This window comes from Pseudomonas tohonis, assembly GCF_012767755.2.
GTDB lineage: Bacteria > Pseudomonadota > Gammaproteobacteria > Pseudomonadales > Pseudomonadaceae > Metapseudomonas > Metapseudomonas tohonis.
Genome location: NZ_AP023189.1, coordinates 170274 through 227208 on the forward strand (window position 1 = coordinate 170274; position 56935 = coordinate 227208).

Below are 56935 nucleotides of genomic sequence, written 5' to 3' on the forward strand. Positions count from 1 at the left end.
CCATATCAGCGATCCCCATCCAAGACAGGCAATTTTCATCGCTCAACGATTCCCATGCGTTACTGACTGCTTCCGGCGTCCGCCGGTGCGCTCCTCACTCCATGAGCCTGGCTGATCTCATTTCGTCAGAAACTACAATGAGCTGTCTCGGTGGCTGTTTTGCCCCACTTTTCAGAAGGCCGAAGCACTGGCTATCAGAGGACATCAGCTTTGTCCGGGTTGCATGTTTTTTGAGCACTATCGCCTCAATAAGCGCGGTCGGGCGTATGGGCTTATTGCAGTCCGGTGCGGGCCAGTGCAGCTCCAGTAGCCAGCACAAAGTCCAATAAGCCTTCGATTGCGGGCGCCGCTTTAGCGTCTACATAGAAATGCTCCGGGGTGCTCAGACTCGCCTGTGGCGAGTTCGCTGGTGGCAGCCCTACGCGCTGACGAACCGCTGCCTCATCGAGCACTGAGCCGTCGTCGAAGCGAATCTTTTCGATCACAAACGCCTGATTTAGGAAATAGTTTTTGATGGTAATGCGCTGGTTGGTATTCAGCTCCAAAACCAGATCGCCACGTTCCTCTCCAGTGACCCGGGTGTAAACGGGGCTTTCATCGCCTCGAATATGCAGGGTGTCGATATTGCCTGGTGTGGTGTCGTAGTCCTGGATTTCGGTGAGGCTGATCTCGGCGTGGCGCCAGTCAGAGTCGACTAGGTAGTAGTCGCCGCCCGGTCCGCCATACAGGCGGTCGCTACGGTGCGGGCTGATGGTAAACGACGGACTCTCACTATTGCCGGCGTTGAGCACATCGCTATAGCGGCTTCCGATCAGCAGATCGTGTCCCCAGTGCGACGAGATGTAGGTGGCCTGATCTCCCGCAGACAAATGATCTGGCTTCTCGCCGCCGCTCAAACGAATGCGCCCTTCTGTATAGCTCGGTGGTTCGTCGGCATGAGGCATAGATGCCGGATCGAAATGGAATGCGCGTAGCATGTCCTTATCGGTCAGCACTTTGCCATTAAAACGAAAGCGCTCGATGCGAAAAGCCGGATCGAGAAAAAAGTTATGAAAGACAGCCACATCTTCATCACCGCCATACCCTCGTATATGTAAATCATCTCCATGGCGTTCGATGCCCGCGATATTTTCCGCAGACTCACCGAAGTCAAAAGTATCGATGTTTCCCGGTGTGGGATCGAAATCGAGGATTTCCTGAGTGCCGCCGGCGTACTGGCCCATGTAGTAATCGTTACCTAGGCCGCCGTAAAGACGGTTGGCCCCCTCGCCCGGGTAGAGCGAGTCGGACCCGGGACTATCGATCAGAATGTCGTCACCAGCGCCGCCAACGAGGCGGCTGGGTTGGAACGGAGCCACCAGAAAATCATCATCCGGTGTGCCTTGCACGAGCAAGCGAGAGGGAGCGGCCATGATAGGGGCCTCATGTGTGGATAGAAGGCACGCCACTACAAGAAGGCCAGCCGGGACTGTTGAGCATAGGACAGTTAAAAGCTTTGTCAGGACCAAAGCTTTCCAGCCGAGAAGCTCAATCAGCCGACATTTAAGAGTGTCAGCTCTTGGCCGGTAGCTGCCTATGATCAGCGTCTGCTTTCGGCCAATAGAAGACATTCAATGCTTCTACGCTGTATCGCTCGGGGAAGTAGTGGTTGAGCAGCTATCGTTGCTCAACCAACATGCTTACTGCCTATTTACAGGGACGTTTCGGATCCAGGGACCATGACCAGCAAATCTTGCGCCCAGGCATCACGCGCCGAGTACACGCGACGCATGAACCGCGTGCTCAACTACATCGATGCTCATCTCGATCAGCCTTTGGATGGCGAGCGATTGGCGGATATCGCCAATTTCTCGCGCTTCCATTTCCATCGCATTTTCGCCGCGTGGATGGGGGAAACGCTTGGCAGCTATGCGCGTCGGCGTCGGCTCGAGAAGGCGGCCTTTCGTCTGTCCTGCGGCCCCATTGAAACTGTTCTCGAAACCGCGCTGGCCACTGGCTTCCGTTCGGGCGAGGCGTTTGCGCGGGCCTTCAAGCTCAAGTTCGGCTGCACACCGTCGGACTGGCGCAGCCATGCTCCGCTGCGTGTAGCTGCACAGGCGGCCGCCCTCGGCCAGCAACCTGGCGTACTGAATAGCAATCCTGATCAGGTCTTCGGCAATAGCAGTCAGGCATGCGAGGCTGCGTTCGGGGAGGCTGACGTCTCTTGTCTATCAACGGAAGAGACCTCCATGGACGTACGTATCATCGATCTACCCCGGGTGCGAGTCGCCTATCAACGCTTGATTGGCCCCTACGGCCCGGCAGTGAGCGCATTCTGGCGCGATACGATTGCGCCCTGGATGCTCTCGAACGGCCTCAGCGGGGAGGCTTGCTACGGCGTGGGTTATGACGATCCCTCGATAACGCCCGCCAGCAAGTGCCGGTATGACGCCTGCGTCGAAGTGCCCGCGCATTTCGTCGCCGGCGGCCAAGCCGATATAAGTACCCTGCCGGGTGGTCGTTATGCCGTCGCGAGCTTCAAGGGGAAGACGGAGAAGCTGGCGGACGCCTGGACGTGGCTGATGTGTGAATGGATGCCCTCGAGCGGCCTGCAATGCGACGACCGTCCATGCTTTGAGAGGTTCTCCGCTACCACGGCGGTCGACCCTGAAACCGGAGAGTTCAGCTGCGACATCTGTATTCCGGTGCGGGCGCTATAGCCCGGCGAGCGCTCTCACGGCCGCTCCTGTTCAATCTCGTCATCACTCACCTCTTCATGCCCGGCTGTGGTGGCCAATGGCGTGAGGGGAGGGCGCGCGCGTCGGCATCGGCGTTTGGAACGGCTGAGAGAAGGCGATCTACTGCATATCGCGGCCCTTGAACGGCAAGGGCCAATGTTCCAGCACCTCCTTGCCATACTCGCGAAGGTGCGGGTCCGCATGCATTGCTATGATCTCCAGTGCAACCTTCGATTCGAGCGTCCCGATGCGCGCCAGTGCATCGGCACACTTGCGCTGGAAGGCGTGAAGGTTTTCCCACTAGACGAGGTAATAGAAGCATTTCCGCCGCCTTGGCGATAGCCGCTGTCGTGCTCGGCGAACTTATGAGGCTCAGCTCGAAGCCGATGTCGTAGTGGTCTTCATGCCAATTCTCCAGCAGCAGCTTCGCTCACAGCGGCTTTACATGAAAACTTGAGGTATAAGTTGCCATGCCGAACAATTCCGCCCCATCCAAAACGGCTATTATAATTCGGCAGACGCTACACTTTATACAAGTGTAGCGCTGCAGTTGATATAGCATTACCTCTGAGAGGTCAGCTTTGGAAGCTCCATATTTGCACAGAACTGATCTCCTGCCAAACTACAGATTTCAGATAGCCTTTTTAAGTTCTCAAGATAGTTAGGCGATATTTCTTTCGTGCAGTGACGCACGTACCAAGTTGCTATGTTTTCGAGAAACCAGCGGTCTGCCGAATCAAATTCCGCATTATTTAAGCATGGGAAGATGCCATGGGCTAATTCAAGCTCGTAGTATTCCACCCCTCTTCGAATCCGCTCCCAGAATGGAAGTGTGGAGCGATTTCGCGAAATAATAACCGCATCCCTTACTATCGACATATAAATATCTAGCTTAGTCATAATCCGATCCTGTTGCGAATGCTTTCTATCAAGCCGCGGCCTGGTAAGGGTCTGCTATTAGCAGGCGCATCAACACCGGACGTCCATCGGCCATTATTGATCAGATTTCTAAGTGGCTGAGAGTTTCCAGTCTCTCTCAATATTTCTCTAGCAGCTGCAACGCGAGTATGACCTTCTCCGATATGGTACACGCCATTCACGTCCTTGAATCCTCCTATTTGCCCTTCGGATATCGAGTAATCATATCTGCCATTCAACATGTCGTTTTTTATGGCATCGACTTTACTTGGGTCACGCAATCCCACTTGCGTCCCTCTAATTTCAGGAGGAGTCCAGCGGTCATCATCGTCAGGTGGCGGAGGGGAAGCTGGAGTTGATATCCAAGTTGACGGACTGCCTATGTTGGATCCGGGGGAGGCTAATGGGTCACTATCTTCAGGGGTTGATATATTCATCGCACCACCCGACACGCCATGGGCAGCTAGAGACAGCCCTAGAGACGTCATCACAGAGGCCCAAAAGTTGGAAAGTGCACTTTTTCCTGTCGGGTCAATAAATGTGTATGGGTTATTGTTTCCGTAGGCGTATCTATTAAAGCTAAAGTGATCTCCATCCTTGGGCCGAAGCGGATCTGCACTTATGAATCTACCTACGCTCGGGTCATAGTACCTAGCTTTCATGTACACTAAATCTAAATCGGGATCGTATATATGCCCTGTAAAATTGGGACCCTTCACGGCGGGGGATAACTCCGTTGTACCATAGGGTCTATAGTCGATATTTCTTGTCACTACGCCAGCAGCATTAGTCTCCAGAACTGGACTTCCAATGGAGTCCACATGATAGTAGGTTATCGTTCCGGCTGATGCTTGGCTCGCCAGCAACAAACTCATAAATAGAGACAGAGAATAAGCAGAAAACAAGCTAAGTATATTCATTGTCGGCACACCCTATTCTTGCTCTTTGGCAACTAGTGTGCCGTTCACGTAGAAATAGTTTGTATATTTGCCTGAACTTAAGTCTCTTTCAAATAGCAATGCACCATCCTGGTTGTAGCCATAGATTGTGCGGACTCCGGTTGTGATTTCATCTTGTCCAACTCGGTTCCCATAAGCATCATAGTCGCTCCTTGATTTGAGCTGCTTAGTTAGTTGATCTGCCAAGTTGAAGGTTAAGATGGATGCATTTTTCCCGATCAGATTTCCTCTAGCATCATACTTATAGGTACTGATAGTCTCGCCATCTTGACTTACGGCCTCTAAAAGGTTTCTGGAGCTATAATTAAAATCCTTTGTTGTTCCTTTGTTTACTATTTTTCTTATATTATTAAGCGGGTCATACTGAAAAGTCTCCTTGCCCCAAATGGCTGGTGCATTTGCACTAGATAGACGATTCAGAGAATCATATGTCATGGACTTGTTTCGCAAGCCATTGCTCGTTGAATCAATTATTTGCGTTAAATTCAGGTTCTCATCTCTCGATACAACTTGCATGTAATGAGAAATTCCCGATTTTGCATAGGACATACCATCTATAAGCATCCGTGCGTTTTGAATCGCAGCATATTCGAACCCATTCCCGTAGGTCATGTGCTTAATTTGCCCATCGGGGAAGTAGCGGATATTTTTTACGTAGTCTCCAATTTTAGTAGGCTTGCCGTTAGGGTCCGGTGCTAATTCTATAGCGACTCCATTTGGGTATATGATTTTTGATCGGCTACCGTATAAATCATATTCGTAACCAACAACGGAGCCGCTACTTCCGGATGTCAATTTCTCAGAAGTTAATAGTCCGCGCTTGTTGTAGGTAAAGCTCCATTTGTTAGTCCCTGAAGTGGCTAGTACTGGTCGCCCCATCAAGTCGTAGACGTATTGGCGCCCTGGAGTCCCGTCCGGATAAGTGACTTTTATCAGACGATTTAGAGCGTCGTATTCATGACGAATTTTTTGCTCATTTGGCGCTGCCCTCTGGCATCCATCTCCAACTACTGCTTGTCCTGCTGCGTACCAGAGAATGTTTCCTACGCCATCTAAACCTTGCATGTAGCTGCCAGTTTCTGGTTCGCTAATCCGACAAAGTCGCATGTTCTCGTCGTAATAATAATTCTTTGTCAGGCTTAAATTTTGACCATTGAAACCACCGCCCTGGGTTACGCTCAGGACATTTCCATAGATATCTCTTCTTATGATCTGCTTAGTGCCCTGCAGTTGGACTTCAGTAGGTTCTGAATACGACGGTGAACCAAAGCTTTGGTATGAGACTGTCTTTGTGTACCCCTTGGCGTCCGTGGTTTCTGACTTTAATCCAGAAAGGTATTTGGTTGTCGTAACCAACCTTCCTAACTCGGAGTCCTGCTCAGTTCTGACAACTCGATCTAAAGCATCGTAGGATGTATAAAATCCCTTCAAATTTCCAAGCTGGCTAATGTCTCCTTCCTGAGGGTATGATTCAAATATTAGCCTACCTTTCCAATCGTACCTCTTGCCTTTGATGACGGTTGAACTTGGTGTGCTAACTACCTTGGCTATAGGGCGTAGCATTCCATCATAGTAGTTTTTCTCAGTTAATACGCCAGTGGTTTTTGTGACAATTAGGCGTGCTTCAGTTGAGTCGTAAGAATACGTAGTGTTATGCCATGGTGAAGAGTCATCAATGGGCTGGGTCTCAGATATCATCCAGCCAGACAAGTTATATTCGAAATTCCTCGTTGCATTACCCTGGTCCGTAACTGAGACCACTTCCCCGAACCCATTAACGACAGCAGTTGTAGTCGAGAGGTCTGGGTAAGTAACTGTTTGCGGAATCCCAAGCTTATAGTTACCTAGCTTTATCTCATTTCCATTGCCATCAAAGTAAGAGTGGAGATTGCCATCCACTCCCCAGTTGTACCTGGCCTGCAGAAGACCATACCCGTAGCGCTCGGTTAATTTTCCATTGGATGCGTCATACACATATCTGGCGATTTGATCGCCATTATCCGCATTCGATACTGAGTCGATTAGCGAAATTATCCATCTTGCTTTATTGCTGTAAAATGTGCTCTTCGTTCTAAGCTGTCTTGCAGGTTCCACTGAGCTGGTTTTAGTTGTCAATACTGGATCTGCGAACTCATTGAAGGACTGTATTTCTTTTTTAAAAACAACCCCATCTTGAGTTGTTTCCTCAGACACTATTGGGGCATAAATACTCGGCGCCTGCATGTTCCCATCAAACATAGCGGTGGTGCCCAGCGAAGTTGGAAAAGCGCTATTTGAAACAACATACTGTTTTTTGACTGTTCTTAACGAGGAAATCGGATTGTTAGAAGAGTCTAAAGTGACACCATAATAAACTTCTTCCAGCGTTCCCTCTAATGCTCCAAAGACATTATTAAATACGTATAGGTCTTTGGTGCCATCTGGATTTTCTATTGTCGTCCTTGCTTTCTCGAAAGAGCTATTATCTATTGTCGATCCAGTAGAGGCATCAGATGCACTGTAATTATATTTCCAAGTTGCCTGCGAGCCATTGTCAATATATGACTTCTCTAAAAGAGTTGCATGGAATTCTCTGTCTGGATCAGCTGCGTATGGTATTGGCTCGCCCGTCTCGGATAGGTTGGCACAGCTCGAATATGGTTTTTTTGATATATGCCACTGCACTTGTCCTGTGAATTTGCCCACTAACCCTGTAGGGTGTGTAATTGTCCCTTGGCCTATGTTGCTATACGGCTTATGAATACAATAAGGGGGGTAACTGTATCCACCTGGAGTCATTGGTATCGTTGAGGTTAAAGTGCCCAGAGATATTTTCCACTTTCTACCATCGGGCAGGACAACCTCTGTGAGATTCCAATCGCCAGTCGGGTCTCCTGGGCTAGCGTACGGAGAGTATTTATATCGCCAGGTTTTGGTAGAAGTGTCGGGCCCAGTTAATTTAATTTCATCTATGTAATATGCAGGATTGTATGCTTGCGTATATCTGTTGTAATACAATAGGCCGTGGTCACTCCACGAAAAATCTACTCGCTGCCCATCGCTAGATGTTACGGCTTTTATATATTTACCACTGTATGTAATGTCAACATAATTCCCGCTGGGGTCTTCAATTCGCGTTGGCATCAACTTTGAATTGGTCAGAGCCATGTAATCAACGCCTGGATCGTTATTTTCTATTATAGGAGCTCCGACGGTTAGCCTCCCTATGAAATCATGCGCCATCCAGTTTAGATAATATTTAATTCCATCGGGAGAAATAGCGAGAAACCCCTCGCCGGGGTCTCCATTAACGGTGCTGCTCAGGCAGTCAATTTTCCAGTTTTTTTGAGTAATCAAATATGGCGAATTTTGTCCGGGATTGACCTTTGACTTATATTCAACCGAAGGTTTCAGCACCTCCTGCGTGCCACCACCGGGTACGATTAACTGTACGCCATCTGCCCAAACTTCGCGATTAGGGGGGGTCTGATTTGGGTTTACGATTCCAGTATCCGAGTAGACCAAACCAAACTCTGAGCACCTTTTATATGAGCCCGATGAAACACCTACTCGCCAATCACCTACCCACGGGGCTGCAACAAGTCCAGCTTGCCCTGGTGCTTGGGTAGTAGCTCTTATATGCGGTAGCACCAATCCCCAATCGGCAAATTCCTGCTGAGGGCGATTAAAGCCTGCCACTTTATCAGGGTTATAATTTCTTGTGAGGCCTAGCAGTTTTAATGCGCCGGTTTTAGGTAAGTCGGCATGTACAAACTGAAAGGACCCCTTATGGGGGCTGAGAGTCTCACCAAAACTGTCCTCGCCCAAACTTTGAATTTCAAAAGATGGCGTTAATCTCTTTATTATTTTTTCGGGTGAAACTTCATCAAGAGCAAAAGCGTTAGGACAAGAAACAATCCCTATCAATGCTGCAAGTTTAAATTTGGACTTGCTCATAGGTCCTCCTTGAGATTTCCGAATTAAGATTCCGTTCGTGGCTAAGCAGTCGAAGTCGTTATTTGGCTGGCTGTTTGAGCCGTGCGACTCTGGAGTGTCTGGTCTGCGGTGAGGCGACGATTTGACGCTGCTTCCTAACACGGAGTTCCGCTCGAGCTACCCTCCTTGCGCAGGCTGCCATTTCGGCTATACGCCCGTTATCCGCTGAAACCGGACTTGCCCGGAAGCCTGCTCATTGAGAAGCCAGATCAGCATAGCTACCAGGCACGTGGCTGCTTGCCTCCCTTGGCTGTCGGTGAAACAAGGGTTATCCGACTGGCATGTGAGCCGGAGACTCCCGCCGAGCAATGCCTCCACCATCTAGAGTTCAAGGTTTTCCAGGATAACTAACCTTGGCCTCTCCCAAGGCTCGGCGATCCACGATCTGCTGCGTGGGTCGCCGGGACGGGAGAATAGGGAGCATGTGAATGGTGAAGAAAGGACCAGGTACCTACAGGCCTCAAATTTTTTTTATCACAGGTACCGACGATAGAGTCGCTGAGCATTAGCTTTGGCACATCTTCCACAGGTAGGTAACTCGAACAATGGGCACCCCATCTCAAGCCGTTCAAGTCTGCGAAGCGATCCTTCGATCGGAATTGGAGTACAACCAGGCACACAAAATCTGGCCAAGCGTAAACCGGGTTATTGAGCTCATGCTCGCTCGGCGGAACGAATTGAGCGACGCATACGAGGAGCTCTATGCGTCGCTATCGCACCGCCATCGAGCCCTGGAGGCTTTCTTTGACGTATTCGCCTCGACGCCCATGGCGTGGAGCCCTGAGAAGCTCAACAAAGCGCGCCAGGCGCGTAAAGAGCTCACCGACATCAACACGCGGATCGCCGCAGTAGCAGATGATCTCGTCGAACTGCTCGCGCGGCGCGACGAAATTAAAGAAACCTCCAGTTTCAGTTGCGACACCTTCTACCACGCCCTCGATCCTATAGAAGCTGCGGCCGAGTCAGAGGAAATTCACCTTTTCGAGTGGCATGTAAAAGAGCACTTGGACTCTCTGAAGGACCAGTACGACCTGAAATACTGGCCATCACTGAGCGCCGTCGTTCAGGCCATCGGTGAAGATGCCCAAAACGCAGAAGTCTACGCGCAGGATCCTGCCACCGCGTCGGCCACGGAAAGTCGTCGCCCGGGTCTGTCTGATTTTCTGAAGGCATACTTCGCTCGCATCAAAAACAACAGCATCAGCGCGCACGGCTTCATTCCGAACGACTTTAGCGTGTCTGATAACACCCTAGCGTCGCTGGTTAACTGCGCCCTTGATCTTGATACCGACAAGCTTATTGATGGCGATTTCGTTAAGCGCTTCCGGCAGCGCGAGCGCGAACGCTAGCGATATCTTGCCTACATCGGAGCAAACGCCCTTGAGTCATCCGACAGCTCATTCCCTGCCTTTTTCACCATTTCCAAAGAGCAGACTTCCAGTGCGCCACTCGAGCGGACAGCGTGCCGGCCGTGATTCCCAGAAGGGATCACGCCGGAGGAACTGCGGGAACCCAGTACTCCTCTCCACGTAGGAGCACGGTGAAACCGGCTTGCCCACCATGCTCGGTGGGGGCGTATTTGAAGACCCTCGTACCAATACGACCCAGGCCGTGGAAACAGGACAACGCCATGCTGATCCAGCGCCGCTCATAGGCCTCACCAGTTCCGGCCTCAGCATACAACTCCAACAGCCTCCTCTCCTTCAGAGCATGAGCTGCCCTACATAACCAGGCGGGATCTACCCATGGGGTTAATTTCAGGGAGTGCCGCCGGTTCAAGTGCCCAACGAAACCGTAGAGCGACGCCCACAGCCCTGGCCGTTTGCGTAGTAGCTGCAGCAGATCCTTCTGATCTGGGAGACGCTGTCCATCCGCATCGGTACTGAACAGTAACCGAACGGCGCTGCTCAACGCGATCCTCATCGATCGCAGTTGGAGCTGCTCCAGATCCAGGCGCCGCTCAAGACAATGGTAGTACCCAAGCAGGGCTGTACGCCCAGGTCCCTCCGGCAACACCTTCAGTAAGTGAGCAATCCGTCTACGCTCGCTGGCTCGCTCTCGAACCTCCGGATCAACGTTCAACTGGCCAGTTTCCTGAAGCCAGTTAACCACGGAGCGAACACGGCGCAGCCCCTCCGCACTGAAGTGATCAACCAGCACTGCGTAGCTGGGCATCTCGGCCCAATGCTGGTGAAGCTCACTCAGGAAGGGGAGATAGCGTTGAAGATTGAGAGCTGCAAACTGAGCGCCTCTGCGTGCCTTGAGCCAGATCGCGAAACCAAACAAAGCCGCCTGTACCTGGGCGCTCTCGGTACCGTACTGCAGACGCGTCAGACGCGCCTCGAATGAACTATCCCAAGAACAGGCCTGGCATGACTTCACTCTTCCTGCAGGCATCATTTGCGTACACATCGGGCAAGGCACCTCTCCAAGAGCAAAGCACCTTTTGCAGAGCGGCGCCCCCTCTGTCGTGACGGATGCCCTTGGAAGTCGGCACGACGAGCAAGTCGTACTGTTTTGCTTGGATATGCAGGTAGGACAGCATCTCAGCACGTTCCCATCGATCTCTCGCCGGACCAATCGTGTCGAGGCCGTAGAGCAGCGCTCGCAAGGTTCAGCTTCTCGGAAGTAGTGAGAACATGAGGCGCAGGCCGGGCCTGCAGGGGTCAGCTTGCCGATGTTGCCACCAGTCCGCTTGCATCGGACGCAGGGCTTCTGGACCTCACACCTCCGACAGACCGTGCTGGTGTCGAACACGGGCAGTCGCGAGAAATTCCCACAGCCGGAACACAGCTGGCGTTTGAACAGCCGGGCGTAACAGGTCATGCAGAACTTGCGCCCGCGATGCACCTTCTTGGCCTTGGCCATTCCGCGCCGACACTCATCGCACCTGAGGGAGGGGGTGTGAGCAGCCTGATGGTTGTTCAACGTCGTACTCTCTCTTGCTACCTTCATCTACCGAATGACTCCTGCACGGCTAGCCTTCCTTTGAAACAGAAGCCAGGACCGCAGAACTGAATTCTTACTGCGAGGTGAAAGGCGATCTGGTGCGCCATGCACGTGAGCCCGAGGAGTTGTCTTGGGCAGCAAGTGAGTCAGGCATGAGAGGTTCCGGCCGATGGCCGCCTGACAGCTCGAATGGCATAAGTGAGCTGTGTCAGCCGCCTCTGAGAATCTTGCCGAACCAGCCCTCAGAACCGAGTTCACCGCCGATAGGTAGGCGACGCGATCTGGTACAGGCAAGCACTCCAACGCCAGCCCCAAGCTCACGCTTGGAAGATCATCGATATCCACATCCAGGTGCTCTAGGAACTCCCTGGCTGGGCCTGTGCGATGGATCGACAACGCTCGCATCAGCCGGTGCAGCCCTCGCATCAGATCAAACCAATCCTCGGGGCTCAGCCTCAAACCGCCGAAGCCATCAGATCGACCTCGCACGATCGAATCAGCGAACAACTCCAACTCTTCGGCACCGGCTGATGAGTGCTCAGGATCTACCTCAGAAAGCAGCCCATGGCATTGGTGGCAACGCCTCAAGTCTAGAGCCTGATAGTCGAGGCGATGAGGGGCTAGGACTGCATGACAATGCGGGCAACGATCCCGGAGTAACACCCCGTGCTCAGAACAGCAGGTATGCCATGCCAGGCGCCATTGCACCTTGTAGTAAGGCCGAGGCCCCGTGAAACAGATGGGGCAGTACTGAAGCCCACCAGCACGCCTGGTATTTCTACCACCGAGAGTGAGCACCCATGGAGTAATGCCAACTCGCCGCAGCTCATGGCCAAGCAGCTTGCAGACCGGCTCCAGAGTTGCCTCCCGCAGTATTTCTTCTCTGAGACCCGACTGCTTGGAGAGTGTCGCAACAGACAACCCGCAAATCCCCAGATCGCAGTCGCGTGTCCAGATACGACGGTCAGGCCATAGCAGCTGTGCCAACTCAAGCGGATCACAGCCATGGCAAAGAGCGCAGCGGATCAGCCAAGACGAGAAAAGCTCATCCTGGCGAAGGGCTGGAACGAGGGGCCAACGGGGATCTATAGCACGACTTCCCGTATGCCAAAGTTGACGTCCTTCTTCCACTTGGGTGCACCCAGTAGGTCGAGGTCTATGCACTCTTTGCCGGAGGTAATCGCCAGTCGAGCGCACCCAAGCAAAAGCTCCTCAACCTTCGAGGTGTTGCCTTCCGTAATGCGCAGAATAAGCGAGGCTTTTTCCTTGCTGGACAGGTGAGAAGCATGTTTCAGCGGGAGCCATGACTCGAAGCCTTTGAGGAACTGTCGGAAAGCTGGAGAAGCCGTCCAATCAGGCACGTTCACCGCCACAAACCGATTGGCGTACTGCTCGTCCTTTTGCAACAGTTGCTTGGCAGACTTCACCCCAACTCCAACGATGGATATGCCGGTTTTATTGCTTACCCGCTTGATGAGCCTCGAAATTGCTGTCATCTCACGAGCGGTGCCTTGGGTAAGCGACTGGACCTCGTCAATGATCAGCATCTTCGTTTTGCAGTTCTCCAGCAGATTCATTGCTTTGAAGAAGAGATTCTCGAAGGGTGCGTCGGGATTGAAGGGTGAGATTGAGGTGCTAAGAATTTCTATCAGAAACTGCTTAGGACTTGGCTGGTCCATCTCAATCATGAGGACAGGTTTCTCTCGAATACCCTCTTCATTGATGAACTGCGGTGCGCGAATATCAATAAATCGCTTAATCAAAGTTGTTTTGCCCATTCGAGAGTCGCCCAGAAGAAAAATGTCTGGCTGATCCCGATGACCCGAGAGTTTCGCGAAGAGCATGTTATGGAGCTTGTCTGCAAACTCATAATCGATCCATCGCGGGGCGATCTGAGATAAGCGCTCGGAATCCGAAAGGCCAAACTGCCACCGAAATTCTGGAAGAACATGACTGAAGTCTGTCATGCGACGCCTCCATATAGACCAACCTCAGTATCATCACCCCAATCATCTACAGCAACTACAGGAGCAGTCTGGGTTGAGTTATTTATCACTCCCTGCTCGCCGGCAAGGACAGTTCCTGGAGACTTTAATTTGGCATTGTTCTTGGCGTTCTGTTGCGTTCTGCGAGCAGATTTCGTCTTTGCAGCCGCATCAGAAACAATGTTCTTTTGGAGAGCGATCATTTTTCTGACAAGAGATGAATCTGCCATCCCCATGCCTTCCTTCTTCACAATAAGCTTCGCTTTTCGATACTCCTCCACAGTTACACCTGGGTAAGGCTCGTCTGAGATAGGTATCTTATGGTACTTCCCCTCTACCGGCTCAAAGAACCAAATATAGTTGATGTCTCTTGGGTCACGCCTAAATACCAACCTTTCAGTTTTGTTCGTAGCAGGATCCTTACGGCCTATGTATGGACGTAGAACCTCTGCATAGTAAAAGGCATTCCACTCAACCCCATAAGTCTGCACTGTTTTATAAGCAGATGGCAGAAAATCAATTTCCAAAGTAACAGGACACTGCGGCACTGGCGGAAGGCCGCAGATAGGCTTCCTCAAACTACTACCAAAAAATGCTTCGTGCCACTTACTGGCTGGAGACATAAAAGCTATACCACTGTGCGGCTTATTGTTGTATTTAACTATTTCTGCAATTAGCCACTTCTCCAGGTCAGCAAAAGTCAGAATCGCCTCGTTATCTGAATTTACCTCACCGCGCTCATTGATATTCCGCCAGGTGGCACCAGGCAGCGTCGCAAACGCTCGCGCTTTGGTGTTCATCAAAGACTCAATATGCCCCCCCCAGTGGGGCGTGTCTTTTGGCCTAAACTCACGCTCTATGTTGTGGAGAGTGCATGATTGGATAAGAGACCCAGTTTTGAAGTCGGGACCGTTGTCACTATGCACTTCATAGGGCTTCCCCCATGCATTCCATTCTGCATCTATTTCGTGAAGATTAAGCCATTTATGTTTAGGCAACATGGCCTGAACTAGACACATGGCGACAGATAGTGCAGACGGCCCATGCAAGGACAAGTAGTAGCCAACTATAAGTCGCGTATACATGTCGATTGCGAGAGTTAGAGTTGGGCGACCGATTGGACGTCGATACACATCATCAACAATTATTACGTCTGCAGGAGTATGGTCGATCTGGATGCGGTGAAGAGGATAGTTTGCCTCATAACTGTTAGGTGTTGGCTCATAGGTATCCTTGGCAATATCTCCGTGACCACGAGCCTTTAATCTAGTTTTCCTTGGCACCTGCTCAATTCGCCGGGAAACCGCTGGCAAAGAAGGTGGTGGCAGGCCTTGCATCTCACAGGCATCTGAGATAACGCCGTGTACCTCTAACTTCGTCGGCCTACTCGTAGACAGATATGATGTTTGAATAACATTGGCAATGATGAGCTCTACTTGCTTGCTTAACCTCGCAGAGCCCCCTCTCCAGCCTCGTCGGCGAGGTACTAACGATAAAAATTCACCAGTGCTCTGATAGCGTTCGATCCAACGGTAAACAGAAGCCCTACTGACATTGCACGCTTGCGCTCGTGTTTCCACAGCGCCAGCCTTGTAAAGGTCACCTTTAATTAACGGCAAAATGATTGCCCAACGCCTCTCAGCCTCCGCCCAATCTTGATCTGCAATGTGGTCGAGAGAGGAGCTAGAGGAGCTGACCTTCACGTCCTCAGAAGTGACACGCCTTAGCTCTTGAATTGGCAAAAGTTTGGATATACCAGAAACGACATGGATACCAATCATGTGGTGGTAATCCATGTTCGCTGACAGCCGATAATTCTGACCTTTGAAGTTTACGAACTCGCCGATCAGAAGACTCACCGCTGCTCTGCTGGGAGCAAACCCTTTGGTTTCAGCCCCTTTCATTTACGCGCCCTCATAATAGTGAACTCGTCCAATGGCTCTTCGAGATCAGCGAGCGCCTGGCCGGTGGCAATGAGGTGCCAGAGATGCGAACGGCCAATGGCCTCGTTCCCCGTAAAATGCCGCGCTATGAGATGGTGGAACGGCGCCGCTTTCATGTTCGAGAGCGTGTTCAGCACAGCCGAAGTGAAAGTCGGATCGAAATTCAGGTTTCGGTACCGCTGGAGGAACTCGACGCTCTCAAGCACAGGGCCGCGAATCCGCGTCTCGTCATAGATCCGAAACTCCCATCCCCGATCACAGGCATAGCGGTATGCGGCCTTCCATTTGGGGAGCCATTCGCGCCAGTTGGGCACCCACTGCTCCCGCATTTTTACTTCAACAAGCAGCGGCTTACGGCCCGTCCGCTCATCAAACTGGACGAAGAAGTCAGGTGGATAGATGTAGCTGCGACCGTTACGCGCAGTAAATGGGATCTGAGCCGGCTGCGCGACAATCGCAACGACCTCCGGATCCAGGAGCCAGATTCGGATGAAATCACGCTCCAGGCCCGACTCGTACGAAACGCCCTGACCGCGGAAGGGCAGCACTCCTGAGAGGCTGCGGGTCATGGACTTGCTACGGCGGGTCTGCGAGATCAGCTCGCCATTATGGACAGTAGAAGACATAGGGCACCCATCGGCTGTATTGCCAGAGATGCTACCCAGCGACGTGTGGCGAAAAGGCCCAATCTGTGCCCATGGAGGGATCAGAACTAGAGAAGAGGGCGAAAAACTGCGGGTTTTCGCTAGCCGGAACGCAATTCTTGCCTTGTGTAGCAAGAGCTACGGCATGAGCGTAGACACGAAAACCAACTCGAAAACGAGCTGCTTAGACTCTCTCGCGATGACCTTCATGCCTGGATATGAGCCTGAGACAGATGGCTCCTCGGACATGATCTCAGCTATTTCGTACTTTTCTGGACCTAGTCGCAGCTATTGCGTTAATTCGTCTCATAAATTGGGTATAAAAAAAACGAAGGAATGCGGGCTCCAGGGCATTTTTGTCTCATCTATTTCGTTTTGCCCTAGAGGCAGCAAGCCAAGGCCCGGCGAGATCACCCTCGCGCATCAGGGCGTGCTGTTCCTCGACGAGTTGCCCGAGTTCGATCGCAAGGTGCTCGAAGTGCTCAGGGAGCCCCTGGAAAGCGGCGAGATCGTCATCGCCCGCGCCAACGACCGTGTGCGCTTCCCCGCGCGCTTCCAGCTGGTCGCCGCGATGAACCCCTGTCCCTGCGGCTACCTGGGCGACAGCGCCAACCGCTGCCGCTGCACGCCCGAACAGATCCAGCGCTACCGCGCCAAGCTCTCCGGCCCGCTGCTCGATCGCATCGACCTGCACCTGACTGTCGCCCGCGAAGCCACGTCGCTGGACGACCCGCCTCCCGGTGGCCAGGACAGCGCCAGCGCCGCCGCCGACGTGGCCCGCGCCCGCCAGCGCCAGCTCGATCGCCAGGGCTGCGCCAACGCCTTCCTCGATCTCCAGGGCCTGCGTCGCCATTGCCCGCTGCCCGAGGAGGACCGCCGCTGGCTGGAGGGTGCCTGCGAGCGCCTCGGCCTGTCGCTGCGGGCCGCACACCGCATCATCAAGGTCGCCCGCACGCTCGCCGACCTGGAAGACACCGAGGCCGTCGCCCGCCACCACCTCGCCGAGGCACTGCAGTACCGTCCCTCCTCGGAGCCCTGAGCCGGCAAAGCAGGGAAACACTTGCCCCCAGGTGCCCGCCGGGGCCGATGGCATACTGCGGCCCCACCCGCCCAGCCCAGGTCCCGCGCGATGAACAGCCTGCAACTCGGCCCCCTGGCCATTTCCTCCGCACAAGCCCTGTTCTACCTGGGCTTCTTTGCCGCGCTCGCCTGCGGCTGGTGGCAGGGCCGCCGACGCGGAGGCAATCCCGAGCCCGTGCTGTTCGCCATGCTCTTGGCCGGCGTGCTGGCGGCGCGACTCGCCTTCGTCGCCCTCTACTTCGCCGAGTACCGCAGCGAACCCTGGCGCATGCTGGACATCCGCGATGGCGGCTTCCTGTTGCTTCCCGGGCTGGCGATGGCAGCGCTGGTGGGGTTCCTGCATGCCCGCCGCCAGCCGGCCGTGCGGCGCCCGCTGGGCATCGCGCTGCTGGTGGGCGCCCTGCTCTGGGGCGGCGGCAGCGCGGTGATCGCGGCACTGGAGCGTGGCCGGCAACTGCCGGAGGTGGCGCTGACCGACCTGGCGGGCAGGCCCGTCGACCTGCGCGAACGGGATGGACGCCCGCTGGTGGTCAACCTCTGGGCCACCTGGTGCCCGCCCTGCCGACGCGAGATGCCGGCCCTGCAGGCGGCCCAGAAGGCCCGGCCCGACCTGCGCTTCGTGCTGGTCAACCAGGGCGAGAACCGCGAGCAGGTGCAACGCTTCCTGCGGGAGCAGGGCCTGGACGTGCAGGACGTACTGATCGACGGCAGCAACCGCTTCGGCGCCCTGACCGGCTCCTACGGCCTGCCGACCACGCTGTTCTATGACCGCCAGGGGCGCCTGCTCAAGAGCCACATGGGCGAGCTGTCCAGCGCCAGCCTGAGCCGGGCGCTCGAGGACCTGGCCGGAAAGTGAGCGCCGGCACGACCGGCCCCCATGAAAAAGGCGCCCCGGGGGGCGCCTTTTCTCATCGCGGTGAAACCGGGGCCTAGCGGAAGCGCCCCACTTCCTGGCGCAGCTCCTCGGCCAGGCGATCCAGCTCCTGGGCGGTCTGCGCCAGGTTGGCGACCACCTCGCGCTGCTCGCTGTTGGCCAGGGCGATGCTCTGCAGGTTGCTGCTGAGCAGGGTCGCGGTGCTGCTCTGCTCCTGGGTGGCGGTGGTGATGGCGGCGAACTGCTCGCCGGCGGCGCTGCTCTGCTGGGCGATCTGCGCCAGGGCAGCGGCGACCTTGGCGTTGCGCGCGAGGCCGTCCTGCATCAAAGCCTTGCCGTGCTCCATGGTGCTGATGGCGCTGGCCGTCTCGTCCTGGATGCTGCCGATCATGCTGGAGATCTCGGTGGTCGCCTCGCGGGTGCGGGCGGCCAGGTTGCGCACCTCGTCCGCCACCACGGCGAAACCACGGCCCTGCTCACCGGCCCGGGCCGCCTCGATGGCGGCGTTGAGCGCCAGGAGGTTGGTCTGGTCGGCGATGGCGGTGATCACGCCGACGATGCCGCCGATCTCCTGGGAGCGCTGGCCGAGGGTGTTGATCACCTCGGCGGTGCCGTTTAGGGCTGTGGATATCTGTTCCAGCGCCGCCGAGGCCTCGCCCATCGAGCTCTGGCCGATGCGGGTCTGCTGGGCGTTGTCACTGGCCAGGCGCTCGGTGGCGCGCATGTTGTCGGCGATGTTCAGCGAGGTGGCGCTGAATTCCTCCACCGCACCGGCCATGCTGCTGATCTCGCCGGATTGCTGCTCCATGCCTTCATAGGCACCGCTGGAGAGCCCGGACAGCACCTGGGAACGGCTGCCGACCTGCTGCGCCGAGCTGCGGATGTGCGCCACCATGGTCGACAGCGCCTCGCCCATCTGGTTGAAGCTGCGCGCCAGATCGCCGATCTCGTCGTGGCTGGAAACATCCAGGCGCACGCTGAGGTCGCCGGCGCCCAGTGCCCGGGCCTGTTCCACCAGCTCGCCCAGCGGTCGCAGGCGCTTGCGCAGCAGCCAGATCACCGCCGCCACCGCCAGCGCCATGGCCAGCAGGCTGCCGAAGGCCAGCTGGCCGCCGACGCTCCAGGTGACCTCGCGGATCTCCGCCTTGGGCATGCTCGCCACCACCTGCCAGGGGCCGTCGGCGAACGGCACGGCGACGCTGAAGAAATCCTGCGCGCCGTCATTCCAGAAGCGGCCATGGCCGGACTCGCGGGCCAGCGCGGCGAGGGTGTCGCCGATGGCCTCGGGGCGGTGCACGCCGGCCGGGGTCACCAGCCACTTGCCGGTTTCGTCCATCAGCGCCAGGGAGCCGGTCTTGCCGATGCGGAAGCGCTGCAGGTTGGCGAACTGGGCGTTCTGCGCGTCGGTGTAGTCGAAGCCGACGAAGAGCACCGCGATGACCTGGCCGCCGCTGTCGCGCACTGGCGTGTACTGGGTCATGTAGTAGCGATCGAAGAGCAGCGCCCGGCCCACGTAGTTCTGCCCGGACAGCAGGCGCTGGTAGGCGGGGTGGGCGTGGTCGAGCACGGTGCCGATGGCGCGGTTGCCGTCCTGCTTGTTCAGCGAGGTGGTGATGCGCACGAAGTCCTCGCCATCGCGGACGAACACCGTGGCAACACCGGCGGTGAGGTGGCGGAATTCGTCCACCAGAGTGAAGTCGTTGTTCAGCGCCTGGCCGTTGAGGTACAGGGCCGGCGGGTTGAGCGCGGCGACCGGCACGCGCTCGTCGGCATGCAGGGTGACGCCACTGGCGAAGCGCTGCTCGAACAGGCTGGCCAGGCGCTGGGTGCTCTCGCGCAGGCTGCCGTGGAAGGTGCTCAGCTGGTCGGCGAGCAGGCGCGCTTCGCTGGCCAGGTGCTCTTCACGGGTCGCGATGTTGGCCTGGTCGAGGGAACGCAGGGCGAAGAGCGTGCTGCCGCTGATCAGCAGCACGAGGATGAGGGCGAGGGCGGCGGCGAGCTGCCAGGCGATTCGTGACCTGGGCGGGTTCATGGGGTTTTCTCCAGTATTTTGCAGGCAAGGCTGGCGAGGAACTTCTGTGGCTCCTTCGGCGGGCGGCGAGAATACTTGACCGCCCTAGTGAGGTATAGGACGCATCTGCTCAAAGCACCGGAAAAATCTGTAAGCAGACGCCACGCGGTTCTAGCGTTTGAATTCCACCGCCGGCAGGCGCATGGCCGCCACCTCGGCCAGCAGGTAGTCGCGCAGGCGACGCAGGCGGTCCTGGCCGCTGCGTACCTTCGGCCAGACCAGGTGGTAGCTGTCGCCACTGGGCACCGCCGTGGGCCAAGGCAGGCCGATGCGGCCCTGCTCCACATCCTCGGCGACCATCACCAGGTCGCCGATGGAGACGCCGTAACCCCGCGTGGCGGCGACGATGCCCAACTCCAGGGTGTCGAACACCTGCCCGCCCTTGAGCGGGATGTCCTGCTCCAGCCCCATCGCCTGCAGCCAGCGCCGCCAGTCACGCCGGTCCGGCGTCGGGTGCAGCAACTCGGCCTGCTTCAGCCGTGCCAGGTCCCAGGGCCCGTCGGCGGCGGCCGAGGCCGCGCTCACCGGGATCAGCCACTCGGCAAACAGCTCGACGCTTTCCCACTCGTCGCTGAAGCCGCCGCTGCTCAGCAACACCGCGCAGTCGAAGGGCTCGTGGTTGAAGTCGACCTTGTCGACGTCCATCCAGGCACTGGTCAGCTGCACCTCCACGTCCGGGTTCTGCAGGCGGAAGCGCGACAGCCGGGCGAGCAGCCAGCGCATGGTCAGGGTCGAGGGTGCCTTGAGGCAGAGGATGCTGTCGTCGACCCGCAGAGTGGCGCAGGCACGCTCCAGGGAATCGAAGCCCTCGCGCAGGCCGGGCAGGATCATCCGTGCCGGCTCGGTGAGCTGCAGGTTGCGCCCCTTGCGCTCGAACAGGCGGCAGGCGAAGTGCTCCTCCAGGGTCCGGATGTGCCGGCTCACCGCGCTCTGGGTGATGGCCAGCTCCTCGGCGGCACGGGTGAAGGAGGCGTGGCGCGCCGCAGCTTCGAAGGCACGCAGGGCATAGAGCGGTGGCAGGCGGCGCGTCATGATGAATCCACTCATGAGTCAAAGTCATGGAAGGCATCATTTTTTTCCCTTTGTGGCGCGGATTCAAGCGCTGGAGAATCCATCGTCCCTGGCCCGGTGCGTTTTCGGGCTCCGCTCCCCACAAGTGACCCAGACTCATGCCACAGCAGATCCGCTCCGAACTCCTGGCCATTCTCCGCCTCGCCGGCCCGCTGATCGCGGCGCAACTGGCCAACGTGCTGATGGTGTTCACCGACACGGTGATGATGGGCCTGCTCGGCCCGGCGGAGCTGGCCGCCGGCGGCCTCGGGGCGGCGAGCTACTCCTTCGTCTCGATCTTCTGCGTCGGCGTGATCGCCGCCGTGGGCAACCTGGTCGCCATCCGCCATGGCGCGGGCGACAGCGCCGGGGCGGCGCGCCTGACCCAGGCCGGCCTCTGGCTCGGCTGGGGCCTGGCCCTGGGCGCCGGGCTGCTGCTGTGGAACCTGGGCCCGCTGCTGGCCCTGTTCGGCCAGGAGGCGCACAACATCGAGGGCGGCATGCGCTTCCTCTCCACCCTGGTGTTCGCCCTGCCCGGCTACATGACCTTCATGGCCCTGCGCGGCTTCACCAGCGCCATCGGCCGCCCCGGGCCGGTGATGGCCATCAGCATCGGCGGTGCGCTGGCCAACTTCGCCCTCAACTACATGCTCATCCATGGCTGGTTCGGCTTGCCGCCACTGGGCCTGGCCGGCATCGGCCTGGTCACCGCGCTGGTGATGAGCGCCATGGCGGCGCTGCTGGCCTGGCACGTGACCCGCCACCCGGCCTACGCCGCCTATTCCCTGCGCCATGGCCTGCTGCACCCGCGCCTGGACGACCTGCGCGAGCTGCTGCGCCTGGGCCTGCCCATCGGCGGCACCTATGCGGTGGAGTCCGGGCTCTTCGCCTTCGCCGCGCTGTGCATGGGTGCGCTGGGCAGCCTGTCGCTGGCGGCACACCAGATCGCGATCATGTCCGTGTACGTGGCCTTCATGGTGCCGGTGGGCATCTCCTACGCGGTGACCTTCCGCATCGGCCAGCACTTCGGCGCCGGCCGCCTGGAGGACGCGCGCCGCGCCGGGCGCCTGGGCATCGCCGTGGGCGCCGGCTGCATGCTGAGCTTCGCCGCGCTGTTCTGGCTGGCGCCGGAGTGGGTGGTGGGGCTGTTCCTCGACCGCACGGCGGGCGAGTACCAGGAGGTGGTCGCCCTGGCCGTGAGCCTGCTGGCCATCGCCGCGCTGTTCGAGCTCTTCGATGGCATCCAGACCATCGCCATGGGCGCCATCCGAGGGCTCAAGGACGCCAAGACCACCTTCCTCGTCGGCCTCGGCTGCTACTGGCTGGTGGGCGCCCCGGCGGCCTGGCTGCTGGCCTTCCCGCTCGGCATGGGCGCCCAGGGCGTGTGGTGGGGGCTGGCTTCGGGGCTGGCTTGCGCAGCGGTCGGGCTGACCCTGGGCTTCGAGTGGAAGACCCTGCGCATGCTGCGCCCGCAGGTGCCGCTGGCCGGGGCCTGCAAGGCCCCCTAGAGGCTCGGCAGGTTGCCCAGCAGCGGCTGGCGCACGCCGAACACCAGAAAGCGCGCGAGGTCGGCCAATGGCAGCGGCTTGCTGATCCAGTAGCCCTGCACCTGGTCGCAGCCGAACTGGCGCAGCAGGGCCAGTTGCTCGGAGGTCTCGACGCCTTCGGCCACCACTTCCAGGTTGAGGTTGTGCGCCAGGTTGATCATCGCGCGCACCAGCTGGCGGTTCTCGGGACGATCCTGCATGCCGCCGACGAAGCTCTTGTCGATCTTCAGCAGGGTGATGGGCAGGCTGTTGAGGTGGACGAAGGAGGAGAAGCCGGTGCCGAAGTCGTCCAGGGAGAAACGCACGCCGACCTTGCCCAGGGCCTGCATGGTCTGTTGCACCTGCTCGCTGCGGCGCATGACCGCCGTCTCGGTGAGTTCGAACTCGAGCCACTGGGCGTCGACGCCGCGCTCGCTGATCAGGCGGTTGAGGGTCGGCAGCAGCTGGCTGTCCTGGAACTGGCGGAAGGACAGGTTCACCGCCATGTGCAGCGCCGGCAGGCCGCGTCCGCGCAGCCATTGCATGTCGCGCAGGGCACGGGAGATGACCCAGTAGCCGAGCGGTACGATCAGCCCGCTTTCCTCGGCCAGGGGCACGAATTCGTTGGGCGAGAGCAGGCCGCGCTCGGCGTGGCGCCAGCGCACCAGGGCCTCGAGGCCGACGATGCGGCCGGTCTCCAGGCACAGGCGCGGCTGGTAGTGGAGTTCCAGCTCGTCGCGGCGCAGGGCCCGGCGCAGCTCGCTTTCCAGGTCGGCGAGGCTGCGGGCGCTGCGGTTGATGCGTTCGTCGAACACGTGGAAGGTGCAGCCCTGCACGGCCTTGGCCTGCTGCATGGCGATGTGCGCGTGCCACATCAGCGGGTCGGCGCCCTCGTCGGAGCGGGCATGGGCGATGCCCAGGCTGCAGCCGATCAGCAGGCTCTCGCCATCGACCCAATAGGGCTCGCCGAGCGCTTCGGCGATGCGTTCGGCGACCTTCTCGGCGCGGGACGGGTCGCGGCGGGTGTCCAGCAGCAGGGCGAACTCGTCGCTGCCCAGGCGGGCGAGCTGGTCGCCGGCAGCCAGCTCGCCCTTGAGCCGCGCCACGACCTGCAGGATCAGGCGGTCGCCGGCCTGGTAGCCGAGGGCGTCGTTGGCGTGGCGGAAGTTGTCGAGGTCCAGGTGGCCCAGCGCCAGGCCGCGCCCGGCGAACTCGGCAAGGCGGGCCGCCAGCAGGGTCTGGAAGCCCTGGCGATTGGCGATGCCGGTGAGCGGGTCCTGCTCGGCCAGGCTGTGCAGGGTGTCCTGCAGGGTGCGGCGCTCGCGCAGGTAGCGCAGGCTGCGGCGCAGCAGGTCCGGGGTCAGTTGGCCATGCACCAGCCAGTCGCTGACGCCGGCGGGGGCCTCTTCGGGCTCGTGCTCCAGCAGCAGGATGGTGGGCAGGTGGCAGCGGCCGGGGGCCGGCAGCAGGCCGGGGGTGCACAGCAACAGGCCGCCGTCGGCATCGTCGAACAGGCTGCTCGCGGCTTCCCAGGAAGGGGCGGTGATGAGCGGGGCGACGCTGCCCAGCGAGCCGAGCAGCTCGCGTAAGGATTCCGCCCAGCCAGGCGTTTCCGCCAGCAGGAGCATGCGCGTGGGCTCGGCAAGCGCGGACAAATGACCTCCCCGGGGTCACAAAACAATGGCTTCTAAGGCCTGATTCGCGTCGTGATCGACGTCGTTCTTCTAGTGCGGTCCTGGCACATTGCCGCGAACTCTGCGCGAAATGTGAACAGCCATCAACACCGATTGTCGGAACAATCGTACTTGATGAATGGAAATATCCAAGCATGACCCTTCATCAAGGGGCGCTGCGTCACACTGTTCGGCACACATCGGCATATCCGGGCCGGCCTGCTAGAATGCGCGGCCATTCCCCCGTGATACATCCAGCATGTCCCGACTCAATCCCCGGCAGCAGGAAGCCGTGAACTATGTCGGCGGCCCTCTCCTGGTGCTCGCCGGCGCCGGCTCCGGCAAGACCAGCGTGATCACCCGCAAGATCGCCTACCTCGTGCAGGAATGCGGCATCCGCGCCCAGTACATCGTGGCCGTCACCTTCACCAACAAGGCCGCCCGCGAGATGAAGGCGCGTGTCGGCACGCTGTTGCGCGGCGCCGAAGGCCGCGGCCTGACAGTGTCCACCTTCCACAACCTGGGCCTGAACATCATCCGCAAGGAGCACGCCCGGCTGGGCTACAAGCCGGGCTTCTCGATCTTCGACGAGTCGGACATCAAGGCGCTGCTGACGGACATCATGCAGAAGGAGTACGCCGGGGACGATGGCGCCGATGAGGTGAAGAACTACATCGGCTCCTGGAAGAACGACCTGATCCTGCCCGAGGAAGCGCTGGCCAACGCGCGCAACCCCAAGGAGCAGACCGCCGCGGTGGTGTACCTGCACTACCAGCGCACCCTCAAGGCCTACAACGCGGTCGACTTCGACGACCTGATCCTGCTGCCGGTGAAGCTGTTCCAGGAGAACCCGGACATCCTCGAGAAATGGCAGCAGCGCGTGCGCTACATGCTCGTGGACGAATACCAGGACACCAACGCCAGCCAGTACCTGCTGGTGAAGATGCTGGTGCAGCACCGGGCGCAGTTCACAGTGGTGGGTGACGACGACCAGTCGATCTACGCCTGGCGCGGCGCGCGACCGGAAAACCTGATGCAGCTCAAGGACGACTTCCCGTCGCTGAAGGTGGTGATGCTGGAGCAGAACTACCGCTCCACCAGCCGCATCCTCAAGTGCGCCAACGTGCTGATCGCCAACAACCCCCACGTGTTCGAGAAGCAGCTGTGGAGCGAGATGGGCGTCGGCGACCCGATCCGGGTGATCCGCTGCCGCAACGAGGATGCCGAGGCCGAGCGCATCGCCATGGAGATCCTCACGCTGCACCTGAAGACCGAACGCCCCTACAGCCAGTTCGCCATCCTCTACCGTGGCAACCACCAGGCCAAGCTGATGGAGCTGAAGCTGCAGCACCACCAGGTACCCTACAGGCTGTCGGGCGGCACCAGCTTCTTCGGCCGCCAGGAAGTGAAGGACCTGATGTCCTACTTCCGCCTGCTGGTGAACCCGGACGATGACAACGCCTTCCTCCGCGTGATCAACGTGCCACGCCGGGAAATCGGTTCCACCACCCTGGAGAAGCTCGGCAACTACGCCACCGAGCGCAAGATCTCGATGTACGCCGCCGCCGACGAGGTCGGCCTCGGCGAGCACCTCGACAGCCGCTACACCGAGCGCCTGCAGCGCTTCAAGCGCTTCATGGACAAGGTCCGCCAGCAATGTGCGCAGACCGATCCCATCGCCGCCCTGCGCAGCATGGTGATGGACATCGACTACGAGAACTGGATCCGCCAGAACGCCTCCAGCGACAAGGTCGCCGAGTTCCGCATGGGCAACGTCTGGTTCCTCATCGACGCCCTGAAGAACACCCTCGAGCGCGACGAGGACGGCGAGATGACCATCGAGGAGGCGATCGCCAAGCTGGTGCTGCGCGACATGCTGGAGCGCCAGCAGGAAGAGGAGGAGGGCGCCGACGGGGTGCAGATGATGACGCTGCACGCGTCCAAGGGCCTGGAATTCCCTTACGTGTTCATCATGGGCGTGGAGGAAGACATCCTGCCCCACCGCTCCAGCATCGAGGCCGACACCATCGAGGAGGAGCGCCGGCTCGCCTATGTCGGCATCACCCGCGCCCGGCAGAACCTGGCCATGACCTTCGCCGCCAAGCGCAAGCAGTACGGCGAGATCATCGACTGCGCGCCGAGCCGCTTCCTCGACGAGCTGCCGCAGGAAGACCTGCAGTGGGAAGGCATGGAGGACACGCCGGTCGAGGTCAAGGCGGTGCGCGGCAACACGGCGCTGGCGGACATCCGCGCCATGCTCAGGAAGCCCTGAGGCCCTCGGCCGCCTGGCTGCCGGGGATGCCCGCGCGGGCTGTCACAAGGGCATCGCGCGATGCCCCCGCGCCGAGGTAGAATGCCGCGCTTCATCAGCGACAGCAGCTTCGCAGGAAGCCCCTCCCGTGAACATTCTCAAAGAAAAGATCCTCTCCGAAGGCATCGTGCTTTCCGACCAGGTGCTGAAGGTGGACGCCTTCCTCAACCACCAGATCGACCCGCAGCTCATGAAGCACATCGGCCATGAGTTCGCCGAGCGCTTCCGCGGCCAGGGCATCACCAAGATCGTCACCATCGAAGCCTCGGGCATCGCCCCGGCGGTGATGGCCGGCCTGGAGCTGGGCATCCCGGTGATCTTCGCCCGCAAGTTCCAGTCGCTGACGCTGAAGAACGACCTGCTGATCTCCAAGGTGTTCTCCTTCACCAGGCAGACCGAGAGCACCATCGCCATCTCCGCCAAGCACCTGACGGCCTCCGACCATGTGCTGGTGATCGACGACTTCCTCGCCAACGGCCACGCCGCCAAGGCGCTGATCGACCTGATCAGCCAGGCGGGCGCGAGCATCGCCGGCCTCGGCATCGTCATCGAGAAGTCCTTCCAGGATGGCCGCGCCCTGCTGGAAAGCGAAGGCTACCGGGTGGAATCCCTGGCCCGCGTCGGCTCCCTGGCCGACGGCAGCGTCACCTTCATCGATTGACGGGGCGCCTGCGACAACGGGTCGCAGCAGCCGGACACGAAAAAGCCGCCCGAGGACGGCTTTTTCATTGATGCAAGGTCCCTGTTACAGGCCGGACATCTTCTTGATGGTCGCTTTCAGCTCGTCATCGGTGCAGTCGGCGCAGGTGCCTTTCGGGGGCATTGCGTTGATACCGGTGATGGCCTTGGCCAGGATGCCGTCGAGGCCGCCCTGGTGGTCGGCACGCTCTTTCCAGGCAGCGGTGTCGCCGATCTTCGGTGCACCCAGGACGCCGGCGGTGTGGCAGGCGCCACAGTGCTTGGCGATGATGTCGTCCGGCGTCTTCGCGCCACCGCCAGCAGCGGCGGCTACGGCTTCGACGCCTTTGCATTCCTGGCCCTGGACACAGACTTCGCCCACCGGCTTGATGCGTTCGGCGATGGCATCGTCGGTCGCGGCCTGAGCGCTTACAGCCCAAAGGGCCAATACGGCAACGTGCGCTGCCAGCATTTTGTTTATTAGGTTCACCCTTACACCCTCATCGTGGCTAGTGACGCCCGCGGCCACGGTTTCGCGGGCGGGCGCCAGTATAACGGTTAGCCCGCCAGGCTGAAACAACCCAGCTTGTCGCACGACCAAAGCATGAGGCCGCTGCGACCAGGGTCGGGGGTCAGCCCGCCGCGGTCTCCTTTTCGGCAACGCGGACATAGGTGCCGAAGACGTGATCCCAGAGCGGCGAAGAAACGCCGAAGTTCTTCTCGATCCCCTTCCTGTGGTGCAGGTCATGGTTGAACACCAGGCCGGGAATGAAGCGGTAGAACCAGTGCCCGGGGCGATGCATGACGTAGTGCAGGGAAATGTAGAGGAAGTAGCCCGCGACCAGCCCGGCATAGAGCGAGGCCAGGCCGAGGTACGCGCACAGCGGGAGCAGCAGCGCGTAGACCGCACTGGTCTTCCAGCTGGAGATGCCGATGAACGCCAGCACGTCGAGGTGGTGGGTCCAGTGCTCGCGGCGATACAGCGAGTGGAACAGGAAACGGTGCACGCCGTACTCGATGAACGACCACAGCAACAGGCCGCCGACCAGCTGCCAGGGCAGGACCGGGCCGATCAGCAGTGCGCCGAGGACGAACAGCGGGGCGGTGAAGAAGTCCAGGTAGTAGGCGAGCGAGGACATCAGCCATTTGTTGGAGGCGGCCATGGGATCTCCCTGTCATGGGCCCGGCGCAGGCGGCACGACTCTGGTGTACGGGGTCAGGCCGCCCTCTGGCGGCGCATGCGGGTGCTGCAGGCCGGTGCAGAGCGGTTGGCTGCACGGCATGCACCGCGCAGGCGGCGCGAAGCCCCTGCGCAGGAATGGAACGGGTTAGAAATTGGCCGGCGTGGTCGCGCTGATCAGGCGGGCCGGCAGGTCGAACGGATTGCGGAAGCGGTGCGGCTTGCTGCTCTCGAAGTAGTAGCTGTCGCCCGGCTCGAGGATGAACAGCTCGTTGCCGACGGTCAGTTCGAGGCGGCCCTCGACCAGCATCCCTGCCTCTTCGCCTTCATGGGCGTACATCTCGTCACCCGTGTCGCTGCCCGGCGGGTAGGTCTCGTCGAGGAAGGCGATGGCGCGGCTGGGATGGGCCTTGCCCACCAGCTTCATGGTGATCGCACCACTGCAGATATCGGTAAGTTCGGAAGCCCGGTAGACGACCTGGGTCTGGTTGTCCTGTTCCAGATCGAGGGAAAAGAATTCCACCAGCGACATGGGGATGCCCCCGAGCACCTTCTTCAGCGAACTGATGGAGGGGCTCACGCTGTTCTTTTCGATCATGGAAATCGTGCTGTTGGTAACGCCTGCACGTTTGGCGAGTTCACGCTGGGAGAGGCCTTTGAGCTTGCGGATAGCTTGCAGTCGAACACCGACGTCCAATGGTGGGATCCTCCTTGGGATTCTTGTTGAGGGGGGCGGTCACGGTGGCCGTATCATGCGGCCAGCGTTCAGTATTTACAACACTTCGGCCGTAAATCCTGCGCAAACTTTCACCACCCCGGGAAACCCCAAGGAAAATCAGATAGTTGGACCATCATCAGCGCGCCGGATGACCGCCGGCCGCGGGTTTCAGCGGTAGATCAGCGGCACCCGGCGCAGGTTGCAGAAGATCTGGTAGGGAATGGTGCCGGCCTGGATGGCGACCTCGCTGGCCGGTACCTGAGCGCCCCAGAACTCGACGCGGCTGCCGAGCCCGGCCTGCGGCAGATCGGTGAGGTCGACGGTGAGCATGTCCATGGACACGCGACCGATCAGGCGCGAGAGCTGCCCGTCGATGGCCACCGGCGTGCCGGTCGGCGCATGCCGGGGATAGCCATCGGCGTAGCCCATGGCGACCACGCCGACGCGGGTCGGCCGCTCGGTGACGAAACGCGCGCCATAGCCGACCGGCTGGCCGGCCGGCAGCTCACGCACGCTGATGACCTTCGACTCCAGGGTCATCACCGGCTTCAGGCGCGCAGCCAGTTCGTGCGGTTGCTCGAAGGGCGTGGCGCCGTAGAGCATGATCCCGGGTCGCACCCAGTCGCTCGGCACCTGTGGCCAACCCAGCACCGCCGGGGAGTTGCGCAGGCTGACCTCCGCCGCGAGGCCCGCGCGGGCCTGCTCGAATACCGCGACCTGCTCGGCGGCACTGCCGCTGTCCAGCTCATCGGCCCGGGCGAAGTGGCTCATCAGCACGATCTTGCCGACCTTGCCGCTGGCCATCAGCCGCTGGTAGCCGTCGCGGTATTCGGCGGGATGCAGGCCGACCCGGTGCATGCCCGAGTCCATCTTCAGCCACACCGTGAGCGGCTGGCGCAGGCTGGCGCGCTCGATGGCCTCCAGCTGCCAGGTGGAATGCACCACGCACCAGAGTGCGTGCTGCTCGATCAGGGGGAGCTCGTCCGCCTCGAAGAAGCCTTCCAGCAACAGGATGGGGCCGGTGATGCCCGCCTGGCGCAGCTCCAGCGCTTCCTCGATGCAGGCCACGGCGAAGCCGTCGGCCTCCGCCTGCAACGCCTGGGCGCAACGCACCGCACCGTGCCCGTAGGCGTCCGCCTTGATGACGGCCAGGGCCTTGGCGCCGGTGGTTTCACGGGCGAGGCGGTAGTTGTGGCGCAGCGCTTCGAGGTCGATCAGGGCACGGGCGGGACGCATGGCAGGGGCTTCTTCTGGTTATGTAAAAACCCGGCGCGGACGCCGGGCAGAGCAAGGGTTCAGGGCAGGGCGGCGACCACGGTCATTTCCACCAGCACCTCGGGCGAGTACATCTTCGCCTCGACGCAGGCGCGGGCCGGGGCGGCGCCCTTGGCGACCCAGGCGTCCCACACGGCGTTCATGCCGGCGTAGTCCGCGTCGATGTCCTTGAGGTAGATGGTCACCGAGAGGATGCGGCTCTTGTCGGTGCCGGCCTCGGCGAGCATGCGGTCGATGGCATCGAGGGTTTCGCGGGTCTGGCGCTCGATGCCCGGGTTCAGCGCTTCATCCAGCTGGCCCGCCAGGTAGACGGTGCCGTTGTGGATGACGATCTCGCTGTAGCGGGCTTCAGTGCGCAGGCGCTGTAGTGACATGTTTCTGGCTCTCCTTGGTGTTGCCATAACGGAAGATGTCCAGGCCTTCGGCGCTGATCTGCGGACGCTTGCGCGCCATCAGGTCGGCGAGCAGGCGGCCGGAACCGCAGGCCATGGTCCAGCCAAGGGTACCGTGTCCGGTATTCAGGAACAGGTTGCGGAACGGGGTCGCGCCCACGATCGGCGTGCCGTCCGGGGTCGCCGGGCGCAGGCCGGTCCAGAACTCGGCGCGGGCCAGGTCGCCACCCTGCGGGTAGAGATCGGCGGTGATCATTTCCAGGGTCTCGCGGCGACGCGGGTTCAGCGACAGGTCGAAGCCGGCGATCTCGGCCATGCCGCCGACGCGGATGCGGTCGTCGAACCGGGTGATCGCGACCTTGTAGGTCTCATCCAGGATGGTGGAGGTCGGGGCCATCTCCGGGTTGGTGATGGGCACGGTCAGCGAGTAGCCCTTGAGCGGGTAGACCGGGGCCTTGATGCCCAGCGGCTTGAGCAGCTGCGGGCTGTAGCTGCCGAGGGCGAGCACGTAGCGGTCGGCGGTTTCCAGCTTGCCGTCGATCCATACGCCATTGATGCGGTCACCGGCGAAGTCCAGGCGCTGGATGTCCTGGCCGAAGCGGAACTCCACGCCCAGGTCACGGGCCATCTGGGCGAGGCGGGTGGTGAACATCTGGCAGTCGCCGGTCTGGTCGTTGGGCAGGCGCAGGGCGCCGGCCAGCTTGTCGGTGACCTTGGCCAGGGCCGGCTCGGCGCGGGCGATGCCGGCGCGATCGAGCACTTCATAAGGCACGCCGGAGCTTTCCAGCACGGCGATGTCCTTGGCCGCGGCATCGAGCTGGGCCTGGGTGCGGAACAGCTGGGTGGTGCCGAGCTGGCGGCCTTCGTAGGCGATGCCGGTCTCGGCGCGGAGCTCGTCGAGGCAGTCGCGGCTGTACTCGGACAGGCGCACCATGCGCTCCTTGTTCACCGCGTAGCGGGCGGCGGTGCAGTTGCGCAGCATCTGCGCCATCCACAGGTACTGGCCGATGTCGCCGGTGGCCTTGATGGCCAGGGGCGCGTGTTTCTGCAGCAGCCACTTGATGGCCTTCAGCGGCACGCCCGGGGCGGCCCAGGGCGAGGCATAGCCAGGAGAGACCTGGCCCGCGTTGGCGAAGGAGGTCTCCATGGCGACGGCGTTCTGCCGGTCGACCACCACGACTTCGAAGCCTTCCCGGGCCAGATAGTAGGCACTCGCCGTACCGATCACACCGCTGCCCAGCACCATCACTCGCATGTCTGCCTCCAGCGCAACGGGCATCACCGTTGCGTTTGTTATTTTGAGCGTAGATGCCGCGCAGTATATGAAGAGCGCCCCAGTGATATTCACTATATAGCCAGCTATATTTGGCGATAATTCTTGGCCAATACGGCTTTTGCGGAGGGGCATCCACCATGCGTACCCAGCATCAATCGCGTCGTGAGTTAGACAAGATAGACCGGAATATTTTACGAATCCTCCAGGAGGATGGCCGTATCTCCTTCACCGAGCTGGGCGAGCGCGTGGGCCTTTCCACCACACCCTGCACCGAACGGGTACGCCGCCTGGAACGCGAGGGGATCATCATGGGCTACAACGCCCGGCTGAACCCGCAGCACCTCAAGGCGAGCCTGCTGGTGTTCGTCGAGATCAGCCTGGACTACAAGTCCGGCGACACCTTCGAGGACTTCCGCCGCGCCGTCCTCAAGCTGCCCCACGTGCTCGAATGCCACCTGGTTTCCGGTGACTTCGACTACCTGGTGAAGGCGCGGATCAACGAGATGGCGTCCTACCGCAAGCTGCTCGGCGACATCCTCCTGAAGCTGCCGCACGTGCGCGAGTCGAAGTCCTACATCGTGATGGAAGAGGTCAAGGAATCCCTCAACCTGCCCATTCCCGAGTGAACCCGGGGGCGCCGACGCGCCCCTGGATAGTTGCCTGCGGGGCACAGGGATTTTTCCTGGGCGCCCCTTGGCGGTTGGCGTGCTTCGTGCTTATCCTCCGTCAAATTTTCCAAACACAATAATCAGGATTCCGCACATGAACGCCCGCGTTCGCCATTCGGTCCACAGCGACCAGCACGCCCCCTCCTATTACGCCGCGACCGCCAACCGTCGCATCGAGCATCCGCCCCTGGCGGGCGAGGAGGTGGCCGACGTCTGCGTCGTCGGTGGCGGCTTCTCCGGGCTGAACACCGCCATCGAACTGGCCAGGCGCGGCTTCTCGGTGGTGCTGCTGGAGGCGCACAAGATCGGTTGGGGCGCCAGCGGGCGCAACGGCGGCCAATTGATCCGCGGTGTCGGCCACGACGTCGAGCATTTCGAATCGGTGGTCGGCCGGGACGGCGTGCGCGCGCTCAAACTGATGGGCCTGGAGGCCGTGGAGCTGGTGCGCCGCCGGGTGGAGGAGTTCGCCATCGACTGCGACCTCACCTGGGGCTATTGCGACCTGGCCAATACGGCCCGCGACCTCGCCGGCTTCGCCGAGGACATGGAGGACCTCAAGTCCCTCGGCTACCGCCACGAGATGCGCCTGCTGCAGCCGGGCGAGATGCGCAGCGTGGTGGGGTCCGACCGCTACGCCGGCGGTCTGATCGACATGGGCTCCGGCCACCTGCACCCGCTGAACCTGGCCCTGGGCGAGGCCGCCGCCGCCAGCTCGCTGGGCGTGCGCCTGTTCGAACACTCCGCGGTGCAGCGCATCGACTACGGCCCGGAGGTCAAGGTGCACACCGCCCAGGGCCAGGTCCGCGCGAAGACCCTGGTGCTCGGCTGCAACGCCTACCTCAACGACCTCAACCCGACCCTCGGCGGCAAGGTGCTCCCGGCGGGCAGCTACATCATCGCCACCGAGCGCCTGCCCGAGGCGCTGGCCAGGCAGCTGCTGCCGCAGAACATGGCGGTGTGCGACCAGCGCGTAGCCCTCGACTACTACCGCCTCTCCGCCGACAACCGCCTGCTGTTCGGCGGCGCCTGCCACTATTCCGGGCGCGACCCGGCGGACATCGGCGCCTACATGCGGCCGAAGATGCTGGAGGTGTTCCCTCAACTGGCCGATGTGCGCATCGACTACCAGTGGGGCGGCATGATCGGCATCGGCGCCAACCGCCTGCCGCAGATCGGCCGCCTGCCGGACCAGCCCAACGTCTACTTCGCCCAGGCCTATTCCGGCCACGGGGTCAACGCCACCCACCTGGCGGGCAGGCTGCTGGCCGAGGCCATCAGCGGCGAACAGGGCGGCGGCTTCGACGTGTTCGCCAAGGTGCCCCACATCACCTTCCCCGGCGGCAAGCTGCTGCGCTCGCCGCTGCTGGCCCTCGGCATGCTCTGGTACCGGATCAGGGAAAGCGTCGGCAACAGCCTGGCGAAATGACCCACGACCCGCGCCAGCCGCGGGTTTACCTGAATCTTCCGGCTGCGCTGGCGTCTGAGCTCAAGGACCCGGCGAGTCGGAGGCCGACGTGCGCATCTCCCTTCTGTTCATCTGCCTGCTGGCCACGCTCACAGGCTGTGTCACGCCACCCCCGGCGTCACCGAGCCAGGCCATCGCCGCTGCAAAGTCGCCCTTCGGTCAGCGCCTGCTGGCCCTGGCGGCCAGGCATCCCGGGCAATCCGGCTTCCGCCTGCTGCCGGCCAGCAACGAGGCCTACAGCGCCCGCGCCGAGTTGATCCGCTCGGCCCGCAGCAGCCTCGACCTGCAGTACTACATCGTCCACGACGGCCTCTCCACCCGCGCCCTGTTCGATGAACTGCTGCGCGCCGCCGACCGCGGCGTACGCGTGCGCCTGCTGCTCGATGACACCAGCAGCGACGGCCGCGACGCCAGCATCGCCCTGCTCACCGCACACCCGAACATCCAGGTGCGGCTGTTCAATCCGCTGCACCTGGGCCGCGCCACCGGCGTCACGCGCACCCTCGGTCGCGCCCTGGACCTGGCCCAGCAGCACCGGCGCATGCACAACAAGCTGTGGCTGGCCGACAACGCCGCCGCCATCGTCGGCGGGCGCAACCTGGGGGATGAATACTTCGATGCCGAGCCCAGCCTCAACTTCACCGACATCGACCTGCTGGCCATCGGTCCGGTGGCGGAGCAGCTGGGGCAGAGCTTCGACCAGTACTGGAACAGCGCCCTGAGCAAGCCGATCCAGCAATTCCTCTGGCGCCAGCCGGAACGCCAGGAGCTGGACGAAGCCCGCCAGCGCCTGCGCGGCTACCTGGCCCAGGCGCGGGCCCGGCAGAAGACCCTCTACGATCGGCTGCACACCTACCGCGACGACCCGCGCCTGGACCTCTGGCTGCGCGAGCTGATCTGGGCGCCGGCCAGCGCCCTGTGGGACGCGCCGAGCAAGGTGCTGGCCAGCGGTCCACCCGACCCGCACCTGCTGCTGGCCAGCCAGTTGCAGCCGGTGCTGGACGAGGTGAAGGAGGACCTGGTGCTGGTCTCGGCCTATTTCGTTCCCGCCCCGGAAGGCATGGACTACCTGATCGGCAAGGCCGATGGCGGCGTCGACATCCGCCTGCTGACCAACTCCCTGGAAGCCACGGACGTACCCGCCGTCCACGGCGGCTACGCGCCCTATCGCCAGCGGCTGCTGGAGCACGGCGTGCACCTGTTCGAGCTGCGCCGCCAGCCGGGAGATGGCGCGGGCAGCGGCCAATACAGCTTCAGCGGCTCGTCCAACTCCAGCCTGCACAGCAAGGCGATGATCCTCGACCGGCGCCGCGCCTTCATCGGCTCCTTCAACTTCGATCCGCGCTCGGTGCTATGGAACACCGAGGTCGGCGTGCTGATCGACAGCCCCGAGCTGAGCGCCCACCTGCGCCGCCTGGCACTGCAGGGCATGAGCCCCGGGCGCAGCTACCAGGTAAGGCTGGGCCCGGGCGGAGAGATGCTGTGGATAACCGGGGAGGGTGAGCGCCAGCAGGAGCTGCGCCGCGAGCCGGGCAGCCTGTGGCGGCGCTTCAATGCATGGTTCGCCGAGCGTGTGGGGCTCGAGCGGATGCTCTGACTCAGCGGTTGCCCGCGACGGCCGACTCTTCGCCTTCGTCGTCGAACAGCTCGCGGGTCCAGGCCAGCCAGACGAAGCCGGCCGCGCCGATGGCCATCATCAGCGGTAGCGCGTGGCCGCTGATCCACTGGCTGGCGGCGCCGGTCACCAGCGGGCCGATCAGGCAACCGATACCCCAGAGCTGCGCGACGTGGGCGTTGGCGCGGACCAGTTCATCGTCGCGGTAACGCTCGCCGATGAGGATCAGCGCCAGGGTGAAGAGCCCACCCGCGCTGGCGCCGAACACCACCCAGATCGGCCAGATCAACGGCGTGTGCAGGAACAGCGGGATGCTCAGGCTGGACACCAGCAGGGCCAGCCCGCAGCCACGGAACAGCGTGCGCCGCGACATGTGGTCCGCCAGCAGGCCGATGGGCAGCTGCAGTGCCGCATCGCCGACCACCACCACGCTGGCCATGAGCAGTGCGATCTCCTGGTTGAAGCCCTGGCGCAGCCCGTAGATGGGCAGCAGGGTCAGCATCATCGCCTCGAAGGCGGCGAACAGGACCACCGCCCAGGCGATGGTCGGCAGCCGCGTGCAGAAGGTCAGCAACCCGCGCCCGGAGGCACTGTGGGCGTCGACGCTGGGCGCGCCGGTGCGCCCGAGGAGCATCAGCGAACCGCCCACCAGCAGCCCGGTGCCGGTCCAGAAGCCGAGGTCGTTGCCGGTGCCCAGCACGCTGAGCAGCAGCGGACCGGACAGCTGGCTGAGGGCGTAGCCGGTGCCGTAGAGCGCCACCAGGCGACCGCGCCACTTCTCCACCGCCAACTGGTTGATCCAGCTCTCGCCGAGGATGAACACCACGGTCAGCGCCACGCCGATGAACAGGCGCAGGGCCAGCCAGATCGGGTAGCTCTGCACCAGCGCCAGCATCGCCACCGACACGGCACTGACCAGCAGGCACAGCTGCATCAGGGTCGTGGTACCGAAACGCGCGGCCAGCCGGCCGGCCAGGGAGGCACCGAGCAGCACACCGACCGCCGGGGTGCCGGCCATCACGCCGATGGCGAAGGCGTCGTAGCCCCAGCTTTCCAGGCGCAGCGAGACCAGGGGCATGGTCACCCCCAGCGCGAGCCCGATGCTGATCACCGCGCCGCAGACGGCGAAGTAGGTCCCCCAACGCATGCAGGTGTCCTCCATTCCATGGGCCGGTATCCCGGAGGATCCTGGCAGGCAGAAAAGCAAAAACGGCCGGGCTCCTGTGAAGGAAACCCGGCCGCAGGCTTGGCTCCGTGGAGCCGGCCTTCCCGAAGGAAGGCGGACCTTTATGGGGCGGTCGCGCCGCCCTGGTTCAGAGCTTGATCCAGGTGGCTTTCAGCTCGGTGTACTTGTCGAAGGCGTGCAGCGACTTGTCGCGGCCGTTGCCCGACTGCTTGAAGCCGCCGAAGGGCGCAGTCATGTCGCCACCGTCGTACTGGTTGACCCAGACGCTGCCGGCGCGCAGTGCCTTGGCGGTCAGGTGGGCCTTGGACAGGTTGCTGGTCCACACCGCGGCAGCCAGGCCATAGACGGTGTCGTTGGCGATGGCGATGGCGTCCTCGACGTCGTCGAAGGCGATCACCGAGAGCACCGGGCCGAAGATTTCTTCCTTGGCGATGCGCATGGCGTTGTCCACGCCGTCGAAGATGGTCGGCTCGACGTAGGTGCCGCCGGTTTCCTCCATCACGCGCTTGCCGCCGGCCACCAGCTTGGCGCCGTCGTCATGGCCGGCCTGGATGTAGGACAGCACGTTGTTCATCTGGGTGGTGTCGACCAGGGCACCGACGTTGGTTTCCGGGTCCAGCGGGTTGCCCGGCTTCCAGGCCTTGATCGCCTCGACCACCATGGGCACGAACTTGTCCTTGATCGAACGCTCCACCAGCAGGCGCGAACCGGCGGTGCAGACCTCGCCCTGGTTGAAGGCGATGGCGCCCGCGGCGGCCTCGGCGGCGGCCTGCAGGTCCGGCGCGTCGGCGAAGACGATGTTCGGGCTCTTGCCGCCGGCTTCCAGCCAGACGCGCTTCATGTTGGATTCGCCGGCATAGACCATCAGCTGTTTGGCGATCTTGGTGGAGCCGGTGAACACCAGGGTGTCGACGTCCATGTGCAGTGCCAGGGCCTTGCCCACGGTATGGCCGAAGCCCGGCAGGACGTTGAACACGCCCGCGGGGATGCCGGCCTCGATGGCCAGCTGGGCGATGCGGATGGCGGTCAGCGGCGACTTCTCGGACGGCTTGAGGATCACCGAGTTGCCGGTGGACAGCGCCGGGCCGAGCTTCCAGCAGGTCATCAGCAGGGGGAAGTTCCACGGCACGATGGCGGCGACCACGCCCACCGGCTCGCGGGTCACCAGGCCCAGCTCGTTGTGCGGGGTGGCGGCGACTTCGTCATAGATCTTGTCGATGGCCTCGCCGCTCCAGCGGATGGCGCGGGAGGCGCTGGAGACGTCGATGTTCAGCGAGTCGCTGATCGGCTTGCCCATGTCCAGGGTTTCCAGCAGCGCCAGCTCCTGGGCATGGGCGTCGATCAGGTCGGCGAAGCGGATCATCACCGCCTTGCGCGCGGTGGGCGCCAGGCGCGACCAGACACCGGACTCGAAGACGGCACGGGCATCCTTCACCGCCAGTTCGGCATCGGCCAGGTCGCAGCTGGCGACCTGGCCCAGCACGCGCCCATCCACCGGGCTGATGCAGTCGAAGGTCGCGCCGGAGACGGCGTGGGTGTACTCGCCATGAATGAAGGCGCGGGTTTCGATCTGCAGGGACTTGGCGCGCTGTTCCCAGTCGGCGCGAGTCAGGGTGGTCATGGGGCGTTCCTCTTATTAGTCGATAAGTGCCGGATTCCAGACCCGGCACTGTCAAGAATTCTGCAAGGCCGGCATGCGGCCGGACCTGATCGCAACCCTAAACCAGAGGGCCCTGGATTTTCAATATTTTTGACAAAATTCAGCCAAACGCCCTTGTCATGTTCGTTTTATTAAACATAGACTCCAAGTCGGATCGCCCAGGCGTTTTTCCTCTCGCTCTTCGGGAGCGTGGAAAGACCCCACAGCCGGGCAGAATAAAAAACAGGCCCAACGAACGAGGGCCATCCGCCAGCCGCAACGGAACCGCCATGAACATCGAATCCATCGTCGACTTCGCCAACAGCCCAGCCGCCGCCGAACACTACCGTCCCGCCCCCGAGAAAATCCTCAAGGGCGACCCGGAGCAGAGCGTGCGCAACCACTACGGCAGCCCGTGCGGGCAATTCAACGTAGGGATCTGGGAGGGCGCCATCGGCCAGTGGACGGTGAATTACACCGAACACGAATACTGCGAGATCCTCCAGGGCGTCTCCGTCATCCGCGACGCCGCCGGCAATGCCAAGACCGTTCGCGCCGGCGACCGCTTCGTCATCCCGGCCGGTTTCTCCGGCACCTGGGAAGTGCTCGAGGCCTGCCGCAAGGTCTATGTGATCTTCGAACAGGCCAAGTGATCCACCGCTTCACCTCCATGTTTGTCACCCCCTTGAGCCCGCGCAAGCGGGCTTTTTTATGGGCGTCGTCGCAGTCGACGGCAAATCGCGGGCATGAAAAAGCCCGCCATGTAGGCGGGCTTCTTCGACAAGGGCCGGATCAATTACTTGATCTTGGCTTCCTTGTAGATCACGTGCTTACGCACGACCGGATCGAATTTCTTGATTTCGATCTTGTCGGGAGTAGTGCGCTTGTTCTTGTCGGTGGTGTAGAAGTGGCCGGTACCGGCGCTGGACACCAAACGGATCAGTTCACGCATGATTAGCTCCTTATACCTTCTCGCCGCGGGCGCGCAGTTCGGAGAGAACTACGTCGATACCACGCTTGTCGATGATACGCATGCCCTTGGCGGAAACGCGCAGACGCACGAAGCGCTTCTCGGACTCGACCCAGAAGCGGTGGTGCTGCAGGTTCGGCAGGAAACGACGACGGGTTTTGTTGTTTGCGTGGGAAATGTTGTTCCCGGTAACCGGACCCTTACCGGTTACTTGACAGACTCTAGACATGCCTCAGCCCTCTAAACCTCATGCCCAACCCGGCATGGGTTGGCCGCTTGAACTCTCACTTGTGGGCGTTTTAGCGCCCGTCTCGTCAGGGTCTTACCGGCCACACAAAGACTGCGAAAGACCGGGCCCCTAGAAAAGAGCGCTGCTTTATATCAGAAACCCCCTGGAGCAGCAAGGGCTGCGGCATCCGCGCGAAAGGCCTGGCATCGCAGGGGGCGCCTGCAACCGCATCGGCGCGGCCTGCATGAAAAATGACCGCTCGTCGCCAAAAGCGCGTTGCTCCGGCTCCGGCCATGGTCTAGCGTAAGGCCTTCGCCCGCAGCCCGCCCCGGGCCCTCGCACAAGGAGCACCCCATGCGTCTCGCCGCCCTGCCCCTGCTGTTCGCCCCGCTGCTCGCCCAGGCAGCCAGCCTGAGCGTCTGCACCGAGGCCAGCCCCGAGGGCTTCGACGTGGTGCAGTACAACTCGCTGACCACCACCAACGCCTCCGCCGACGTGCTGATGAATCGCCTGGTGGAATTCGACGCCCAGCGCGGTGAGCTGGTCCCGGGCCTGGCGCAGCAGTGGGAGGTCTCGCCCGATGGCCTGAGCTACCTCTTCACGCTGCGCCCTGGCGTGCGCTTCCATGCCACCGAGTACTTCAAGCCCAGCCGCGAACTGGATGCCGAGGACGTGCTGTTCAGCTTCCAGCGCATGCTCGACACCGCCCACCCCTGGCACAAGGTGGCCCAGAGCGGCTTCCCCCACGCCCAGTCGATGCAACTGCCGCAGCTGATCAAGGCCATCGACAAGGTCGGCCCGCTGCAGGTGCGCTTCACCCTGAACAAGCCCGATGCCACCTTCCTCGCCACCCTGAGCATGGGCTTCGCCTCCATCTATTCCGCCGAGTACGCCGGGCAGTTGATGCAGGCCGGCACGCCGGAGAAGCTCAACGCCCAGCCGATCGGCACCGGCCCCTTCGTCTTCAAGCGCTTCCAGAAGGACGCTGCAGTGCGCTACGTCGCCAACCCGGACTACTTCGCCGGCAAGCCGAAGGTGGACGGGCTGATCTTCGCCATCACCCCCGACGCCAACGTGCGCCTGCAGAAGCTGCGCCGCGGCGAATGCCAGATCGCCCTCTCGCCCAAGCCGCTGGATGTCCAGGCCGCGAGCCAGGATGCCAGCCTCAAGGTGCTGCAGACCCCGGCCTTCATGACGGCCTTCGTCGGCATCAACAGCCAGCACCCACCGCTGGACCAGGCCAGGGTGCGCCAGGCCATCAACCTCGCCTTCGACAAGCAGAGCTACCTGAAAGCGGTGTTCGAGGGCAGCGCCAGCGCCGCCAGCGGCCCATACCCGCCCAACACCTGGAGCTATGCCAAGGACCTGCCCGGCTACCCCCACGACCCGGAGAAGGCTCGCGCACTGCTGGCCGAAGCCGGCTTCAAGGACGGCTTCAAGACCACGATCTGGACACGCCCCTCCGGCAGCCTGCTCAACCCCAACCCCAGCCTTGGCGCCCAATTGCTGCAGGCCGACCTGGCCAAGGTCGGCATCCAGGCCGAGATCCGCGTGATCGAGTGGGGCGAGCTGATCCGTCGCGCCAAGGCCGGCGAGCACGACCTGCTGTTCATGGGCTGGGCCGGTGACAATGGCGACCCGGACAACTTCCTCACTCCGCAATTCTCCTGCGCCTCGGTGCAGTCCGGCCTCAACTTCGCGCGCTACTGCGACGCTGCGCTGGACAAGCTGATCAGCGACGGCAAGACCCAGGGCAGCCAGGCCGACCGCGGCGCCCTCTATATAAAGGCGCAGCAGATCATCCAGGAGCAGGCCCTGTGGTTGCCGCTGGCACACCCCACCGCCTTCGCCCTGGCCCGCTCCGGCGTCGACGGCTACCAGGCCAACCCCTTCGGTCGCCAGGACTTCTCCCACGTCAGCGTGAAGCCCTGATGGAGCTGGGCGAGCGCTATCTGCCGCAGTTCCAGTTCGTCGAGCGGCACCAGCTGCCGTTGCGGGCAACCGCGCGGCAGGCGCTGGACGCGGTGGGCGATCTCACCGTGCATGACGACCCGCTGGTGCGCACCCTGCTGCGCATCCGCGAGGCGCCAGCCCGCCTGGCCGGCGCACTGGGGCGCGAGAACCGCCTCAAGGACCGGCCACCGTTCGGGCTGCACGAGTTCACCCTGCTGGAGCGGGACGCCGACCAGGCACTGGCCTATGGATTGATCGGCCGTTTCTGGCGCAGCGACTTCGGGCTGGAGCGGGTGGATGACGCCAATGCCTTCAGCGCCTATGCCGAGCCCGGTGTCGCCAAGCTGCTCATGGGTTTCCACTGCAGCCCCGGCACCGACGGCGGCATCGTCCTGCACACCGAGACCCGCGTGCACTGCCCGGACCGCCGCAGCCGCCTGCTCTTCACCCCTTACTGGCTGGCCATCCGACCGGCCAGCGGGCTGATCCGCCGCCGCCTGCTGGCAGCCATCCAGCGCCAGGTCGACGCGCCCTAGAGCCAACCGTACTCGGCCATCGACAGCGGCTCGCCATCGCCCACCACGAAGTGGTCCAGCACCCGCACCTCGACCAGCGCCAACGCCTCCTTCAGACGCTGGGTCAGCGCACGGTCGGCCTGGCTCGGCTCGGCGACCCCGGACGGATGGTTGTGGGTGAGGATCAGCGCGGCCGCGTTATGCGCCAGCGCGCGCTTGACCACCTGGCGCGGGTAGACGCTGGCGCCATCGATGGAGCCATGGAACAGCACCTCGAAGGCCAGCACCCGGTGCCGGGAGTCGAGGAACAGGCAACCGAACAGCTCGTGGGGTTCGTGGCGCAGCTGCGCCTTCAGGTAATCACGCACGGCCTGAGGACTCTCCAGCACCGAGTCGCGGCGCAATCCTTCAGCCAGGTGCCGCCGCGCCATCTCCAGCACGGCCTGCAACTGCGCGTACTTGGCTGGCCCGAGGCCGAGCCGGAGGCAGAAGGAATCGATGTCCGCCTCCAGCAGGGGACGCAGGCCGCCGAAGTCGTTGAGCAGGTGGCGGGCGAGGTCGACCGCGCTCTGCCCGGAGACCCCGGTACGCAGGAAAATGGCGAGGAGTTCGGCGTCGGTGAGGGCCGCCGCGCCCTGTTCGAGAAGCTTCTCCCGCGGGCGCTCCGCCGCAGGCCAGTGACGGATGCTCATGGCACCTCCGTGGTTGAGCGGGGCCGCTGTTCCCATGCGGTCGCTGTGCTATCTTAATCCACCTTTTTTGCGCGGCGATTGGCCTGGGGAGGCGTCGTCGCCGCAGCGCAAATTCAAACATCCATAAGGCAGGCCTATGCAGCGGCTCTATCGGAAACGCATCGTACTGGGCGTGGGCGGCGGCATTGCGGCCTACAAGAGCGCGGAGCTGGTTCGCCGCCTGCGCGACCAGGGCGCGGAAGTACGGGTGGTGATGACCCATGGCGGGCGCGAGTTCATCACCCCGCTGACCCTCCAGGCCCTTTCCGGCCACCCGGTGCACCTGGACCTGCTCGACCCCGCAGCCGAAGCGGCCATGGGCCATATCGAGCTGGCGCGCTGGGCCGACCTGGTGCTGATCGCCCCCGCTACCGCCGACCTGATGGCGCGCCTGACCCAGGGCGTCGCCGACGACCTGCTGACCACCCTGGTGCTGGCCACCGATGCGCCGGTCGCCCTGGCCCCGGCTATGAACCAGGCCATGTGGCGCGACCCGGCCACCCAGGCCAATGCCGAAGCCCTGGCCAAGCGCGGCCTGCACCTGTTCGGCCCCGCTGCTGGCAGCCAGGCCTGCGGCGACGTCGGCCTGGGCCGCATGCTCGAAGCCGACCAGCTCGCCCAGGCGGCCGCCGATCTGTTCCAGCACAAGGCCCTGACCGGCCGCCACGTGCTGATCACCGCCGGCCCGACCCAGGAGAACATCGACCCGGTGCGCTACATCACCAACCACAGCTCCGGGAAGATGGGCTTCGCCCTCGCCGAAGCGGCGGTGGAGGCGGGCGCCAAGGTCACCCTGATCACCGGCCCCGTGCACCTGCCCACGCCCGACCGGGTCAACCGCATCGACGTGGTCAGCGCCCGCGACATGCTCGCGGCCTGCGAGGCGGCGATGCCCTGCGACCTGCTGATCGCGGCGGCCGCCGTGGCCGACTACCGCCCGGAAGTGGTGGCGGCGCACAAAATGAAGAAGGACCCCACCAGCGGCGAAGGCCTGCTGCTGCAACTGGTGCGCAACCCGGATATCCTCGCGACCCTCGCCGGGCGTGCCGATCGCCCCTTCAGCGTGGGCTTCGCCGCCGAGACCGAGAACCTGCTCGAATACGCCTCGCGCAAGCTCAAGGACAAGAACCTCGACCTGATCGTCGCCAATGATGTGGCCAACCCCAGCATCGGCTTCAACAGCGAGGAAAACGCGATCACCATCATCGATCGCGCGCTGCACCAGAACAGCTTCGCGCAGACCAGCAAGGGCAAGATCGCCCGCCAGCTGATCGCCTTCATCGCCGAACGCCTCAACCAGGCCTGAGACCCCATGCACTCACTGCAAGCCAAGATCCTCGACCCCCGCATCGGCCGCGACTTCCCGCTGCCCCAGTACGCCACCCCGGGCTCCGCCGGCCTCGACCTGCGCGCCATGCTCAAGGAAGACCTGACCCTGGAGCCGGGCCAGACCGTGCTGATCCCCACCGGGCTGTCCATCTACATCGCCGACCCGGGCCTCGCCGCGCTGATCCTTCCGCGCTCGGGCCTGGGCCACAAGCACGGCATCGTGCTGGGCAACCTGGTCGGCCTGATCGACTCCGACTACCAGGGCGAACTGATGGTCTCCTGCTGGAACCGCGGCCAGAGCGCCTTCACCATCGCCATCGGCGAGCGCATCGCTCAGCTAGTCTTGGTGCCAGTCGTGCAGGCGCACTTCGAGCTGGTCGACCAGTTCGACGAGAGCCAGCGCGGCGCCGGCGGCTTCGGTCACTCCGGCAGCCACTGATTCGGAACGACTTCAGGATGATCCGCGGGGGAGACCTTCAGTGAAACTCTTCAAGCGCAACGCCAAGGACGCCGACACCGAGATCCTGGCCAGCCCTGCTGAAAAGAAGACGCCAGCCCGGGACAAGGGCCTGGGCGAGCTGCTGCCCGGCGCCATCGCCGCGGCCCTGGGCGTGGCCGCCGCTGGCGTGCTGCTCTGGGCCGCACTGATCAACGGCGCCCAGCAGACCCAGCGCAACCAGCTCAGCCAGGCCTGGGGTGAAAGCCAGGCCGGTGCGCTGCGCCAGGCCCTGGCGCAGCTCGTCGCCGATACCGCCGCCGCCGCACGCAACCCGGCCCTGGCCGAGGCGCTGAACAGCGGTGATGCCGGCCAGGTGCAGGCCGCCGAGCGCGGGCTCGGCTACTGGAACGCCGTGGTCGACGCGCACCTCAACCTGCCAGGCCAGGCCCAGCAGAACAGCCAGCGCGCAGCCCCGATGAACTTCGCCGCCCTGGACATGCTGCGCCGCGTCGAGGCCGGGCAGAAGCCCGCGCCCGAAGCCTACCGGATCGGCCAGCGCTGGCTGGTTTACAGCGCCGCGCCACTGCGCCTGACCGACAGTTCGCCGGTGCAGGGCACCCTGCTGCTGGTGGTCGACCTCGAACGCCTGCTCGGCGCCCTTGCGCCGCTGCCCGATGGCGTCGGCCAGCTGCAGTTCACCCAGCAGTTCGGCAACGCACCGGCGCAGACCCTGGCCTCGCGCGGCACGCAAGCCGAAGGCACGCCCATCGCGCTGAACACCGGCAACCCGAACTGGAAGCTGTCGTTCACCCCTGGCGCGCAACTGAGCGATTCGGGCATGTCGCCGATCCTGCTGGCCATCGCCGGGCTGCTGGCCCTGGCCGGAGCCCTGGTCGGCCTCTATCTGCTGCGCGGCAGCCTGCAACGCAAGCTGCTCATGGACGTCGTGCAGCTCAATCAGATGGTGCAAGAACTCTCCAGCGGCAAAAGCGTCAAAGCCTTCAGTCTGCGCCTGTCGGCGCTTGACGCCCTGGCCCAGTCGCTCGCGCGACAGTCGCGGCGCAAGTCTGAGCCGGCGGCGGGCAGCGCTAACGGCGATCGGCAACCCGGCCCGGCGGTTACCCCCGCCCCGGCCCAGATGATCGAGCCACCCGTGTTGGCCGATCCGCTTTTCCAAGATACCGACATCCTCGATATCGACATCCTCGACGAAGACCAGGACCTCCTGGGATTGGAGCAAGCCCCCGCCATGAGCACCCCGCAAGCAGCACCCACCCTGCCCGCAAGCATCTTCCGCGCCTACGACATCCGTGGCGTGGTCGGCGATACCCTGACCGCCGAAACCGCCTACTGGGTTGGCCGCGCCATCGGCTCCGAGAGCCTCGCCCGTGGCGAACCGAACGTCTCGGTCGGCCGCGACGGCCGCCTCTCCGGCCCCGAGCTGGTGCAGGCGCTGATCCAGGGCCTGCTGGACTGCGGTTGCCAGGTCAGCGATGTCGGCATGGTGCCGACCCCGGTGCTCTACTACGCCGCCAACGTGCTGGCCGGCAAGTCCGGCGTGATGCTCACCGGCAGCCACAACCCGCCGGACTACAACGGCTTCAAGATCGTCGTCGCCGGCGAGACCCTGGCCAACGAACAGATCACCGCGCTGCACACCCGCATCAAGGAGAACGACCTGGCCAGCGGCGTCGGCAGCGTCGAGCAGGTCGAGATCCTCGACCGCTACTTCAAGCAGATCCGCGACGACATCGCCATGGCCAAGCCCATGAAGGTGGTGGTGGACTGCGGCAACGGCGTGGCCGGCGTGATCGCCCCGCAACTGATCGAAGCCCTGGGCTGCACCGTCATCCCGCTGTACTGCGACGTGGACGGCACCTTCCCCAACCACCACCCGGACCCGGGCAAGCCCGAGAACCTGGTCGACCTGATCGCCAAGGTGAAGGAAGAGAAGGCCGACCTGGGCCTGGCCTTCGACGGCGACGGCGACCGCGTCGGCGTGGTGACCAACCAGGGCACCATCATCTATCCCGACCGCCTGCTGATGCTGTTCGCCAAGGACGTCGTCTCGCGCAATCCGGGCGCCGACATCATCTTCGACGTCAAGTGCACCCGCCGCCTGACCGCGCTGATCAGCGGCTACGGTGGCCGCCCGGTGATGTGGAAGACCGGCCACTCGCTGATCAAGAAGAAGATGAAGGAGACCGGCGCGCTGCTGGCCGGCGAGATGAGCGGCCACATCTTCTTCAAGGAGCGTTGGTTCGGCTTCGACGACGGCATCTACAGCGCCGCCCGCCTGCTGGAGATCCTCAGCCAGGACAAGCGCGACGCCGAGCACGTGTTCTCCGCCTTCCCCAGCGACATCTCGACGCCGGAGATCAACATCACCGTTACCGACGAGAACAAGTTCCGCCTGATCGAGCGCCTGCAGCGCGACGGCACCTGGGGCGACGCCAACCTCACCACCCTGGACGGCGTGCGCGTCGACTATCCCAAGGGCTGGGGCCTGGTACGCGCCTCCAACACCACGCCGGTGCTGGTGCTGCGCTTCGAAGCGGACACCGAGGACGAGCTCGAGCGCATCAAGGAAGTGTTCCGCGCCCAGCTCTACACCGTAGCCCCCGACATCAACCTGCCGTTCTGATCCACCGGAGCCCTGCATGACCCTCAGCCGTGACGCCGCATCCCAAGTCGCCCAGGTCCTGTCCGAAGCGTTGCCGTACATCCGCCGCTTCGTCGGCAAGACCCTGGTCGTGAAATACGGCGGCAACGCCATGGAGAGCGACGAGCTGAAGGCCGGGTTCGCCCGCGACATGGTCCTGATGAAGGCCGTGGGCATCAACCCGGTGGTCGTGCATGGCGGCGGCCCGCAGATCGGCGACCTGCTCAAGCGCCTGTCCATCGAGAGCCACTTCATCGACGGCATGCGCGTCACCGACGCGCAGACCATGGACGTCGTGGAGATGGTCCTCGGCGGCCAGGTGAACAAGGACATCGTCAACCTGATCAACCGCCACGGCGGCAGCGCCATCGGCCTGACCGGCAAGGACGCGGAGCTGATCCGTGCCAAGAAGCTCACCGTCAGCCGCAAGACGCCGGAGATGACTCAGCCGGAAATCATCGACATCGGCCATGTGGGGGAAGTCACCGGGGTCAACACCGAACTGCTGAACATGCTGGTGAAGGGCAACTTCATCCCGGTCATCGCGCCCATCGGCGTGGGCCCGGATGGCGAGTCCTACAACATCAACGCCGACCTGGTGGCCGGCAAGGTGGCGGAAGCGCTGAAAGCCGAGAAGCTGATGCTGCTGACCAACATCGCCGGCCTGATGGACAAGCAGGGCCAGGTGCTCACCGGCCTCTCCACCGAGCAGGTCAACGAGCTGATCGCCGACGGCACCATCTACGGCGGCATGTTGCCGAAGATCCGCTGTGCCCTCGAAGCGGTGCAAGGCGGCGTGACCAGCGCCCACATCATCGACGGCCGCGTGCCCAACGCGGTGCTGCTGGAGATCTTCACCGACAGCGGCGTCGGCACCCTGATCTCCAACCGCAAGCGTCACTGAGCCTTCCCGAGGCCCAGGCGGTAGCCGAATAAGCCGGAGCGATCCGGCTTATTCATATCCGCGATCCGCCATCTCCGCTCTTGCCGTGGCGCGCCCGGGCGTCGAAGCTGGCCGCTCACTGCATGGAGCACGAGCATGGCTGCCACACCCCCCTCCCTGAACGACTTCACCTTCCTTATGCCGCTGCGCGTGCGCTGGGCCGAAGTGGACCCGCAAGGCATCGTCTTCAATGGCCACTACCTGACCTACGCCGACGTCGGCATCACCGAATACTTCCGCGCGCTGGGCGTTCGCTACCCGGAGGACCTGGCACAGGACGGCGGCGACTTCTTCGCCGTGCGCACGCTCCTGGAATACCTGGCCCCGGCGCGCTTCGACGACGAACTGTCCATCGGCGTACGGGTAGGGCGGCTGGGGGGCTCGAGCCTCACGTTCAACATCGGTATCTGGCGCGGCGAGGCGGCCTTGACGGCGGGCGAGATCGTCTACGTCCACGCGGACGGCACGAGCCGCAGCAGCAAGCGGCTGCCGGACTGGCTGCGGGAGAAGGTCAGGGCATTCGAGCGGCGCGCCGCCGAGGATTGATGCGGCTCAGCGCTGCAGCAGCTGGGCCAGGCGCTCACGGTCGGCGGCGAAGCCGGCCTGGGCATTCTTGCGGTCCTGCTGGTAGCGGGTGATGTCCTGCTCCAGGCGCTGCTGCTCGGCACGCAGGTTGTCGATCTGCGACACCAGTTGCTCCGGCACCTGGCGCCCGGCGCGCTCGTTGTCGGCGGCCTGGGCCTGCAGGTTGGCCTGCTGGGTGCGCAGGGATTGCTGGTTGCCACGGGCCACGCTGATCAGGCCGTCGAGCTCGGCCAGCTTGCGCTGCAGGGCGCGATCGACATCCTCGACGCTGGTGTACAGGCGCAGCAGCTGCGCATCGGAGCCGGCACGGGCCTTTTCCTCCTGCATGCGCTTGCGCTCTTCCAGGGTGGGCGCCGGCGGTATGGTCTTGACCACACGGCCCTGGTCGTTGAGGACCTCGTAGCCCTTGTCGATGTACTGCGAGGGCACCCCGAGCCGGTCGAGCACAATCACGCCCTTGTCATTGGTGTAGCGATAGAGCTCGGCTTGCGCCAGAGCAGGCATCAACACACCCATGAGCAAGGCAAAGCGGACTGCACCGGATTTCGGCATAGGGACACCCTGTCGTTGTTGGCGAATCAGATTCCGTAGCTGGCGCGGTAGCTTTCGACCGCCGGCAGATACGTCTTCAGTTCAGCATCACCTGCGAGATATTCCAGCACCTGCTCCAGGGAGACGATGCTCACCACCGGCATGCCGAAGTCACGCTCGACTTCCTGGATGGCGGACAGCTCGCCCTTGCCGCGCTCCTGGCGGTTGAGGGCGATGAGCACGCCGGCGGCCTGGGCCTGCTGCGCCTGGATGATCTGCATGACCTCGCGGATCGCGGTCCCGGCGGTGATCACGTCATCGATGATCAGCACACGGCCGGCCAGCGGGGCGCCCACCAGGGTGCCGCCTTCGCCGTGATCCTTGGCTTCCTTGCGGTTGAAGCACCAGGGGATGTCGATGCCATGGTGCTCGGCCAGCGCCACCGCCGTGGAGGCGGCCAGGGGAATGCCCTTGTAGGCAGGCCCGAACAGCACATCGAAGGGAATGCCGCTGTCGACCACCGCCGCCGCATAGAAGCGACCCAGCTGCGACAGCGCGAGCCCGCTGTTGAACAGGCCGGCATTGAAGAAATAAGGGCTGGTACGCCCGGACTTGAGAGTGAACTCACCGAAACGCAGTACACCGCGTTCGATGGCGAAGCGAATGAAATCGCGTTGATACGCCTGCATGTAAAAGCCCCGGACGGCACGGATTTAGCTAAATAGAAAGAGCTCGGGTATCATACACGCACGAGTTTTTAGGGGCCATTTATGCGGATCATCAGTGTGAACGTGAATGGTATTCATGCGGCAGCCGAGCGAGGACTCCTCAGCTGGCTGCAAGCACAGAATGCCGACGTGATCTGCCTGCAAGACACCCGCGCCTCTGCCTTTGATCTGGACGACCCGGCCTTCCAACTGGACGGCTATTTCCTCTATGCCAGCGATGCTGAAGTGCCAAGCCAAGGCGGCGTGGCGCTTTATTCGCGTTTGCAACCCAAGGCAGTGATCTGGGGTCTCGGTTTCGAGACCTGCGATCGTTATGGGCGCTACCTGCAGGCGGACTTCGACAAGGTGAGCATCGCCACCCTGCTGCTGCCTTCGGGCCAGGGCGGCGACGAGAACCTGAACCACAAGTTCAAGTTCATGGACGACTTCACCCACTACCTGAACAAGCAGCGCCGCAAGCGCCGCGAGTACATCTATTGCGGCTCGCTCTACCTCGCCCACCAGAAGCTGGATGTGAAGAACTGGCGCGACTGCCAGCAACTGCCCGGCTTCCTCGCGCCCGAGCGCGCGTGGATGGACGAGGTGTTCGGCACCATGGGCTACGTGGACGCACTGCGCGAAGTCAGCCGCGAAGGCGACCAGTACAGCTGGTGGCCTGACAGCGAGCAGGCCGACATGCTCAACCTCGGCTGGCGTTTCGACTATCACATCCTCACGCCGGGGATGCGCCGCTCCGTACGCAGCGCACGCCTGCCGCGCCAGCCGCGCTTCTCCCAGCATGCGCCGCTGATCGTCGACTACGACTGGCTGCTGAGCATCTGAAATCGCAAGCATGAAAAAAGCCGGCATCAGCCGGCTTTTTTCGTTTCCGCGATGGCTACTTCACCGGACGCCAGGTGAAGGGGTAGCGATAGGCCTGGCCTTCGTTGGCCTTGATGCCGCCGATGATGGTCAGTACCAGCGCTATCAGACCCACCAGCGGCAGCAGCACGAAGCCGATCAGCACCAGCATCAGCAGCATGCAAAGCAGGCCGGCGAGGGTCACGGTGATCTGGAAATTCAGCGCTTCCTTGCCCTGCTGGTCGATGAACGGATCGACGTCCTTCTTCACCTGCCAGAGAATCAGCGGGCCCAGCAGATTGCCGAAAGGCAGCACCACGCCGAGGAAAGCGGCGAAATGGCAGAACATCGCCCATTGCCTAACTTCCTGGTTGGGCTGCGGAACTTGGGTTGGCTCATTCATGCGTGTTTCCTCGGGTGGGTGATCAGTCGACCAGTGCGGCGCGCTGCAGCTCGAACAGCTCGGTGACGCCCTGCTTGGCCAGGGCCAGCATGGCGGTCAGCTCTTCCGGCTGGAAAGGCGCGCCCTCGGCAGTGCCCTGTACCTCGATGAAGCCGCCGGCATCGGTCATGACCACGTTCAGGTCGGTTTCGGCGGCGGAATCTTCAAGGTAGTCCAGGTCCAGCACAGGCTCGCCCTGGTAGATGCCGACGGAAACGGCGGCGACCATCTGCTTCAGCGGCTCGCCCTTCAGCGCGCCACGCTTCTTCAGGACCTTCATAGCATCCACCAGGGCGACCATGGCGCCGGTGATGGACGCGGTGCGGGTGCCGCCGTCGGCCTGGATCACATCGCAATCCAGGTAGATGGTGTTCTCGCCCAGCTTGCTCATGTCCAGCGCGGCACGCAGGGAGCGACCGATCAGGCGCTGGATCTCCAGGGTACGGCCACCCTGCTTGCCACGGCTGGCCTCGCGCTGGTTACGCTCGCCGGTGGCACGCGGCAGCATGCCGTACTCGGCGGTGAGCCAACCCTGGCCCTGGCCCTTGAGGAAACGCGGCACGCCGGATTCGACGCTGGCGGTGCAGATCACCTTGGTATCCCCGAATTCGACCAGCACCGAGCCTTCGGCATGCTTGGTGTAGTTGCGGGTGATGCGGATCGAACGCAGCTGGTCAGCCGCGCGGCCACTGGGACGTTTCATCTGGGAATACCTGTCGAGGGGAAAATCTGACGGCCATTATAGAGGGCCGCCAGCCGCTGGGACATCGCCGCGTTGGGAGGGCCGCCGCTCTGGGCTACAATCGCCCTCTTCAACCCTGCCAACACCGAGAGGAAACCCATGGTGCACAGCATGACCGCCTTTGCCCGCGTCGAGCAGGCCGGCACCCACGGCACCCTGATCTGGGAACTGCGCTCGGTCAACCATCGCTACCTCGAGCCCCACCTACGCCTGCCCGAGTCCTTCCGCGACCTCGAAGGCGCAGTGCGCGAAGCGCTGCGCCAGGGCATCTCCCGCGGCAAGGTGGAATGCACCCTGCGTTTCGCCGAGGAAAATGCCAGCCAATCCCTGCAGGTGGACCGCGAACGCGCCGCGCAACTGGTCGAGGCCGCCGAGGCCGTCGCTGCGCTGGTCAAGCAGCCGGCTCCGCTGAATCCCCTGGAGATCCTCGCCTGGCCGGGCGTCCTGGTCGCCGATTCGGCTGACCCGCAGGCGCTCAACGCCGCCGCCCTGGACGTCTTCGCCAAGGCCCTGGAGGAACTGCGCAATGGTCGCGCCCGCGAGGGTGCCGAACTGGCACGGCTGCTCAACGAGCGCCTTGACGGCATCCTCGAGGAGGTCGAGGCCCTGCGCAAGCTGGTGCCGCAGATGCTCGCCAACCAGCGCCAGAAGATCCTCGACCGCTTCGGCGAAATGAAGGCGGAGCTGGACCCCCAGCGCCTGGAGCAGGAACTGGTCCTGCTGGCGCAGAAGAGCGACGTCGCCGAAGAACTGGACCGCCTGAGCACCCATGTCGGCGAAGTCCGCCGCGTGCTCAAGGCCGGCGGCGCGGCAGGTCGTCGCCTGGACTTCCTGATGCAGGAACTCAACCGCGAAGCCAACACCCTGGGCTCCAAGGCCTTCGACCCGCGCTCCACCCAGGCGGCGGTCAACCTCAAGGTGTTGATCGAGCAGATGCGCGAACAAGTGCAGAACATCGAGTAAGAGACAGACACATGAGCGTCACTCCCGGCACCCTCTACATCGTTTCCGCGCCCTCCGGCGCCGGCAAGACCAGCCTGGTCAAGGCCCTGATCGACGCCGAGCCGCAGGTTCGCGTATCGGTCTCCCACACCACCCGCGGCATGCGCCCGGGCGAGGTGGACGGCATCAACTACCACTTCGTCAGCCGCGAACAGTTCGTGCAGATGCTCGAGCACGGCGACTTCCTGGAGCACGCCGAGGTCTTCGGCAACCTCTACGGCACCTCGCAGCGCTGGCTGCAGAAGACTCTCGCCGAAGGTTTCGACCTGATCCTCGAGATCGACTGGCAGGGCGCCCAGCAGGTCCGCCACCTGATGCCCCAGGCCAAGTCCGTCTTCATCCTGCCGCCGAGCCAGGAAGCCCTGCGCCAGCGCCTGGACAACCGGGGACAGGACAGCGCCGAAATCATCGAGCGGCGCATGCGCGAAGCCGTCAGCGAGATGAGCCACTACGTCGAATACGACTACCTGGTGATCAACGACGACTTCGACGTGGCCCTGGAAGACCTCAAGGCGGTCTTCCGCGCCAACCGCCTGCAGCAGGCGCACCAGCAACTGGCCCACGGCGCTCTGCTGGCGCAGCTGCTGGACTGACCGCCCGGAAGCGCTGTTAAATCAGCGCTTCCATAAATGCTGGTGATTTTTTAGACTATCCAGTCCGCTCGCCCACTCGGGCAAATGCTTCCGCATCCAAATCTAGTGCTACGAGGAACACCATGGCCCGCGTTACCGTTGAAGACTGCCTGGACAACGTCGATAACCGCTTCGAGCTGGTCATGCTCGCGACCAAGCGTTCCCGTCAGCTCGCTACCGGCGGCAAAGAGCCCAAGGTAGCCTGGGAAAACGACAAGCCCACCGTTGTGGCCCTGCGTGAAATCGCTGCCGGCCTGGTGGACTACGACGTCATCGCCCAGGACGACATCGTCGAGGACGAGCCGCTGTTCGCCGCATTCGAGGACGAGGCCAACGAGGCCCTGTAAGTCCATGCCGGGTCGACGTCGTACGGCGCAGGGCCGCAACAGCCGGGAAGGAGCATCACCTTGCCGAGCATAGACGCCCTCGCCGAACGCCTTTCGACCTACCTCGGCAATGACCAGGTCAACCTGGTCCGCCGAGCGTATTTCTACGCCGAGCAAGCCCATGACGGGCAGCGCCGCCGCAGCGGCGAGGCCTACGTCACCCACCCGCTCGCCGTCGCCAGCATCCTCGCCGACATGCACATGGACCATCAGAGCCTGATGGCCGCCATGCTGCACGACGTCATCGAGGACACCGGCATCGCCAAGGAAGCGCTCACCGCGCAATTCGGCGATACCGTCGCGGAGCTGGTGGACGGGGTCAGCAAGCTGACCCAGATGAACTTCGAGTCCAAGGCCGAGGCCCAGGCCGAGAACTTCCAGAAGATGGCCATGGCCATGGCGCGCGACATCCGCGTGATCCTGGTCAAGCTGGCCGACCGCCTGCACAACATGCGCACCCTGGAAGTGCTGTCCGGCGAGAAGCGCCGGCGCATCGCCAAGGAAACCCTCGAGATCTACGCCCCCATCGCCAACCGCCTGGGCATGCACAGCATGCGCATCGAGTTCGAGGACTTGGGCTTCAAGGCGATGCACCCGATGCGCTCCGAGCGCATCCGCGCAGCCGTCCGCCGCGCGCGGGGCAACCGCAAGGAAATCGTCAACAAGATCGAGGAATCGCTGACCCACTGCCTGGCCCGCGAAGGCATGGAAGGCGAGGTCATCGGCCGCGAGAAGCACCTCTACAGCATCTACAAGAAGATGCGCGGCAAGCGCCGGGCCTTCAACGAGATCATGGACGTCTACGCGTTCCGCATCATCGTCGACAAGGTCGATACCTGCTACCGCGTGCTCGGCGCCGTGCACAACCTGTACAAGCCGCTGCCAGGCCGCTTCAAGGACTACATCGCCATCCCCAAGGCCAACGGCTACCAGTCCTTGCACACCACGCTCTTCGGCATGCACGGCGTGCCCATCGAAATCCAGATCCGCACCCGCGAGATGGAAGAGATGGCCAACAACGGCATCGCCGCCCACTGGCTGTACAAGTCCGCCGAGGACGACCAGCCCAAGGGCACCCACGCCCGCGCGCGCCAGTGGGTCAAGGGCGTGCTGGAACTGCAGCAACGTGCCGGCAACTCCCTCGAATTCATCGAGAGCGTGAAGATCGACCTGTTCCCGGACGAGGTCTACGTCTTCACACCCAAGGGCCGCATCATGGAGCTGCCCAAGGGCTCCACGGCCGTCGACTTCGCCTACGCGGTGCACACCGACGTCGGCAACACCTGCATCGCCTGCCGCATCAACCGCCGCCTGGCGCCGCTGTCCGAACCGCTGCAGAGCGGCGAGACGGTGGAGATCGTCACCGCCCCCGGCGCGCGGCCCAACCCGGCCTGGCTCAACTTCGTGGTCACCGGCAAGGCCCGCACCCACATCCGCCACGCCCTCAAGCTGCAACGCCGCTCCGAGTCCATCAGCCTCGGCGAACGCCTGCTGAACAAGGTGCTGGCCGGCTTCGAAAGCGGCCTCGACCGCATCGCCCCCGAGCGTGTGCAGGCCGTGCTGGCCGAGTACCGCCTGGACGTGATCGAAGACCTGCTCGAAGACATCGGCCTGGGCAACCGCATGGCCTATGTGGTCGCCCGGCGCCTGCTGGCCAGCGAAGGCGAACAGTTGCCCAGCCCAGAGGGCCCACTGGCGATCCGCGGTACCGAAGGCCTGGTGCTCAGCTACGCCAAGTGCTGCACGCCGATCCCGGGCGACCCCATCGTCGGCCACCTGTCCGCCGGCAAGGGCATGGTCGTGCACCTGGAAAGCTGCAAGAACATCGGCGACATCCGCCACAACCCGGAGAAATGCATCCAGCTTTCCTGGGCCAAGGACGTCGCGGGCGAGTTCAACGTCGAACTGCGCGTCGAACTGGAGCACCAGCGCGGCCTCATCGCCCTGCTGGCCAGCAGCGTCAACGCCGCCGACGGCAATATCGAGAAGATCAGCATGGACGAGCGCGATGGCCGCATCAGCGTCGTCCAGCTGGTGGTCAGCGTGCACGACCGCGTGCACCTGGCCCGCGTGATCAAGAAGCTGCGCGCGCTGAAAGGGGTGATCCGCATCACCCGGGTGCGCGCGTAGCAGAACCCCCAGGACCAAGGAGTTCCGCATGAGCAAGACCGTGATCAACAGCGACAAGGCCCCCGCCGCCATCGGCACCTACTCCCAGGCGATCAAGGCCGGCAACACCGTCTACATGTCCGGGCAGATCCCGCTCGACCCCAAGACCATGGAACTGGTGGAAGGCTTCGAAGCCCAGACCGTCCAGGTGTTCGAGAACCTGAAAGCCGTCGCCGAAGCCGCTGGTGGCTCCTTCAAGGACATCGTCAAGCTCAACATCTTCCTCACCGACCTGTCGCACTTCGCCAAGGTCAACGAAGTGATGGGCCGCTACTTCGAACAGCCCTATCCCGCCCGCGCCGCCATCGGCGTCGCCGCCCTGCCGCGCGGCTCGCAGGTG

50 protein-coding genes and 2 pseudogenes (1 of these 52 running past the window's edge) are annotated in these 56935 nt (G+C 62.5%); 24 read left to right on the forward strand and 28 right to left on the reverse strand.

Annotated elements, in window-relative coordinates:
- Positions 1–272: 272 nt before the first annotated feature.
- Positions 273–1412 carry a calcium-binding protein gene (locus HSX14_RS00840; protein WP_173180392.1) on the reverse strand — a complete coding sequence of 380 codons (1140 nt, stop codon included), beginning with the start codon at positions 1410–1412 and terminating at the stop codon, positions 273–275.
- A gap of 306 nt (positions 1413–1718) precedes the next feature.
- Here HSX14_RS00840 and HSX14_RS00845 point away from each other — a divergent pair, with 306 nt between their 5' ends.
- Positions 1719–2699: an AraC family transcriptional regulator gene (locus tag HSX14_RS00845; RefSeq protein ID WP_175384232.1), complete on the forward strand. Its 981-nt coding sequence runs from the start codon at positions 1719–1721 to the stop codon at positions 2697–2699.
- A 579-nt stretch (positions 2700–3278) separates the two neighbouring features.
- On the opposite strand, the gene HSX14_RS00850 is transcribed toward HSX14_RS00845, so the two are convergent.
- Genes HSX14_RS00850 through HSX14_RS00860 form a run of 3 tightly spaced genes read right to left on the reverse strand, consistent with a single transcriptional unit; the run spans position 3279 to position 8530 of the window.
- Positions 3279–3617 (reverse strand): hypothetical protein, encoded by a 339-nt coding sequence (locus tag HSX14_RS00850; RefSeq protein ID WP_146603040.1) that lies wholly within the window; start codon positions 3615–3617, stop codon positions 3279–3281.
- The gene (locus tag HSX14_RS00855) at positions 3614–4555 is read right to left on the reverse strand and encodes an RHS repeat-associated core domain-containing protein (RefSeq protein WP_173178521.1); all 942 of its coding nucleotides are present in this window, start codon (positions 4553–4555) and stop codon (positions 3614–3616) included. The genes HSX14_RS00850 and HSX14_RS00855 overlap by 4 nt, the downstream gene beginning before the upstream one ends.
- Before the next feature lie 12 nt (positions 4556–4567).
- Positions 4568–8530 (reverse strand): RHS repeat domain-containing protein, encoded by a 3963-nt coding sequence (locus HSX14_RS00860; protein WP_173178522.1) that lies wholly within the window; start codon positions 8528–8530, stop codon positions 4568–4570.
- A gap of 584 nt (positions 8531–9114) precedes the next feature.
- Between HSX14_RS00860 and HSX14_RS00865 the strand changes: the two genes are divergently transcribed.
- The gene (locus HSX14_RS00865; RefSeq protein WP_173178523.1) at positions 9115–9918 is read left to right on the forward strand and encodes a hypothetical protein; all 804 of its coding nucleotides are present in this window, start codon (positions 9115–9117) and stop codon (positions 9916–9918) included.
- A 139-nt stretch (positions 9919–10057) separates the two neighbouring features.
- Here HSX14_RS00865 and HSX14_RS00870 read toward each other — a convergent pair whose 3' ends face one another.
- The 5 genes from HSX14_RS00870 to HSX14_RS00890 form a co-directional block, all read right to left on the reverse strand.
- Positions 10058–10981 (reverse strand): hypothetical protein, encoded by a 924-nt coding sequence (locus HSX14_RS00870; protein ID WP_173178524.1) that lies wholly within the window; start codon positions 10979–10981, stop codon positions 10058–10060.
- 543 nt (positions 10982–11524) lie between these two features.
- Positions 11525–12715 (reverse strand): TniQ family protein, encoded by a 1191-nt coding sequence (locus HSX14_RS31495; RefSeq protein ID WP_420803751.1) that lies wholly within the window; start codon positions 12713–12715, stop codon positions 11525–11527.
- On the reverse strand, positions 12604–13485 hold the full coding sequence (locus HSX14_RS00880; RefSeq protein WP_111262984.1) for a TniB family NTP-binding protein: 882 nt from the start codon (positions 13483–13485) through the stop codon (positions 12604–12606). The genes HSX14_RS31495 and HSX14_RS00880 overlap by 112 nt, the downstream gene beginning before the upstream one ends.
- On the reverse strand, positions 13482–15407 hold the full coding sequence (locus HSX14_RS00885) for a helix-turn-helix domain-containing protein (RefSeq protein WP_175384233.1): 1926 nt from the start codon (positions 15405–15407) through the stop codon (positions 13482–13484). The genes HSX14_RS00880 and HSX14_RS00885 overlap by 4 nt, the downstream gene beginning before the upstream one ends.
- Positions 15404–16015, reverse strand: coding sequence for a TnsA endonuclease N-terminal domain-containing protein (locus HSX14_RS00890; RefSeq protein ID WP_173178527.1), 612 nt, complete (start codon positions 16013–16015; stop codon positions 15404–15406). The genes HSX14_RS00885 and HSX14_RS00890 overlap by 4 nt, the downstream gene beginning before the upstream one ends.
- 460 nt (positions 16016–16475) lie before the next feature.
- On the opposite strand from HSX14_RS00890, the pseudogene HSX14_RS00895 reads away from it, so the two are divergent.
- Both HSX14_RS00895 and HSX14_RS00900 read left to right on the forward strand, forming a co-directional pair.
- A pseudogene (locus tag HSX14_RS00895) lies at positions 16476–17129 on the forward strand (ATP-binding protein); the annotation flags it as partial.
- A 90-nt stretch (positions 17130–17219) separates the two neighbouring features.
- Complete coding sequence (locus HSX14_RS00900) at positions 17220–18026, forward strand: TlpA disulfide reductase family protein (RefSeq protein WP_173178528.1); 807 nt, start codon at positions 17220–17222, stop codon at positions 18024–18026.
- Positions 18027–18099: 73 nt separating this feature from the next.
- Here the strand turns inward: HSX14_RS00900 and HSX14_RS31500 are convergent, their stop codons facing one another.
- The 3 genes and pseudogenes from HSX14_RS31500 to HSX14_RS00910 all read right to left on the reverse strand — a co-directional run bounded on the left by HSX14_RS31500 (position 18100) and on the right by HSX14_RS00910 (position 21147).
- Positions 18100–18960 (reverse strand): methyl-accepting chemotaxis protein, encoded by an 861-nt coding sequence (locus HSX14_RS31500; protein ID WP_420803764.1) that lies wholly within the window; start codon positions 18958–18960, stop codon positions 18100–18102.
- Positions 18961–19002: 42 nt separating this feature from the next.
- A pseudogene (locus tag HSX14_RS31505) lies at positions 19003–20076 on the reverse strand (Cache 3/Cache 2 fusion domain-containing protein); the annotation flags it as partial.
- A gap of 150 nt (positions 20077–20226) precedes the next feature.
- Positions 20227–21147 carry a LysR substrate-binding domain-containing protein gene (locus tag HSX14_RS00910; RefSeq protein WP_173178530.1) on the reverse strand — a complete coding sequence of 307 codons (921 nt, stop codon included), beginning with the start codon at positions 21145–21147 and terminating at the stop codon, positions 20227–20229.
- A 137-nt stretch (positions 21148–21284) separates the two neighbouring features.
- Between HSX14_RS00910 and HSX14_RS00915 the strand changes: the two genes are divergently transcribed.
- Complete coding sequence (locus HSX14_RS00915) at positions 21285–22673, forward strand: NorM family multidrug efflux MATE transporter (protein WP_173178531.1); 1389 nt, start codon at positions 21285–21287, stop codon at positions 22671–22673.
- On the opposite strand, the gene HSX14_RS00920 is transcribed toward HSX14_RS00915, so the two are convergent.
- On the reverse strand, positions 22670–24346 hold the full coding sequence (locus tag HSX14_RS00920; protein WP_173178532.1) for a putative bifunctional diguanylate cyclase/phosphodiesterase: 1677 nt from the start codon (positions 24344–24346) through the stop codon (positions 22670–22672). The two genes, HSX14_RS00915 and HSX14_RS00920, sit on opposite strands and share 4 nt — an antisense overlap.
- A 277-nt stretch (positions 24347–24623) precedes the next feature.
- Between HSX14_RS00920 and rep the strand changes: the two genes are divergently transcribed.
- Positions 24624–26636, forward strand: a complete 2013-nt coding sequence (rep, locus tag HSX14_RS00925; RefSeq protein WP_173178533.1) for a DNA helicase Rep — start codon at positions 24624–24626, stop codon at positions 26634–26636.
- A gap of 127 nt (positions 26637–26763) precedes the next feature.
- Positions 26764–27336 carry a xanthine phosphoribosyltransferase gene (locus HSX14_RS00930; RefSeq protein ID WP_173178534.1) on the forward strand — a complete coding sequence of 191 codons (573 nt, stop codon included), beginning with the start codon at positions 26764–26766 and terminating at the stop codon, positions 27334–27336.
- A gap of 84 nt (positions 27337–27420) precedes the next feature.
- Here HSX14_RS00930 and HSX14_RS00935 read toward each other — a convergent pair whose 3' ends face one another.
- From HSX14_RS00935 to dadA, 6 genes are all read right to left on the reverse strand, one after another.
- The gene (locus HSX14_RS00935; protein ID WP_111262975.1) at positions 27421–27843 is read right to left on the reverse strand and encodes a c-type cytochrome; all 423 of its coding nucleotides are present in this window, start codon (positions 27841–27843) and stop codon (positions 27421–27423) included.
- 142 nt (positions 27844–27985) lie between these two features.
- Entirely contained in the window at positions 27986–28516 is a 531-nt protein-coding gene (locus HSX14_RS00940) for a sterol desaturase family protein (RefSeq protein ID WP_173178535.1), read from the reverse strand.
- A gap of 165 nt (positions 28517–28681) precedes the next feature.
- Positions 28682–29230, reverse strand: a complete 549-nt coding sequence (locus HSX14_RS00945; protein WP_111262973.1) for a cupin domain-containing protein — start codon at positions 29228–29230, stop codon at positions 28682–28684.
- Between the two features lie 189 nt (positions 29231–29419).
- A complete protein-coding gene (gene alr / locus HSX14_RS00950) occupies positions 29420–30487 on the reverse strand; it encodes an alanine racemase (protein ID WP_173178536.1) in 1068 nt (355 codons plus the stop codon).
- 59 nt (positions 30488–30546) lie between these two features.
- Entirely contained in the window at positions 30547–30900 is a 354-nt protein-coding gene (locus tag HSX14_RS00955; protein ID WP_111262971.1) for a RidA family protein, read from the reverse strand.
- A complete protein-coding gene (gene dadA / locus HSX14_RS00960) occupies positions 30875–32173 on the reverse strand; it encodes a D-amino acid dehydrogenase (RefSeq protein WP_173178537.1) in 1299 nt (432 codons plus the stop codon). The genes HSX14_RS00955 and dadA overlap by 26 nt, the downstream gene beginning before the upstream one ends.
- 158 nt (positions 32174–32331) lie before the next feature.
- On the opposite strand from dadA, the gene HSX14_RS00965 reads away from it, so the two are divergent.
- The 3 genes from HSX14_RS00965 (at position 32332) to HSX14_RS00975 (ending at position 35924) form a co-directional block, all read left to right on the forward strand.
- On the forward strand, positions 32332–32820 hold the full coding sequence (locus HSX14_RS00965; protein ID WP_031287530.1) for an Lrp/AsnC ligand binding domain-containing protein: 489 nt from the start codon (positions 32332–32334) through the stop codon (positions 32818–32820).
- A 136-nt stretch (positions 32821–32956) separates the two neighbouring features.
- Positions 32957–34288: an NAD(P)/FAD-dependent oxidoreductase gene (locus HSX14_RS00970; protein ID WP_173178538.1), complete on the forward strand. Its 1332-nt coding sequence runs from the start codon at positions 32957–32959 to the stop codon at positions 34286–34288.
- Positions 34289–34376: 88 nt separating this feature from the next.
- Complete coding sequence (locus tag HSX14_RS00975) at positions 34377–35924, forward strand: phospholipase D family protein (protein ID WP_173178539.1); 1548 nt, start codon at positions 34377–34379, stop codon at positions 35922–35924.
- A gap of 1 nt (position 35925) precedes the next feature.
- Here HSX14_RS00975 and HSX14_RS00980 read toward each other — a convergent pair whose 3' ends face one another.
- Positions 35926–37089 carry an MFS transporter gene (locus tag HSX14_RS00980; RefSeq protein ID WP_173178540.1) on the reverse strand — a complete coding sequence of 388 codons (1164 nt, stop codon included), beginning with the start codon at positions 37087–37089 and terminating at the stop codon, positions 35926–35928.
- A gap of 166 nt (positions 37090–37255) precedes the next feature.
- A complete protein-coding gene (locus HSX14_RS00985; protein WP_173178541.1) occupies positions 37256–38749 on the reverse strand; it encodes an aldehyde dehydrogenase in 1494 nt (497 codons plus the stop codon).
- A 308-nt stretch (positions 38750–39057) separates the two neighbouring features.
- Here HSX14_RS00985 and HSX14_RS00990 point away from each other — a divergent pair, with 308 nt between their 5' ends.
- Positions 39058–39420 (forward strand): cupin domain-containing protein, encoded by a 363-nt coding sequence (locus HSX14_RS00990; RefSeq protein ID WP_111262965.1) that lies wholly within the window; start codon positions 39058–39060, stop codon positions 39418–39420.
- Positions 39421–39563: 143 nt separating this feature from the next.
- Here the strand turns inward: HSX14_RS00990 and rpmG are convergent, their stop codons facing one another.
- Both rpmG and rpmB read right to left on the reverse strand, forming a co-directional pair.
- The gene (gene rpmG / locus HSX14_RS00995; protein WP_003457707.1) at positions 39564–39719 is read right to left on the reverse strand and encodes a 50S ribosomal protein L33; all 156 of its coding nucleotides are present in this window, start codon (positions 39717–39719) and stop codon (positions 39564–39566) included.
- 10 nt (positions 39720–39729) lie between these two features.
- Positions 39730–39966 carry a 50S ribosomal protein L28 gene (gene rpmB / locus HSX14_RS01000; RefSeq protein WP_039806568.1) on the reverse strand — a complete coding sequence of 79 codons (237 nt, stop codon included), beginning with the start codon at positions 39964–39966 and terminating at the stop codon, positions 39730–39732.
- A 354-nt stretch (positions 39967–40320) separates the two neighbouring features.
- Between rpmB and HSX14_RS01005 the strand changes: the two genes are divergently transcribed.
- Together HSX14_RS01005 and HSX14_RS01010 are read left to right on the forward strand one after the other, a co-directional pair.
- Positions 40321–41898: an ABC transporter substrate-binding protein gene (locus tag HSX14_RS01005; protein ID WP_173178542.1), complete on the forward strand. Its 1578-nt coding sequence runs from the start codon at positions 40321–40323 to the stop codon at positions 41896–41898.
- Positions 41898–42455, forward strand: coding sequence for a hypothetical protein (locus tag HSX14_RS01010; RefSeq protein WP_173178543.1), 558 nt, complete (start codon positions 41898–41900; stop codon positions 42453–42455). The genes HSX14_RS01005 and HSX14_RS01010 overlap by 1 nt, the downstream gene beginning before the upstream one ends.
- Here HSX14_RS01010 and radC read toward each other — a convergent pair.
- Complete coding sequence (radC, locus tag HSX14_RS01015; protein WP_111262963.1) at positions 42452–43126, reverse strand: RadC family protein; 675 nt, start codon at positions 43124–43126, stop codon at positions 42452–42454. The genes HSX14_RS01010 and radC overlap by 4 nt on opposite strands.
- A gap of 136 nt (positions 43127–43262) precedes the next feature.
- Between radC and coaBC the strand changes: the two genes are divergently transcribed.
- From coaBC to HSX14_RS01040, 5 genes are all read left to right on the forward strand, one after another.
- Positions 43263–44471 carry a bifunctional phosphopantothenoylcysteine decarboxylase/phosphopantothenate--cysteine ligase CoaBC gene (coaBC, locus tag HSX14_RS01020; protein ID WP_111262962.1) on the forward strand — a complete coding sequence of 403 codons (1209 nt, stop codon included), beginning with the start codon at positions 43263–43265 and terminating at the stop codon, positions 44469–44471.
- Between the two features lie 6 nt (positions 44472–44477).
- Positions 44478–44933, forward strand: a complete 456-nt coding sequence (dut, locus tag HSX14_RS01025) for a dUTP diphosphatase (protein WP_111262961.1) — start codon at positions 44478–44480, stop codon at positions 44931–44933.
- Positions 44934–44973: 40 nt separating this feature from the next.
- Positions 44974–47577: a phosphomannomutase/phosphoglucomutase gene (locus tag HSX14_RS31510; protein WP_173178544.1), complete on the forward strand. Its 2604-nt coding sequence runs from the start codon at positions 44974–44976 to the stop codon at positions 47575–47577.
- Between the two features lie 16 nt (positions 47578–47593).
- The gene (argB, locus tag HSX14_RS01035; RefSeq protein ID WP_111262959.1) at positions 47594–48499 is read left to right on the forward strand and encodes an acetylglutamate kinase; all 906 of its coding nucleotides are present in this window, start codon (positions 47594–47596) and stop codon (positions 48497–48499) included.
- Positions 48500–48634: 135 nt separating this feature from the next.
- Complete coding sequence (locus tag HSX14_RS01040; protein ID WP_173178545.1) at positions 48635–49084, forward strand: acyl-CoA thioesterase; 450 nt, start codon at positions 48635–48637, stop codon at positions 49082–49084.
- A gap of 6 nt (positions 49085–49090) precedes the next feature.
- Here the strand turns inward: HSX14_RS01040 and HSX14_RS01045 are convergent, their stop codons facing one another.
- Together HSX14_RS01045 and pyrE are read right to left on the reverse strand one after the other, a co-directional pair.
- Positions 49091–49675: a DUF4124 domain-containing protein gene (locus HSX14_RS01045; RefSeq protein WP_173178546.1), complete on the reverse strand. Its 585-nt coding sequence runs from the start codon at positions 49673–49675 to the stop codon at positions 49091–49093.
- Positions 49676–49701: 26 nt separating this feature from the next.
- Positions 49702–50343 carry an orotate phosphoribosyltransferase gene (gene pyrE, locus HSX14_RS01050; protein ID WP_111262956.1) on the reverse strand — a complete coding sequence of 214 codons (642 nt, stop codon included), beginning with the start codon at positions 50341–50343 and terminating at the stop codon, positions 49702–49704.
- Positions 50344–50424: 81 nt separating this feature from the next.
- Here pyrE and HSX14_RS01055 point away from each other — a divergent pair, with 81 nt between their 5' ends.
- Positions 50425–51204, forward strand: a complete 780-nt coding sequence (locus tag HSX14_RS01055) for a catabolite repression control protein Crc (RefSeq protein WP_031287526.1) — start codon at positions 50425–50427, stop codon at positions 51202–51204.
- A gap of 55 nt (positions 51205–51259) precedes the next feature.
- On the opposite strand, the gene HSX14_RS01060 is transcribed toward HSX14_RS01055, so the two are convergent.
- On the reverse strand, positions 51260–51625 hold the full coding sequence (locus HSX14_RS01060) for a DUF4870 domain-containing protein (protein WP_111262955.1): 366 nt from the start codon (positions 51623–51625) through the stop codon (positions 51260–51262).
- A 22-nt stretch (positions 51626–51647) separates the two neighbouring features.
- Complete coding sequence (gene rph, locus HSX14_RS01065) at positions 51648–52367, reverse strand: ribonuclease PH (protein ID WP_173178547.1); 720 nt, start codon at positions 52365–52367, stop codon at positions 51648–51650.
- Positions 52368–52505: 138 nt separating this feature from the next.
- Here rph and HSX14_RS01070 point away from each other — a divergent pair, with 138 nt between their 5' ends.
- The 5 genes from HSX14_RS01070 to HSX14_RS01090 form a co-directional block, all read left to right on the forward strand.
- Positions 52506–53369 carry a YicC/YloC family endoribonuclease gene (locus HSX14_RS01070; RefSeq protein WP_173178548.1) on the forward strand — a complete coding sequence of 288 codons (864 nt, stop codon included), beginning with the start codon at positions 52506–52508 and terminating at the stop codon, positions 53367–53369.
- A gap of 11 nt (positions 53370–53380) precedes the next feature.
- Entirely contained in the window at positions 53381–54001 is a 621-nt protein-coding gene (gene gmk, locus HSX14_RS01075; RefSeq protein WP_173178549.1) for a guanylate kinase, read from the forward strand.
- A gap of 122 nt (positions 54002–54123) precedes the next feature.
- Positions 54124–54387 (forward strand): DNA-directed RNA polymerase subunit omega, encoded by a 264-nt coding sequence (gene rpoZ / locus HSX14_RS01080; RefSeq protein WP_111262951.1) that lies wholly within the window; start codon positions 54124–54126, stop codon positions 54385–54387.
- 60 nt (positions 54388–54447) lie between these two features.
- Positions 54448–56556, forward strand: a complete 2109-nt coding sequence (gene spoT / locus HSX14_RS01085; RefSeq protein ID WP_111262950.1) for a bifunctional GTP diphosphokinase/guanosine-3',5'-bis pyrophosphate 3'-pyrophosphohydrolase — start codon at positions 54448–54450, stop codon at positions 56554–56556.
- Between the two features lie 28 nt (positions 56557–56584).
- A protein-coding gene (locus HSX14_RS01090) for a RidA family protein (RefSeq protein ID WP_021218912.1) crosses the window boundary here: on the forward strand, positions 56585–56935 show its 5' portion. It continues 30 nt past the right edge of the window; 351 of the gene's 381 nt are visible here — the first part of the coding sequence; it begins with the start codon at positions 56585–56587; the stop codon falls past the right edge of the window.

What these genes read in the sequence shown, in the direction of transcription:
- HSX14_RS00840 (WP_173180392.1), bottom strand. Translation starts at nt 1,412, where the DNA reads ATGGCCGCTCCCTCTCGCTTGCTCGTGCAAGGCACACCGGATGATGAT.
- HSX14_RS00845 (WP_175384232.1), top strand. Translation starts at nt 1,719, where the DNA reads ATGACCAGCAAATCTTGCGCCCAGGCATCACGCGCCGAGTACACGCGA.
- HSX14_RS00850 (WP_146603040.1), bottom strand. Translation starts at nt 3,617, where the DNA reads ATGACTAAGCTAGATATTTATATGTCGATAGTAAGGGATGCGGTTATT.
- HSX14_RS00855 (WP_173178521.1), bottom strand. Translation starts at nt 4,555, where the DNA reads ATGAATATACTTAGCTTGTTTTCTGCTTATTCTCTGTCTCTATTTATG.
- HSX14_RS00860 (WP_173178522.1), bottom strand. Translation starts at nt 8,530, where the DNA reads ATGAGCAAGTCCAAATTTAAACTTGCAGCATTGATAGGGATTGTTTCT.
- HSX14_RS00865 (WP_173178523.1), top strand. Translation starts at nt 9,115, where the DNA reads ATGGGCACCCCATCTCAAGCCGTTCAAGTCTGCGAAGCGATCCTTCGA.
- HSX14_RS00870 (WP_173178524.1), bottom strand. Translation starts at nt 10,981, where the DNA reads ATGTGTACGCAAATGATGCCTGCAGGAAGAGTGAAGTCATGCCAGGCC.
- HSX14_RS00880 (WP_111262984.1), bottom strand. Translation starts at nt 13,485, where the DNA reads ATGACAGACTTCAGTCATGTTCTTCCAGAATTTCGGTGGCAGTTTGGC.
- HSX14_RS00885 (WP_175384233.1), bottom strand. Translation starts at nt 15,407, where the DNA reads ATGAAAGGGGCTGAAACCAAAGGGTTTGCTCCCAGCAGAGCAGCGGTG.
- HSX14_RS00890 (WP_173178527.1), bottom strand. Translation starts at nt 16,015, where the DNA reads ATGACCCGCAGCCTCTCAGGAGTGCTGCCCTTCCGCGGTCAGGGCGTT.
- HSX14_RS00900 (WP_173178528.1), top strand. Translation starts at nt 17,220, where the DNA reads ATGAACAGCCTGCAACTCGGCCCCCTGGCCATTTCCTCCGCACAAGCC.
- HSX14_RS31500 (WP_420803764.1), bottom strand. Translation starts at nt 18,960, where the DNA reads ATGGGCGAGGCGCTGTCGACCATGGTGGCGCACATCCGCAGCTCGGCG.
- HSX14_RS00910 (WP_173178530.1), bottom strand. Translation starts at nt 21,147, where the DNA reads ATGACGCGCCGCCTGCCACCGCTCTATGCCCTGCGTGCCTTCGAAGCT.
- HSX14_RS00915 (WP_173178531.1), top strand. Translation starts at nt 21,285, where the DNA reads ATGCCACAGCAGATCCGCTCCGAACTCCTGGCCATTCTCCGCCTCGCC.
- rep (WP_173178533.1), top strand. Translation starts at nt 24,624, where the DNA reads ATGTCCCGACTCAATCCCCGGCAGCAGGAAGCCGTGAACTATGTCGGC.
- HSX14_RS00940 (WP_173178535.1), bottom strand. Translation starts at nt 28,516, where the DNA reads ATGGCCGCCTCCAACAAATGGCTGATGTCCTCGCTCGCCTACTACCTG.
- alr (WP_173178536.1), bottom strand. Translation starts at nt 30,487, where the DNA reads ATGCGTCCCGCCCGTGCCCTGATCGACCTCGAAGCGCTGCGCCACAAC.
- HSX14_RS00955 (WP_111262971.1), bottom strand. Translation starts at nt 30,900, where the DNA reads ATGTCACTACAGCGCCTGCGCACTGAAGCCCGCTACAGCGAGATCGTC.
- dadA (WP_173178537.1), bottom strand. Translation starts at nt 32,173, where the DNA reads ATGCGAGTGATGGTGCTGGGCAGCGGTGTGATCGGTACGGCGAGTGCC.
- HSX14_RS00965 (WP_031287530.1), top strand. Translation starts at nt 32,332, where the DNA reads ATGCGTACCCAGCATCAATCGCGTCGTGAGTTAGACAAGATAGACCGG.
- HSX14_RS00970 (WP_173178538.1), top strand. Translation starts at nt 32,957, where the DNA reads ATGAACGCCCGCGTTCGCCATTCGGTCCACAGCGACCAGCACGCCCCC.
- HSX14_RS00980 (WP_173178540.1), bottom strand. Translation starts at nt 37,089, where the DNA reads ATGCGTTGGGGGACCTACTTCGCCGTCTGCGGCGCGGTGATCAGCATC.
- HSX14_RS00985 (WP_173178541.1), bottom strand. Translation starts at nt 38,749, where the DNA reads ATGACCACCCTGACTCGCGCCGACTGGGAACAGCGCGCCAAGTCCCTG.
- HSX14_RS00990 (WP_111262965.1), top strand. Translation starts at nt 39,058, where the DNA reads ATGAACATCGAATCCATCGTCGACTTCGCCAACAGCCCAGCCGCCGCC.
- rpmG (WP_003457707.1), bottom strand. Translation starts at nt 39,719, where the DNA reads ATGCGTGAACTGATCCGTTTGGTGTCCAGCGCCGGTACCGGCCACTTC.
- rpmB (WP_039806568.1), bottom strand. Translation starts at nt 39,966, where the DNA reads ATGTCTAGAGTCTGTCAAGTAACCGGTAAGGGTCCGGTTACCGGGAAC.
- HSX14_RS01005 (WP_173178542.1), top strand. Translation starts at nt 40,321, where the DNA reads ATGCGTCTCGCCGCCCTGCCCCTGCTGTTCGCCCCGCTGCTCGCCCAG.
- HSX14_RS01010 (WP_173178543.1), top strand. Translation starts at nt 41,898, where the DNA reads ATGGAGCTGGGCGAGCGCTATCTGCCGCAGTTCCAGTTCGTCGAGCGG.
- radC (WP_111262963.1), bottom strand. Translation starts at nt 43,126, where the DNA reads ATGAGCATCCGTCACTGGCCTGCGGCGGAGCGCCCGCGGGAGAAGCTT.
- coaBC (WP_111262962.1), top strand. Translation starts at nt 43,263, where the DNA reads ATGCAGCGGCTCTATCGGAAACGCATCGTACTGGGCGTGGGCGGCGGC.
- dut (WP_111262961.1), top strand. Translation starts at nt 44,478, where the DNA reads ATGCACTCACTGCAAGCCAAGATCCTCGACCCCCGCATCGGCCGCGAC.
- argB (WP_111262959.1), top strand. Translation starts at nt 47,594, where the DNA reads ATGACCCTCAGCCGTGACGCCGCATCCCAAGTCGCCCAGGTCCTGTCC.
- HSX14_RS01040 (WP_173178545.1), top strand. Translation starts at nt 48,635, where the DNA reads ATGGCTGCCACACCCCCCTCCCTGAACGACTTCACCTTCCTTATGCCG.
- HSX14_RS01045 (WP_173178546.1), bottom strand. Translation starts at nt 49,675, where the DNA reads ATGCCGAAATCCGGTGCAGTCCGCTTTGCCTTGCTCATGGGTGTGTTG.
- pyrE (WP_111262956.1), bottom strand. Translation starts at nt 50,343, where the DNA reads ATGCAGGCGTATCAACGCGATTTCATTCGCTTCGCCATCGAACGCGGT.
- HSX14_RS01055 (WP_031287526.1), top strand. Translation starts at nt 50,425, where the DNA reads ATGCGGATCATCAGTGTGAACGTGAATGGTATTCATGCGGCAGCCGAG.
- HSX14_RS01060 (WP_111262955.1), bottom strand. Translation starts at nt 51,625, where the DNA reads ATGAATGAGCCAACCCAAGTTCCGCAGCCCAACCAGGAAGTTAGGCAA.
- rph (WP_173178547.1), bottom strand. Translation starts at nt 52,367, where the DNA reads ATGAAACGTCCCAGTGGCCGCGCGGCTGACCAGCTGCGTTCGATCCGC.
- HSX14_RS01070 (WP_173178548.1), top strand. Translation starts at nt 52,506, where the DNA reads ATGGTGCACAGCATGACCGCCTTTGCCCGCGTCGAGCAGGCCGGCACC.
- gmk (WP_173178549.1), top strand. Translation starts at nt 53,381, where the DNA reads ATGAGCGTCACTCCCGGCACCCTCTACATCGTTTCCGCGCCCTCCGGC.
- rpoZ (WP_111262951.1), top strand. Translation starts at nt 54,124, where the DNA reads ATGGCCCGCGTTACCGTTGAAGACTGCCTGGACAACGTCGATAACCGC.